Source organism: Caballeronia sp. BCC1704 (genome assembly GCF_902833455.1).
GTDB lineage: Bacteria > Pseudomonadota > Gammaproteobacteria > Burkholderiales > Burkholderiaceae > Caballeronia.
This window is the reverse complement of sequence record NZ_CADFFT010000004.1, coordinates 394,270-451,940: the sequence shown is the minus strand read 5'-3', so window position 1 is coordinate 451,940 and position 57,671 is coordinate 394,270. Positions and strand designations below refer to the sequence as shown.

The window sequence follows — 57,671 nt, the reverse complement described above, 5'->3', positions numbered from 1 at the left end:
TATCCGTCCAAGAACCTGGGCGCGCTGGGCGACGCCGGCGCGGTCGTGACGAACTCCGATCGGCTGGCCGCGAAGGTCCGGGAACTGGGTAACTACGGTAGCGCCGTCAAGTACTACCACGAGTCGCTGGGTACGAACTCGCGGCTGGATCCGCTACACGCCATGTTCCTGTCGATCAAGCTGAAGCATCTCGATGAAATCATCGAGCAGCGTCGTCGGATCGCCTCCCGTTACGACAAGGTGGTCGCCATGACGCCGGGCGACGGTCCCGTGTATCGACTGCTCGATCCCGCGCAAGCCTGCGTGTGGCACAACTACGTCCTCGTCTGCGAGGACCGCGAGTCCGTTCAGAAGCGCCTTCAGGAAGCAGGCGTCGGCACGAGCATCCACTATCCGGTGATACCGGCGGCGCAGCAGTGCTATGAATCGGAAGGGTTGGACCCGAACGCGACGCCCGTTGCAAAACGCTTGAGCGAAGCCGTGCTTAGCCTGCCCATGGGCGAATACATGACCGATGCGGAAATCGATCACGTATGCCAGGCGCTTTCGGCGTTGCGCAAGTAGCGAGCGTCGCTGCTCATGCGCTCTGCGCATGAGCAGGTCTTTAAAGGGACAGTCACGGATTCGCCGGCGTCAACGTGACGGCGGGCGGGCGAAAAAATCGCACGAGCGCATCGGTGAGCCCGGTAAGCAGTCTGCCGGCGGTGAAGGCCAGAAACACAATGATCATGTAGAGGAAATAGACCTCGACGTGCGACAAAGCCATGTTCATGAATCTGACGAGCAGCTCGCCGATGATATTGTGATGCACGAGAAACGCCGCGAACGAGTACGTGCTGACGAAGGACACGACTTGCAGCAAGCGGCCCTCGGGCTTCATTGTCTGGCCGATATACGCCAAAACCACGAACGCCGCGATACCGGTGTCCAGAGCGACATAAATGTGCGGTATCGGCAGGCTCCAGATAAGCGGAATGCACAATGCCGCAAGCGCGAGCGTGGCGACCGGCCAGCGCAACCGCGGAGCATACTGAACGAATAGCATGCCGAAGACGAACTCCGGCAGGCGCGCCAGCGGATTATGGACGACGTCGATCTCGAATAATTTGGCGTAGTTCAATGTCACCACGGCATAAATCGCGGCAACGGCCAGGACCAGAACGAGAGGTCGCCGAAGCGCCATCCACCGTAGCACGGGAAAGGCGACATACAGAACGAGAATGAAGCCGATGAACCATTCTCCGAGCAAATAATAGTTGGGAATGCGATAGTAAAGAAAACCATCCATCCCGATAAGCGTGAGAATGAACTTCCAGTGCGACGAATCTCCGCGCACATGACCATGAAGCACGAAAAGGATGGCCGCCGTTAGCAAGAATCCCGTCCAATATAGAGGGAATATGGCGAGAAAGCGTTTTCGCGCATAGACACGCAGGTCAAGGGTGTTTCCGGAACTCATCATCAGGGCGGCCCCCGAGATGATGATGAAAAGTGTGATGCCCAGTGAGCCGATGTTTTCGCTGTGGAAGGTCTGCTTGAAGATTTCGGCCGCCTTTATGCCGTGCGCTCCAATCTGCTGGTTGAAGTGAAACGTGATGATAAGCAGAACGGAAATCGCCCTGATGAGGTCGATGTAGAAAATGCGCTCGCGGCTTTTTGGTTTCATGTTGGTCTGGTGGTGCTGGCAGTCAGGGCGTTTGCCAGAATAAACAGCAAATCCAAGACGCATCATGTCCGCGGGCGAGGCGGACGTGTGCAGTCGGCGCCACATATTGCCGCAAGCGCAACACTAGAGGCAAGTGCGGCATGGCGAATCGCCTGGCTGCTGTCCGGCCGGCCTCTCATGCCGCGCGATTCGGTCTCCTGCCATTGGGAGTGGGCAGCAAGCAGCGAATAACGTCCCAAGCCTCTTCGGTCAGTAACTAGCCCGCTGGGCGGTGAAGTGGCAAAATTCGGTCACGTCGCGTTGTAGCCGACGGTTTCAGCTCGCCCTTACAATACGCTTGGCTCGCCTTCGATTCCGCAAGTCGTCCTTCCAGTGCCTGAAGGCATCGCTTAGGAAGAACGCAACGCGCACCGCCAGGCAGACCGCATCTCGGATCGCGGAGCCGAATGGCGCCGGGGCGCGACACACGGGAGCGCGTGTTCGCCGCGGCTCCGGTGCAATGCAACGAAGCATGTAAAGACGAGGCCGGATTGAACAGCACCACTTCCCGCGACACAGAACTATCCGACACCGGCGCGTTGCAGCTTTCGCTAGTGGTGCCCGCGTACAACGAGGCCGAGGCCATTGCCTCGTTCCTGGCTCGCATCGACGAAGTGTTCGGCTCGGTGCCCGCAATCGAGCTGGAGATCGTGTTCGTCAACGACGGAAGTACTGACGACACGCTTGGCGAATTGATGCGTCATCAGGCGTTGGACGCGCGCGTGAGGATCGTGGATCTGAGCCGCAACTTCGGCAAGGAGGCGGCCTTGACCGCTGGACTAGAGGCGGCTCGCGGACAGGTGGTCGTTCCGATCGATGCAGACCTGCAGGATCCGCCCGAACTGATCCTTGAAATGATCGCGGTCTGGCGGCAGGGCTACGAGGTGGTGCTCGCGCGCCGGGTAAATCGCAACGCGGATACATGGGCCAAACGCGCGTCGGCTGCGTGCTTCTACCGGATCCACAATCGAATTGCCGATCTGGTCATACCCGAGAACGTCGGGGATTTCCGGTTGATGGATCGCGTGGTGGTCGACGCAGTCAAGCAATTGCCGGAGTCCCGCCGCTTCATGAAGGGTCTGTTCGCCTGGATCGGATTTCGGACCGCCTTCGTCGACTACGAACGGCACAGGCGCGTCGCGGGCCGGACTAAATTCAACGGCTGGCGACTGTGGAACCTTGCGCTGGAAGGCCTCACGAGCTTCAGTACCGACCCGCTTCGCATCTGGACCTATGTGGGCTGCCTGGTATCGCTGGTGTCGTTCATCTTTGCGATCTTTATTGCTGTAAGAGTCATCGTCCGTGGAATTGACGTTCCGGGTTATGCGTCGCTGATGGTCGCCGTCACGTTTTTGGGTGGCCTGCAACTCATCGGGATTGGCGTCATTGGCGAATATCTCGGACGGACATATCTGGAATCGAAACGGCGTCCAGTATTCCTGGTGCGGAAAATCTACGAGCCGAAGGGCTGAATCATGGATGTCAAGGAAACCGAGATACTCGGCGACGATATCGACCGTCACTGGTATTACGCCTCGAAGGCGAAGGCAATGCGCGCCATGCTGGGAACGCAGGTTGTGTCGAGCATTCTCGACGTGGGTGCGGGTTCTGGCTACTTCTCGGGAAAACTGCTCGAAACCACGGAAGCGCGGGAAGCCTGGTGCGTCGATATCGGTTACCCGAACGATTCCGATGCGTTCCGGGCGGGCAAGCCGGTTCATTACCGCAGATCGATCGCATCGAGCAATGCGGATCTCGTCCTGCTCATGGACGTCCTCGAGCATGTGGACGACGATGTAGCGTTGCTCGCGGAATACGTGCGAAAGGTGCCGGCGGGAGCGCGCTTTCTGATAACTGTTCCTGCCTTCCAGTTCCTCTGGAGTGCGCACGACGATTTTCTCGAACACAGGCGCCGTTATGTATTGCCTCAACTGGAGCATGTAGTCCGCGAGGCGGGATTGCATGTCGACCGTGGCGGATACTTTTTCGGTGGCGTGTTTCCGATTGCGGCTGGCATGCGACTCTCGCAGCGATATCGCGCTGGCGAAGCGCCGGCGCAGTCGCAATTGAAGCGCCATCACTGGCTCGTCAATAGAGTGCTCGCTTCCATCTGCGATGCAGAGTTGCCGTTCATGCGGTGGAATCGCATCGCTGGGCTGTCGATCTTCTGCATGGCCACAAAGAAACCATGACCGGGCGATCACTCAAGCAACAGCGATCGCCGGGCCTTGTAGTGCTGATCCGCGAGGCGCTCATCGCGGGGCGCTTCGCGCTCGTCGGTTGCGCCGCGACGCTCGTGCACATGGCAATTGCCGGGACGCTGGTCGGGCAGTTGCGCGTGCCAGCGCTTTTCGGCAACACCTGCGCTTTTCTCTGCGCATTCGTTCTTTCCTTTTGCGGCCACTACTTCTGGACGTTCAGCCAGCCCGGACAGCCGAAAAGGGCGCTGTTGCGGTTCTTGACCGTGTCGTTGACCACCTTTCTGATCAACACGGCACTCCTCGCGTCTGTTCTTCGTAATACGTCCCTTTCGGCGGTTGCGGCGACGCTCGGCTCGGCTGTCATCATCCCGGTGATTTCTCTGGTGGCAAGCCGGTTATGGTGCTTCAGAGACGACTAGAACAATATGCACCGAGCGTCTCTGCCAAAGCGGCCGTAGTCCATAACAACGGAAAACCCATGTCTTCACTCGTTGCAGCGCAGAGGCGCGGCATTTCGCTTGATCTGTCGGAAGCCATCGTCGGCGCTTGCTTGCTCTGTGGCCTGACGTTCATCGCACAATGGAAATACGGCTTCGGTTGGTCGGACGAGGGACTACTCTGGTACGCCTCGCAGCGGACTGCATTGGGCGAAGTGCCACTGCGCGACTTCTTCAGCTACGATCCCGGCCGATATTACTGGACCAGCGCAATATTCCGTTTGACAGGGCATGACGGTCTTTTCACGTTGCTCGCGTCCTGCGCCGCGTTCGGCGCCGTCGGACTTGCGGCGATATGGTTCGTCCTATGCCGTGCTCGCATGCGGGGCGGCTTGCGAATAGCATGTGCGGTGCTAATCGCTCTGGCGCTCGGCTATCCACGGCACAAGGTCTTCGAGCAAACGGCATCGCTCGTCTTGGTTGCGATGCTGTTCTTCGTGCTGCTTAGACCGAGGGCGGCAATGCGTTGGTCTGCTCTCGGCATCGCGACAGGGCTGGCGGCTATTCTGGGGCGCAACCACGGTGTGTTCTACGTTATCGCTGCTGTTTTCTGTATGGGCTTCTCGGCGTTCAGCGAGAAAAGGTTGCCCGGGATCAAGATCATCGCCGCCTACGCAGGCGGCGTCGTGCTCGGCTATTTGCCTCTGCTCTTGGCGATTCTGGCGGTGCCTGGGTTTCGCGATGCTTTTATGACGTCCGTGCTGTTCACCAAAGACTGGCAATTGGCCTTGCCCATCCCGTTTCCATGGCGGCTGGAGCTTCGACATCTGCCTCTCGTGGATGCATTGCAGGCGGAGTCGATCGGTATTGCGTGCCTGGTCTTCCCCGCCATCTACTGTTTCGGGATCGCGTCTGCTGCGTGGGCCGAGCGCAAGCAACAAGAGCGCGATCCGTCGATGGTCTTGTTGCTCGCGTCATCGCTTGCCGGCATTCCTTATCTTCAGCAAGCATTCGATCGCGCAGACTTCGGGCATATCGCACAGGCAACACTCCCCGTCTTTCCCGCAGCGTTTGCGGCCGCCAATTTCTATTGGTCCAACGCAAGACTGAGGAGCGTCGTTTCGGGAGCCGTCGTGGCCTTCGCTGTCTTGTGCGTGATCGCCTGGTTGCCGAGCGAGCCGGCAGTCGCGTACCGGCGAATGATGGCCGAGGCCCCCGATGCCGTCGAGTGGGTGCCGATCAGCGGGAAGCAGTTCGCAGTGCCCAAATACGAGGCGGACGTCCTTCGAGCGGTACGCAAAACCGTGCAGTCGTGCAATATAAAAAGCGACGAGTTTATGACCGCGCCGCATTTTGCCGGTATCTATGCGTACCTGAACGCGAAGGCGCCGTTCTGGGAGTTATATTATCTGTACCCTCGGTCGCCCGAATTTCAGCGCAGGCATATCGCGGCGATGTCGAGAACGCGGCTTATTTTGCTGGCTCCGGACGCGACCGTGGACGGTCTCGAGCGGCTTAAGCTGCAAAACACGTATGGCTTGCTCATGCGGGACATCGCGCAGCGGTTCACAGAGCTTCAGATACCGGGGCTACCGCAAGGCATGAAAATGGTCGGCTTGAACGGGGCGCTTCATTGCCAATAGAGATCGCATGAAGAGGCGTTAATCGCCGCCGCATTCGACGGATCAAGCAGCACAGGGCCGGCTCCATGGTCATGCGCTTACCGTCGAGAAAACTTCCACATGTGCGTCGCCTGATCAGTGCAGCCGCCAGAACCGCTTCGAGAATGCAGTCCAAAACAAGCACGGGCGTGAATCCCGACATCACTTCGCTAACCGTTTCGCTCGTGGTCTATCGGCCGAATGCGCAACTTCTGGAGCGCACCCTCAGTACATTGAACGCTGCGGCGCAAGGGCTGGGCGCGAAGTCGTCCGGCGATGGCATGCAGCTTTATCTCGTGGATAACGGCGGACTGGAGCGTACGCCGGGTTGCGTGATGCCGAAAGCCACCGTCATCCAAGGCCAAGGCAACGTCGGCTACGGCCGCGGCCACAATCTCGCCATCGAGCGCGCATCGAGCCGTTACCACTTGATCCTGAACCCCGACATCGAACTGGACGCCGACGCGCTCACTCACGCGCTGACTTTCATGGATGCGCATCCAGAAGTCGGGCTCCTCTCACCGCTGATCCTGGAAGAAGACGGCAGTCAACAATTTCTTTGCCGCCGCTATCCCACGGTTCTGGACCTTTTCATTCGGGGCTTCCTCCCGCGCAGCATGAGAAAACCGTTCGAAGCGAGGCTCGCAAGATACGACATGCGCGACGTCATCGGGACCAAGGACATCGTCTGGGACCCGCCCATCGTCAGCGGCTGCTTCATGCTCTTTCGCACCGAAGTCCTGAAAAAGCTCGGCGGCTTCGATCCGCGCTATTTCCTCTATTTCGAAGACTACGACTTGAGCCTGCGCACGCACGACGTCGCGCGCGTGGCCTACGTGCCGTCCGTGCGCGTGCTGCATCACGGCGGCGACGCGGCCGGCAAGGGCTGGACGCATATCAAGCTCTTCATCGCGTCGGCGTACAAGTTCTTCAGCCGCTTTGGGTGGAAATGGCTATGACCGGGCGCATTGCCGTCACGGGCGCCAACGGCTTCGTCGGCCGCGCGGTCACGCGGGCGCTGATCGACGCGGGCAGGGAACCGCTTGGCATTGTTCGTCAGGGAGCGGGGCCGCATACCGTTCAAATCGAATCGCTCGATGCCATCACGCCCGCCGTCTTCGAAGGCTGCGATTCGGTGATTCACCTCGCGGCGCGCGTGCATGTCATGCGCGACGCCGCCGCCGATCCGCTCGCCGCGTTCCGCGTGGTCAATGTCGACGGCGCGCTTCAGACCGCCGACGCCGCCCGTCGCGCCGGCGCGACGCGCTTCGTCTTCGTGAGCAGCATCAAGGCGCTCGCGGAGTTCGACCACGGCGAGCCGCTGAAGGAAACAGACGAGCGTCGTCCGCCGGACGCGTATGGCGTCTCCAAAGCGGAAGCCGAAGTCAGGCTCCAGGAGTTCGGCGCGCGCACCAGGCTCGAAATCGTGATTGCGCGTCCGCCGCTCGTCTACGGGCCGGAGGTGCGCGCCAACTTTCTCGCGCTGATGCGGGCCATTGCGAAGGGCATGCCGCTGCCCATCGGCGCGGTGACGGCGCAAAGAAGTCTCGTCTATGTCGATAACCTCGCGAGTGCGCTCGTCGAATGCGCGACGAACCCGCGCGCGGCCGGCCAGATCTTCCACGTGACCGACGGCGAAGACCCCCGCGTCGCCGAACTCGCGCGCCGGCTCGGGCATCATCTGAAGCGTCCGGCGCGTCTTCTGCCCGTGCCGGTCGGGCTGTTGCAAGCGGCGGGGCGGCTCACCGGCAAGACGGCGCAGATCGAGCGGCTCACCGGCAGCTTGCGTGTGGATTCGGCGCATGTCCGCGATGTGCTAGGCTGGCGCCCCTCGTACTCGCTGGAGGCGGGTCTCGCGGCCACCGCCGCGTGGTTTCTCCAGCAAAGTGCGGCAGAAGGACGCTAGTTCCCGCCGGGTCGCGGCGAGTTAACGTCCCGTAACAACCGATAAGTGCCGGTAACACGCGGGTCAGCGCGGAACCGGCATCATCGGCTTAGCTTAAAAAACGTACACAAGGCCAATCGGGAAATGAGTGCCTCGCTGTTTCCTTTCCTCGTGCATTCGCCGTGGACAGCAGCTGTATGGGTCGCGGCTGCGTCGCTCGGAGTCTGCGCGTTGATTCTGTTTGCGCTGCTGCGCACCGGTCTCGCGTGGCGGCTCGCCACCGATATCCCGAACGATCGTTCGCTGCACACTCGCCCGACGCCGCGTGTCGGCGGCTGGGGCATCGTGCCGGTCGCCGTCATCGCAATGCTGTTGCTCACGCCGTCGATGTGGCTCGCCGCCGTGCTTGCCGCGGCGCTCGCCGCCGTGTCACAGATCGACGACCGCCGCGGCCTGCCTGCGCGCGTGCGGTTCGGGGCGCATGTCGCCGCCGTCGCATTGTTGATCGGGCTGTACCCGGCTCCGGTGCCGGGGTGGGCGCTCGTCGCGGTCGGCTTCCTGATGGTCTGGCTCGTCAATCTTTACAACTTCATGGACGGTTCGGACGGGCTCGCGGGCGGCATGGCGCTCATCGGCTTCGGCGGCTACGCGGTCGCGGCGCTGTCCGGGCCCGTGCCGCAGATCGATCTGGGTATCGCCAGCGCGGCCATCGCGGGCGCGGCGGCGGGATTTCTGCTTTTCAATTTCCATCCGGCACGAATATTTCTAGGCGATTCAGGGTCGATTCCTCTAGGATTCTTCGCAGGCGCACTCGGTTATTGGGGCTGGCTGAAGGGCACGTGGCCGGTCTGGTTCCCGGCGCTCGTGTTTGCGCCGTTCATCGGCGATGCATCGGTCACGCTGCTGCGGCGCCTCGCGCGAGGCGAGCAGTTCTGGCAGGCGCATCGCGAGCATTACTATCAGCGCATGGTGCGGCTCGGCGTCGGTCACGCCCGCACCGCGCTCGCGTGGTACGCGCTGATGCTGGCGGGCGTCGTTCTCGCCAACCGCGCGCTCGCGTTTGCGCCGGTGGCGCAGTGGGTCGCCGTCGCGGGCTGGGCTATCGTTCTGGTGGTGGCGGGACTCGCAGTCGATACATGCTGGCGGCGCCAAGCGGCGCTTGCCTCCGAACACTCTCGAGGTAGTCGCGGATGATTCGATTCAAAGCTTCATGGCTTTCCGCAGGCGCCTTTACGTTCGACCTGTGCGCGGTCGCGGGCACCTGGCTTGCCGCTTATCTGATCCGCTTCAACGGCACCGTGCCGCATGACTTCCGGCACGGCGCGCTCGTCGCGCTCACGTGGGTGCTGCCCGTGTACGGCGTCATGTTCCGCGTCTTCGGGCTGTATCGCGGCATGTGGGTGTTCGCGAGCCTGCCTGATCTCATGCGGATTTCGAAGTCGGTGGTGGTCGGCGCGCTCGTCGTGATGATCGGCGCGGTGATGGCCCAGCCCACGCCCGTCATTCCGCGCTCCGTGCTGATCGTCGCGCCGCTGCTGCTGTTTCTGGCGATGGGCGGCGCGCGGGCGCTGTATCGCGCGGGCAAGGAGTTCTATTTGTATGGCGGGCTTGTCGGGCAAGGCAAGCCGGTGATCGTGCTGGGCGCGGGCACCGCCGGCGCGATGCTGGCGCGCGAACTCGCGCGGTCGTCGGAATGGCGTCTCGTCGGCCTGCTCGACGACGATCCCGCCAAGCAAGGCCGCGAAGTGCTCGGCCACAAGGTGCTCGGCTCCTTCAGCGACTTGTCGAAGGTCGCGGAGCAGTACAAGACCGACTACGCGATCATCGCGATTCCGTCTTCGTCCGTCGACGAGCAGCGGCGCGTCGCGACGCTTTGCGTGCGCGCGGGCGTCAAGGTGATGGTGCTGCCCGCGCTCAATCAGTTGACGCAAGGCGAGGGCGGTTTCCTCTCACGCGTGCGCCAGATCGACCTCGAAGATTTGCTCGGCCGCGAGCCGGTGAAGATCGACATGCCGCACGTCGAACAACTGCTGCACGGGCGCGTCGTGATGGTGACGGGCGCGGGCGGTTCCATCGGTTCGGAGCTATGCCGGCAGATTCTGCGTTTCTCGCCAGCGCAACTCGTTGCGTATGACCTGAGCGAATACGCGATGTATCGCCTGATCGAAGAGTTGCACGAGAAGTTTCCTGACTTCTCCGTGGTGCCGGTGGTCGGCGACGCAAAAGACTCGCTGCTGCTCGATCAGACGATGGCGCGCTTCACGCCGCATATCGTGTTTCATGCGGCGGCCTACAAGCACGTGCCGCTAATGGAAGAGCAGAACGCGTGGCAGGCCGTGCGCAATAACGTGCTCGGCACGTTACGCGTCGCGCGCTCGGCGATCCGCCATGACGTGCGGCATTTCGTGCTCATTTCCACCGACAAGGCCGTCAATCCGACCAACGTGATGGGCGCGAGCAAGCGCCTCGCCGAGATGACGTGTCAGGCGTTGCAGCAAACCGCGCCGCGCACGCAGTTCGAGACCGTGCGCTTCGGCAATGTGCTGGGCAGCGCGGGCAGCGTGATCCCGAAGTTCCAGCAGCAGATCGCGAAGGGCGGCCCGGTGACGGTCACGCATCCGGAAATAACGCGCTTCTTCATGACGATTCCCGAAGCCGCGCAGCTCGTGTTGCAGGCATCGAGCATGGGGCGCGGCGGCGAAATCTTCATTCTCGACATGGGGCAGCCGGTGCGCATCGTCGATCTCGCGCGCGACCTGATTCGCCTCTATGGCTACAGCGAGGAGCAGATTCGCATCGTGTTCACGGGCTTGCGTCCGGGCGAAAAGCTCTACGAAGAACTGCTCGCCGACGACGAAACCACCACGCGCACGCCGCATCCGAAACTGCGCATCGCGCAGGCGCGGGGCGTGCCGGACGGGTTCATCGACGAACTGTTGCCGTGGCTCATGCAGCACCGCGTGCTGTCGGACGACGAAGTGCGCCGCGATCTGCGCAGATGGGTGCCGGAGTATCAGACCGCCGCCGCGCCGGTGCTGCAAAGCGTGCAGGTGACGAAGGCCAAGGCGGCCAACTGATCGTTCGACGCTAGGACCGCTAGCACCGCTAGGATCGCGCCTCGCTCTCCTGAAACGCCGGCAAGCGCGCGTACAGTTCTGCGACCCAGTCGATGAACACGCGCACGCGCCGCGGCTGATGCCGGTTCGCCGCGTACAGCACCGACACGACGCGCGGTTGCGCCGGATAGTCCGCGAGCACGCGGCGCAACGCGCCGCTTTTCAGATGCGGATCGAGCGTATAGCTCGAACTCTGGATCAGCCCGAGTCCCGATAGACCACACGCGATATATGAATCGGCGTCGTTGACGGCGATCTTGTACTTGAGCGCGACGGCGCGCGTTTCGCCGTCCACGAGAAATTCCCAGTTGCGCACGCGTCCGGACTTGTTGAGCACATAGCCCACGGCGAGGTGTCGGTCCAGGTCGTCGAGCGTCTGCGGCTCGCCGTATTGCTCGATATAAGCCGGCGACGCGCACGTGATCTGCGTATAAGCGCCGATGCGCTTCGCCACCAGTCCGACATCGCCGATCGCGCCTACGCGCACGACGCAATCCACGGCTTCTTCGACCAGATCCACCTGCCGGTCCGTGAGCACCAGTTCGATGCCGATATCCGGGTACGCCGCGAAGAACTCCGGCAGCGCGGGAATGATGGTGTTCTTCGCCATCACTTGCGGCAGACTCACCTTGACGTTGCCCTTGGGACTCAGCTTGGAGCGCGAGAGCGACGCCTCCATGTCGTCGACTTCGCCGAGCACGCGCACGCATCGCTCGTAATAGGCTTCGCCGTCTTCGGTGATGCTGATGCTGCGCGTCGTGCGATTGAGCAGGCGCGCGCCGAGATGCGCTTCGAGCGCCTGGAGCGTTCTCGACACGCTCGCGGGCGGCAGGCGAAGCGCGTCGGCGGCTTTCGAAAAGCTGCCCGCCTCGACCACGCGCGCGAACACTTTCATTGCAAGGAAGCGGTCCATCCCGAGATCCCGAATCGTGAATATGAGCCTGCGATCAACCGAGGATCATACTTGGGATCGTTTCCCGCGCGCGAAGAAGGGATGCTCGGGCGCCGCAGCCGCGTCAGAGGCCGAGCCCCTTGCACAGCCACCACGAGTAATGCTCGATCAGCCGCTGAAACGGCGCGTGATGTCCGTAAGCGATGGACGACACCGCGAGCAGGCCGACGCCCGCCACGACGGCGCGCGGCATCTTGCGCGGCTGCTCGAACACGCGCACGAGCAGCATGGTCGCGATGGCGGCGCCCAGCAGCCAGCCCACGACGACTTCACTCGGCGTATGCGCGTCCTGAATGATGCGGCTCGCGCCGATCAGCGCCGCGAGCCCGAGACCGCCCGCCGCGCCCAGCCGATACCACCAGCCACCGAGACTGCCCGCGAGTAGTCCGCCCGCCACCGTGTAGATGGAAGCGGCCAGCATGGTGTGCCCGCTGATCATGCGAAAGTTGACCGCGGACAACTCCAGCCCGCAGCCCGCATAGAGAATCTTCGAGAGTCCGACGAGGCCCATGCCGAGGCCGAGCAACACGGCCCAGCGCACGGCAAGGCGCATGTCCACCGAGCGCAGCCAGAGCGCGCAGACCAACGCGAGCGGCAGTAAAAGCGCCGCATCCCCGAGATTCGAAAAAATCCACAGTACCCGTTCTTGCATACGTATCCGTTCTAGGTATCCGTCGATGTGACGATATTGTTATGAACTGTCCGCCTGCTTTCTGCGGCCGGCGAGCCGATATTCGGTCGGCGAAATCGAAAGGCGCTTACGGAAAATCTTTGCGAGGCCGTCGCCGCTGCCCGCGCCGCAACGCCGCGCGATCTTGTCCACCGGCAAGTCCGTCGCGGCGAGCAGCATGCAGCTTGCATCCAGACGCGCGCGCAGCAAGTATTCCGACGGCGTGAGCCCGATCTGCGCCTTGAAGCGCCGCAGGAAATTGCGTTCGCTCATGGCCGCGACGCGCGCCGCATCCGTGATCGAGATCGGCTTCACGTAGTTCTCGCGAATCCAGCGCGCGGCAGCATCGATTTTCTGACGCACGCCGACGCTGTCGGTGTCGTCGAGCACCATGGCGAGCTTCTGCCACGCGCCGGGAATAGACCGCTCCGACACTTCGCGCGCGACCGCCGCGCCGTAATCGCGCTTGACCATCGAGAGCGCCGCGGCGATCGGGCCTTTCGGATCGTCGAGCGTGAGCGTCTGCTCGGCGATGCACAGCGCATTCGATAACGCCGGCGACAGCGCCGACGACAACGCCTGCGCGCCCGGCTCTTCGTTGAAATCAAGAGACCGGTTCTGCAGCGTCAAGTTCGCCGCCGCGAGAATATGCGCGCCTTCGCCGATGGCCTTGATGAACGGGATCTTCGGCGCGACGCGGCCCAACTGCTTTCTGAGGAGCGCGTCCTGCCGAGCCAGCCGCGCGCCCGCGCCGCCTGCGATGAAAAGCGCATCGCAGTCGTTCATCCAGCGCGCTTCGATGCTTTCGGTCCAGATGCGCATCGAGCAGCTGCTTGCGATGCTGCCCCCCACGCTTGACACGAACTGCAGCGAATAGTTCGGCGTGCGCTGCGGGAAAGCGTGCGGCTCGCCACGTTCGACGCCGGCCGCGGGCAGGCGCACTTCATTCGCAAGCGAGAAGACCTCGGAGATGGAACTGACTTCGACGAGCGAGAAGTCCTCGAAGATCAGAATGCCGATCCGCTTTGCCGTGTCGGCGGACGGCGCATGACGTTCGGGCGAGCGCACCGCTTCGAGCCTGCCCGTACCACTGGCGTACATCATCGACTTTCTCCCTTTTTCCCTTTCATCCCCTTTGTTCGCGAAAGAACGTCGAAAGCGGGAAAAGTAAGCACACATGCGACGCACTATACGCGGCAGCGAACAGTCGCCGCGCCGCCAGTCTGAAAATGACGATGTGTTGGCAGATGATTTCGATATCGGGCGAATAAGCTGATGCCACTCGTGTCGTCTGATGAAATCGGGCGATTGCGACTCTACGAAGAGGCGGCCGCATGCTCACACGGCGGCGCGCTGCCTCGTACAACAATTCAATAAGGTGAGCCGATGCTAAAAGTGCGCAAGGCGGTATTTCCGGTGGCGGGCCTCGGCACGCGATTCCTTCCTGCAACGAAGGCGAGCCCGAAGGAAATGCTTCCGGTGGTGGACAAGCCACTGATTCAATACGCGGTCGAAGAGGCAATGGCCGCGGGTATAACCGAGATGATCTTCGTGACCGGGCGCAGCAAGCGCGCGATCGAAGATCACTTCGACAAGTCGTACGAAATCGAAGCCGAGCTCGAAGCGCGCGGCAAGGAAAAGCTGCTCGAACTCGTGCGCGGCATTCTGCCGAGCCATGTGACCTGCATGTACGTGCGTCAGGCCGAAGCGCTCGGTCTGGGTCACGCGGTGCTGTGCGCGGAGAAGCTCGTCGGCGACGAGCCCTTCGCCGTGGTGCTGGCGGACGACCTGCTCGACGGCCAGCCGCCCGTGCTCGCGCAGATGGTCGAGGTGTTCGACCACTATCATTCGTCGGTGATCGGCGTCGAGGAGATCGACCGCAAGGATTCGCGCTCGTACGGCGTGATCGAAGGCAAGCCGTGGGACGACGGCCTCTTCAAGCTCTCGCGCGTGGTCGAAAAGCCGGACCCGGAAGTCGCGCCGTCGAACTTCGGCGTGGTCGGCCGCTATGTGCTGATGCCGCGCATCTTCGAATTCCTGCGTTCGCAGAAGCCCGGCGCAGGCGGCGAAATTCAGTTGACCGATGGAATCGAGACGCTGCTTTCGCAAGAGCAAGTGCTGGCGTACCGGTATCGCGGCAAGCGCTTCGATTGCGGCAGCAAGCTCGGCTATCTGAAGGCGACGGTCGAATTCGCGCTGCGTCATCCCGAAGTGCGCGACGAATTCTTGGAGTACCTGCGCTCGCAGTTTGCGCCGGCGCCGGTTCCGGTGATCGAGCCGCTCGAGATTGAATCCGGTGATGCCGAAGACGAACTTCCGGTCGATGCCTAAGCCGTGTTGAATACGCTTCGAGGCGCTGATCGCGCCTCGAAGCGGTTATGCAGTCACCTCGCAGTTACCCCACGCAGTTACCGAAAATACGCCTTCGTGTTGTCATGCACGTCATCGCGTGCCAGCAGTTCATCCGCGAGTAGCCACTCGTAGCCGCTATGCTGATCGAACCGTCCGATCGGCACCGAACCACTCAAGCTCATTGCGTAAGCCAGCACGATGTAATGCGTGCCGAACCCGGGCGTGCCCGCGAAATTGTCGTCGTAGCGATGCTCGAAGACGCCATAGAACCGCGCGGACGATCGCTCCGCGCTCGCCACACCCAGCTCGTTATGCACGATGCGCCTGAAGGCCGCATCGAGCGATTCGTCCTTCGCGATCCGTCCGCCCGGAACGAACCACGTATCCTGCGCGGGCCGGTTACGCCGCTGCCCCACGAGCACGCGCCGGTTGCCGTCCGTCACGATCAGATCGATCGAAACGAGCGGCGCGAGCCGTACCACCGTCATGAAATCCGCTTCGCTCAACATCGCCATTGCGTTGGTCATTTGCTTTAATCGTTATGAATGTTGTTGCCGGTCCCCGCTGAACCGTGTCAGCCCGGCGCGAACAGTGTAGCGTGCGGGTGCATGCGGCAGGCCGCCGCAGCACTGGTATTAACCGACTAAAGATCGCTTAGTCGTGCCATCGACTTATTGGCCGACATAGCCCACTGGTTTCGTGACGTTCGCCCGCATGAGATCGGCGTTGGCGGAGACGACGTAGACCGGCGCTTCGGTCAGCTTGAGCGCCACGCGGCCGTCGCTATACGGCATCGTCGATGCGTTGCCCATCATGTCGAACACCGTCACCGTTCCCGACTTGCCCGGCGCATCGACGGCGAGACTGTAGTCGACCGCACGCGTCGCGTCGAAGCCGTTCGCGCCGGGCCACGAGGCGTTGCTGTGCGTCCAGAGCGCCGTGACCACCTTGCCGCCATTGTGCCGCTGGAACGCATACGCATACACGCCCTTGGGCGTGCCGTTGAGAAAGCCGAGCGTGGTCGTGCCGTCGATGATGCGCGTCATCGCGGCCACGGCCATGGCGGCCGGCTTCGGGCTGATGAGCTTCTGGCCGTAGCCGCCTTGCGCGTTGACGAGATCGAAGAACACGCCGTAGCCCACTTCGGGCGGATCGGCGGCATAGAAGACGAAGCTCACGTCCGCGCCTTCGCCGAGCAGCATCAGATGCGTGCGCGCGAGCACCGCGCCTTGCGCGTACAGCACGTTCCAGTTCGGCGTGTTCGGCCCGTACTTGCTGCCGATGTCGTAGCTCACGCCCGTTTCCGTGACGAAGAGCTTCGCGCCCGGCTTCACGACCTCGCTCATCGTGCGGCGCAGTTCGCGCATGGCGGCGGGCATCGCTTTGGCGGCGGTCGCCGGGTTCGCTTCGAAGCGTTCCGGCGGATGCGACGGCGACGTGCCCACGTCGTAATAGCCATGCGCGCTCACGCCATCCAGATACTTGCCGATGCCGAGCGGCGCAAGACGCCTCAGCCACGCCGCGTTCGACGCGAGATTGGAAAGCGTCAGGCCCATCACGACGGCGTTCGGATCGCCCGCGTGAATGGCTTCGTGCGTGGCCTTGTACATCGCGACGAGATTGGCGTCCGAGTCGCGCCACGGCAAGCCGCCTTCATAGTCCGGCTCCCACGTCACCTGATAGTAATTCTGTGTCTGTCGCGGAAACCAACGCTTGCGTACTGCATTGGATTCTTCCCCGACGCGCTTCATGTAGTCGCGGTAGGCATCGAGCGATGCGGGCGCGTAGCTGTGCGTGGTCGTCTTCGTCGGGCTCGCCCATGCGGGAATGCCGTCGAGCTGAATGAGGCGCAACAGATCGCCAGGCTTGAAGAAGGGCGCGAGATTGTCCTTGGATGCATCGAACGTGTTCGGCCCTTTCTCCTCCGTCATGTACCAGTTGCGGTTGTCGTTGACCCACGTGAGGCCGAGATCCGGATACAGCGGACGATAGCCGTCGCCCGAGCAGCATCCTTCGCCCGGCTTAAGATACGCCGCGCCCTGACCGCCGAAGCGATGCGCATCCGGATGCGCGAACGTCACGGCGGGCAGCGCCGACGACACGTCCGGCAACACGCCGAACGTGGCGATTCCAGCGGGCCGCGTGCCGCGCATCGGCAACGCCTGCTTGCCCGATTCGAGCGACGCGCTGACCGCGAAGTAGCCCGACGCGCGAGACCTGCACGTGAGCGTGACCGTCGCGGCTCTCGCATCGACGGCGAAGCGGCCGCTTGCCTTCACCGTGTTCCATGCGTCGCGGATCTGCCAGTTCACGGTGTCGTCGGATGGGGCGCGCGTGGTGATCGCAATGCGCAGCGGCGCATCGAGCGGGAACATGCGAGTGCCGTCGCTGCCGGGCGTGTCGGCTTCGATGATGGCGGCATTCGCGCTCGTGGCGGCGGCCGCGCTGCCCGGCGATGAAGGCGCCTCGCAGCGGAACGCGGGCGTGTCGGACGCGGTGCGTTGCACGGCGACGGCGGGCAGCTCGCGCGGCAGGGCTTCGTCGGAGCTCGCCTTGTCGCAGCCGGTGATGGTCAGAAGGGCGGCGCTCGCAATCGACAGGCGACGCATACGTGGGTATCGGGTCATGGTACGAACGTTCGGGTAGTGAGCGCGGTGAACGCGATGTCGCCCAACGATGGCGTCCGAGACCATGCGCGACCGTGCGCACACGCACGCGCGGATGGCCTTCGTCGGATGAAAGCGTCACGAGCGAAGCACGCATGTTTGATTGAACGCTCATCGACATATCAGAACTGAAACAGCGTGCGCCGCGAGGTCGTTACTACGGCTGGCGAAAACGTCGGAAAACATGACCGATGAATTCTTAGTTGATGCGCGGGCTTCAAATGCCTTTCAAAGCCGCCCCTATCCGTCGGACAAACTCGCTGCATTCAGCCGACGATTACTCGGCCGCCATGAACGTCGTTCTAAATCGTGTCCCGTGCGCCGCCGCAAGTAGCTAGCAATTGGCGGAAATGGACGAGCCGCGAGGCCCCGTCGGAGCGCTGCTTTGGGGCAACCAGCGTCGTTTGCGCCGCAGCAACGGACGGTAATAAAAAACGGCGGATTATGTCGTTTAATAATTAATCCGCCGATATTTTAACGAGTGATCGCTTTCTGTTTTCGGTGGCATTATAAAAAGGCGGTGAAGTTAATCGAGCATCTGGATAGGCACTAAATGTCTTTCGCGCAAATTGTTATCAGAACGGACTGCGCTCGCCGCGCATGAACCCGGAATTGCCGATTCGCGCTGTACATTGACGGCCCGCTGCTACGATCGATGTTTCACGGATGAATCAGTTTCTCCCGCCGGGAGACCTTGCAGAATGAGCGTCAAACCCGCTCAGGGCCGTCCGGCGAGGGTTTGCGGCCGGGTCGGTGTTCCATCGCACAGAACGCTATTTACACCGCATCAAAGATTCGTGTAACCGTTTGTATGATGAATCGGAAATTCTTTTCCGATACGCTTTGATAAGCGCGGTCATCTGGATTCGAACGGGGTTATCAATGTGCGCTCACCCTCATAACCAGACAGGTTTTGTGGTTCAGGCGCGAAAATCAGCCCACAAATAATCTGTGTCTGCTTATTATTCACACCAGCGGACCGATTCCGCCAACGTCTCGTTCCCATCGGTCACGGCAACCCGGCGAAGTTCGGGAAACGCCTTGATGCAACGCAATGGCCGAGTAACTCTTCCGCACCCTGGAAACAAAGCTGCAGAGGATGACCATGCCTTACGCCACACTCGAACCCGCTGTGATGGGTTGGACGCCTCCCTCGACGCGACCGTCGCAGGTCGAGGTCAAACGCATCGCGATTTTGCTGTTCGACGGATTCTCGCTTTTGGGCGCGGGAATCGTCGCTGAAGTGTTTCACATGGCCAACGAACTGTCGTCGTTGAAGACGCGCGCCGAATGCACCTATGACGTGCGATTCCTGTCCGTCGAAGGCGGCAACGTGGCGTGCGCGTCATCGGTGCGCGTCTGGACCGACGGACTGGACGCGCGCCACTACGGCGGCTTCGACGCGCTCTTCGTCGCGGGTGGCCGCGGGGCCGAGGAAGCGGCGAAGGACGAGCGCATCGTCGAATGGGTGCGCCGCATGAATTCGAAGACCACGGTCGTGAAGGCGATCTCCGAAGGCCGCAAGGTGCTCGAAGCAGCGGGCATCGGCGGCGCGGGCGACGCTCAGGCGCGCTACGGCAACGCGATGATCCAGCTGCGCGACGACGCCTCCGCCGACGGCGGCGACCGCTACGAGTCGATGAAGGGCGCGCTCATGCTCGTGAAGCGCGATCTCGGCCTCGACGTATCGCGCAGTGTCGCCGAACGCCTGATGCCGGGCTCGGCTGCGAAGCTCGTGTCGATTCTCGGCGACAGCGGCGCGGCATCCGCGGGCGACAAGATTCGCGCGGCGGCGCGCTGGCTTCAGGACAACTGCGAGCGGCCCATTTCCGTGGTCGATGCCGCGCAGGTCGCCGCGATGAGCGAGCGCAACTTCCTGCGCCGCTTCAAGATCGAGATGGGAATCACGCCATCGGACTATTTGCTTCAGGCACGCCTCGCCGTCACCTGCGCGCTGCTCACCGACTCGGAACTGCCGGTGGACAAGATCGCGCGGCGCAGCGGCATGGGCAACGGCGACCGGCTCGCCAAGATTTTCCGCAAGCGTCTTTTGATCTCGCCCACCGAATACCGGATGCAGAGCCGGCGCGAAGCCAACGGCTAAAGCGCGGCACGGCATGGCAGGAGACAGAAGGTCGAAGGTACAAGAATGCGCGCCGCCTTGTGTGTGATAGCGGACAGGGGTGGCGCAAAGCGTCGAACATTTGGCCGGACCATCTTGGTCCGCGGGCCAATCATTCTCGGGCGGCCAGTGGCAGACAGCGCCGCGCACACGAACATGCAGGCAGGAGTCCTACGATGAGTAATGAGGCACGCACGGAAGGTGAGGTGATGGTAGGTAGGAGCGGTGAGGAGGCAGGCTCGGTCATGACGGCCGAGCCTTGCCGCCGGATCGTGCCGGTCATTCTCGCCGGCGGCTCGGGCACGCGCCTGTGGCCGATGTCCCGTGAGCAGTTTCCGAAGCAGTTGATCGGCATTGTCGGCCGCGACTCGCTTCTGCAAGCGACCGTTTCGCGCATGAAAGGCTTCAACGGCGGCTTCGATGTCAGCGCCGAGCCGATCATCGTATGCGGCGAAGAGCATCGCTTCACGACGGAAGAGCAGACGCGCGAAAGCGGCGTGACGGCGCAGATCATCGTCGAGCCCGCGCGCCGCGATACGGCGCCCGCGCTCACGCTGGCCGCGCTCGCCGCATGCAAGGACGGCCGCGACGCGATCATGGTGGCCATGCCCGCCGATCACTCCATCGCGGATATCCCCGCGCTGCATCGCGCGATCGAGATCGCGGCGGGGTATGCAGAGCGCGGCATGATCGCGACGCTCGGCATTCCGCCGACGCGCCCCGATACCGGCTTCGGCTATATCCGTCTGGGCGATGCGCTCGAAGACGGCGCGCATCAGATCCAGCGTTTCGTCGAGAAGCCGGCCGCCGAAGTGGCCGCGCAATACGTCGCGGCGGGCACGTACTGGTGGAACAGCGGCATTTTCGTGGTGCGCGCGAGCGTGTGGCTGGCGGCGCTGCAAGCGCTCAACGCCGACATGCACGCGGCCTGCTGCGCGGCCCTGAGCGAAGGCAAGGCCGACGGCAAGTTCTTCCGTCCGAACGCGGGCGAGTTCGGCCGCGCGCCGTCCGATTCGATCGACTACGCAGTGATGGAGCACATCGGCACCGCGAACGCGCCGTTCGAAGGCGTGGTCGTGCCGCTCGTCGCGGGCTGGTCCGACCTCGGCTCGTGGGACGCCGTGTGGGACGCGATGGACAAGGACGATTCGGGCAACGTGGCGAGCGGCCGCGTGGTGTTCGAAGGCGCGACCTCCAGTTATGCGCGCTCGGAAGGCGGACGTCTCGTCGCTTGCGTGGGCACGACCAACATCATCGTCGTGGAAACGGATGACGCCGTGCTCGTCGCGGACCGTTCGCGCGTGCAGGACATCAAGGGCCTCGTCGCCCGCATCCGCGAGCAGCATGCGCCCGAAGCGGACACGCATCGCAAGGTGCGCCGCCCGTGGGGTTTCTACGATTCCATCGAGCATGGCGACCGCTTCCAGGTGAAGCGCATCGTCGTGGCGCCGGGCGCGCGCCTGTCGCTGCAGATGCATCACCATCGCGCGGAGCACTGGATCGTCGTGTGCGGCACGGCGCTCGTCACGCGCGGCGAAGAAGAGTTCCTGCTGAGCGAGAACGAATCCACGTTCATTCCGCTCGGCGTGCGGCATCGTCTGGAGAACCCGGGCAAGGTGCCGCTCGAAATCATCGAAGTGCAGTCGGGCAGCTATCTCGGCGAGGACGACATCGTGCGTTTCGACGACAAGTACGGCCGCAACTGAGTAGCGCTTCGGGGGCAGTGAGACAGCTTTCTTGCAACGGCAGGCAGCACACCAAGACCGGCATGCGAGGAGGAGACAAACGTAGTCCGTTAGCTAGTTGAATCGTTCGGGGAAGAGACATGCGCGATTTACAAGGGTTGCTCGCGCGCCTGTTCGACGTCGCCATGATCGTCGGCGGCGCGGCGGTGGCGTCGCAGATCAGGTTCGAGTACATAGAAGCACATGCGTATTCGGCAGCGTTCGTCGCGTTCGCGGCGGCGTTTTCGCTTGCGCTGTTTCCGGGCTTCGGCGTCTATGAATCATGGCGCGGCCGCAGCAAGGTGATGCTCGCCTGCCAGGTGTCGCTCGGCTGGCTGGTCGTGCAGGGTTGCGCGCTCGCGCTCATGTTCTCGCTGCATCGCCTCGACTACGTGTCGCGCCTCTGGTTCGCGTACTGGACGGCGGTGTCGGGCGGGCTCATGATCGCGGGGCGCCTCGCCATGCACGTCGTGCTGGCGCGCATGCGCAACGCGGGCATGAACCTGCATCAGGTGGCGATCGTGGGTTGCGGCAGGCATTGCAACTCCATCGTGAAGAAGCTGGACCGCGCGAAGAACTCCGGTTTCCGCGCGAGCGCCGCGCTGAACGTGGCGCCGGAAGCGGGCCGCCTCAACACGCGCGTTCCGGTGTACGAAGACCACGACGCGTTCGTGAACTTCGTGCGCACGCAGAACGTGCATGAGGTCTGGCTCGCGTTGCCGCTGTCGGAGGAGCGCACCATCCTGCGCTTCGTGAACGAGTTCCGCGACGACCTCGTGAACGTGCGCTTCATTCCGGACGTGCGCAGTCTGGCGCTCTTCGAAGCGGGCGTGACCGATCTGCTCGGCGAAACGGCGATCAATCTCGTGGCTTCGCCGCTGTCGCAAAGCGCGCTGTTGCAAAAGGAAATCTTCGACCGTCTGTTCGCACTCCTTGCGATCATCGCCGTGTCGCCGTTGCTGATCGCCATCGCGATTGCGATCAAGCTCACGTCACGCGGGCCGGTGCTCTTCACGCAACGTCGCAAGGGCGCGGATGGCCGCGTCTTCAAGATCTACAAGTTCCGTTCCATGCGTGTGCATACGGAACAGGCCGGCGTGCTTCGCCAGGCCACGCGCAACGATCCGCGCGTGACCCGTGTGGGAGCATTTCTGCGCCGTACCAGCCTCGACGAGCTGCCGCAGTTCTTCAACGTTCTGCTCGGCGACATGTCGGTCGTGGGTCCGCGTCCGCACGCACTGGAACATGACGACCTGTATCAGAAGGTCGTGTCGGGGTATATCCATCGTTACCGGATCAAGCCGGGCATCACCGGCTGGGCCCAGGTCAACGGCTTTCGCGGGGAAACTGATCTGATTGAAAAAATGGAAGGACGCGTCGCTCACGATTTGTACTACCTCGGTAACTGGTCGTTCGGACTCGATATGAGAATCATCGCCGCTACGATCTTCAAGGGACTACGCCACACCAACGCATATTGATGCAGGGGACGACCATCATGCACAACCAACAACAACCGGGCACCACATCCATGGCCGCCAATACGAACGTGTCGGGCGTCTTCCGGCTCTCGAGCCTGGCAGCGGCCGCTTCACTCTGCGTCATCTTCGCGGGCTGCGCGCTCGCGCCGGGCATGCACATGGACAAGCCGGCGGCGCTCGCCGAAACGTCCAACGACCAGGGCGAAACGACCTCGGCCGTGAACATCCCGATCACGCCGATCGATCTTTCGCTCGTGCGCAAGCTGAAGGCCGCGCAGCCGACCAGCTCGGTCGATCCGAACGCGAGCCTCTACGGCAAGGCGCGTGCATACACGCTCGGGCCGGGTGACGTGCTGCAGATCACCGTGTGGGACCACCCGGAACTCGTGGCCGCAGTCGGCCAGCCGCCGCAGCAGACGCGTCCCGCCGATGCCGCGCCCGGCTTCGTGGTGGATGCCGACGGCAACCTGCAATTCCCGTACGTCAACCGCGCGATCCATGTCGCGGGCAAGACCGAATCGCAAGTGCAACGCGAGCTGTATAACGAGTTGTCCAAAGTATTCGTGAAGCCGCAGTTGACGGTGCGCGTCGCATCGTTCCGTGCGCAACAGGTCTACATCGACGGCGAAGTGCGCACGCCCGGCTCGCAGCAAATCAACGACATTCCGATGACGCTGACGGAAGCTATCGGCCGTGCGGGCGGTTTCGCACCAACGGCGGATCAAAGTCGTGTCACGCTTATCCGTGATGGTGTGACGTATCACATCAACATCGCCGGGATGACCGCGAAGGGCCGCAACCCGGCGGACATCCTGTTGAAGGGCGGCGATGCACTGCGCATCGACTCACGAGAAGACAACGGCGTGTACGTGATGGGCGAAGTGACGAAGCCGGCAACGGTGATCCCGATGCGCAACGGCAAGCTGACGCTCTCGGATGCGATCTCGCAGGCCGGCAGCTTCAACGCCGAGACGTCGGATCCGAAGGAGCTGTACGTGATTCGCAATGGCCAGACGGACAACCCCGAGGTGTACAAGCTCGATGCGCGTTCCCCGGTGTCCATGCTGCTCGCGAACAGCTTCGAGCTGCAGCCGAAGGACGTGGTCTATGTGGACAACAACGGGCTCGTCCGCTTCAGCCGTGTCCTGAACCTGCTGTTGCCGGCGATCAACGCCGGTCTGACGGCAGCCGTCATCACCAAGTAAAAGCAATAGCAATAGCAAGTCTTCGATTCTTGCAGTATGACCGGCGCGCAGGGGCGCGCCGGAGACCTTGTGCGACATTCAAAGAAATAAGCGAGCGAGACCATGGCCATGAACTTTGATGCACGCTACTCGGACGTCTCGACCGGCGACGAGTTGCGATTATCCGACTATCTGGCTGCCGTATTCGGCAACTGGAAACTCGTGACGGTCGTCATGCTCGCGGTGGTCGCGCTGGGGACGGCCTACGCATTCATCGCGCCGCCGACCTACAAAGCGGACGCCCTCATTCAGGTCGAAGAGACCAACGCGAACAACAACGCCAACGCGAACGTCAACGCGGTGCAAGCCGTGTCGCAGATGTTCGATGCGAAGTCCACCACCGCCGCGCAGATCGAACTGCTGCGCTCGCGCCTCGTCGTCGACGACACGGTGCGCCGCCTGCACCTCGACATCAGCGCCGCGCCGCATTCCATTCCGATGATCGGCGGCGCGATCGGCAGCGTGTTCTCGATGCTGAACGTGACGCCGCCCGCGGGCTATCTGTCGCGCTTCGCATGGGGCAACGAACAGATCAGCGTGCCGCTCTTCGACACGCCGAAGGAACTCTACGAGCAGAAGTTCACGCTGGTCGCAGGCGAAGACGGCACGTATGCGCTGAACGATCCGGAAGGCGTCGTGGTGCTTACGGGCAAGGTCGGCGAGGAAGCCACCGGCATGACCGCGCACGGCCCGGTGAAGCTGAAGGTGGACAAGCTGGTGGGCGCGCCTGGCGTGCACTTCGACCTGGAACGCTTCTCCACGCTCACGACCATCGACAACCTCCAGCAGCGTCTGACCGTGGCTGAAACGGCGCTGCAATCGGGCATCATCAGCGTGAGCCTCGAAGGGCGCAATCCGAAGGAAGCGGCGCAGATCGTCAACAACATCGCGAACCGCTACGTGCAGCAGGATGCCGACAAGCGTTCGGCCGAAGCGGAACACACGCTCGCGTTTCTCGATCAGCAACTGCCTGTCCTGAAGAAGCAGCTCGACGATGCCGAACAGCGCTACAACACGTTCCGCAATCACCAGGGCACGGTGGACCTGAGCGAGGAAAGCCGTCTGTTGCTGCAACAGATCGTCGATAACAAGACCAAGCTCACGGACCTGCAACAGCAACGCGCTGAACTGTCGCAACGCTTCACGCCGAACCATCCGTCGGTGCAGGCTCTGGATGCGCAGATCGCTTCGTTGTCCGGCGCGCAGACGCGTCTTGGCAAGAGCGTGTCGACGCTGCCCGATACCGAGCAAACGGCACTGCGTTATCTGCGCGATGTCCGCGTGAACACCGAGCTGTACACGAACCTGCTCAACAGCGCGCAACAGCTTCGCATCGCAAAGGCAGGGCAGATCGGCAACGTGCGCGTGGTGGACTACGCGCAGGCCGCCGACGATCCCGTCCGCCCGAAGCGCCTGCTCGTGATCCTGATCTCGGCTGGCGTGGGCCTCGTGCTCGGCGTGATCGTCGCGTTCATCCGCAAGTCGCTGTATGGCGGCGTGGAGCGTCCGGAAGAGATCGAAAAGCAACTGGGCGTGCGTGTGTTCGCCATCGTGCCGCGCAGCACGCAGCAACTGCGCCTGCAACGCAAGGTCGGCATGCGTCGCGAAGGTCTGCACGTTCTGGCCGCTCAGGCGCCGGAAGACGCAGCGGTGGAAGGCATTCGCGGCCTGCGTACGTCGCTGCAACTGCAAATGGCCGATGCGCGCAACAACGTGGTGATGCTCACGGGGTCGCGTCCGGAAGCGGGCAAGTCGTTCCTGTCGGTGAATCTCGCGACGCTCGTTGCATCCACGAGAAAGCGCGTGCTGTTGATCGATGGCGACATGCGTCGCGGCGACATCCACTCGCACTTCGGCGTGCGTCATTCGCCGGGTCTCTCGGATGTGCTGATGGGCGCAGACGTGTCGAGCGCGATCCTGCACGATGTGCTGCCGGGCGTGGACCTCATCACCAAGGGCTCGCTGCCGTCGCATCCGTCGGAACTGCTCGCCAGCGATCGCCTCGGCGAAGTGCTGGAGCAACTGAAGCAGATGTATGACCTCGTCGTCGTCGATACGCCGCCTGTGCTGGCTGTCACTGACGCGACGGTCATCGGCAAGCACGCGGGCACGAGCCTTCTCGTCGTGCGCCACGGCAAGAATCAGGTGCAGGAAATCGGCGAGACGATGAAGCGCCTGCATCACGGGGGCGTGAGCATGAAGGGCGTGTTGCTCACCGACGTTCCGCAATCGAAGATTTTGATGGGCAGCACCTACGCCGGCTACTACGGCTACGAGAGCATCGCCGAATAAGGCGAGCAGAAAACAGAAATAACAATGATGGCGCGTCGCCGCGCGCCAACTTCAGACCGCAGAATAAGAGGTTAAACATGGACCGCAAAGTTGCTTTGATCACGGGTATTACGGGGCAAGACGGGTCGTATCTTGCTGAACTGCTTCTCGAGAAGGGTTACGAAGTTCACGGCATCAAGCGCCGTAGCTCGCTCTTCAACACGGACCGCATCGATCATCTGTATCGCGATCCGCACGATCCGGACCAGCGTTTGTTCCTGCATCACGGCGACCTGACCGATTCGACGAGCCTCGTGCGCATCATCCAGCGCGTGATGCCCGACGAAATCTACAACCTGGCAGCGCAGTCGCACGTGGGCGTGTCGTTCGAAGAGCCGGAATACACCGCCAATGCCGACGGTCTGGGCGCACTGCGCATCCTCGAAGCAATCCGCATTCTCGGCCTCGAAAAGAAGACGCGCTTCTATCAGGCCTCGACGTCCGAGCTGTATGGTCTCGTGCAGGAAATCCCCCAGCGCGAAACCACGCCGTTCTATCCGCGCAGCCCGTATGCCGTGGCGAAGCTCTACGCTTACTGGATCACGGTGAACTACCGCGAAGCGTATGGCATGTACGCATGCAACGGCATTCTGTTCAACCACGAATCGCCGGTGCGCGGCGAGACGTTCGTGACGCGCAAGATCACGCGCGCCATTGCACGCATGGCCGTGGGCCTTCAAGAAGATCTGTACCTCGGCAATCTGTCCGCCATGCGCGACTGGGGCCATGCGCGCGACTACGTCGAAATGCAGTGGATGATGCTGCAACAGGAACAGGCCGAAGACTTCGTGATCGCCACGGGCGTGCAGTACAGCGTGCGCGAATTCGTGCAGCACGCGGCCGCCGAACTGGGCGTGCACGTTCGCTTCGAAGGCGAGGGCGTGAACGAAGTGGGTATCGTCGATCGTATCGATAACCGCGACACCAAGTTCAAGCCGGGCCAGGTGATCGTCAAGGTCGATCCGCGCTACTTCCGTCCGACCGAAGTCGAAACGCTGCTGGGCGACCCCACGAAGGCGCACGACAAGCTCGGCTGGAAGCCGTCGACTTCCTTCGAGTCCCTCGTGAAGGAGATGGTCCGCGCGGACTATCAGATCGCCCGTCGCGACGCGCTCGTGACGCTCGCCGGTTTCAAGGCTCTCGAACATCACGAGTAAGCCATGAACAAGCACGCACGTATCTTCGTCGCGGGACACCGCGGCATGGTCGGCTCGGCGCTCGTGCGCCGTCTGAGCGCAGCCGGCTACGACAACATCGTGACGCGCACCAAGGCGCATCTCGATCTGACGGATCAGGGCGGCGTGAACCTCTTCTTCGAAGAAGAGCAGATCGACGTCGTGTTCCTAGCGGCGGCGCGCGTCGGCGGCATTCTCGCCAATTCGACGATGCCCGCCTCGTTCATCTACGAGAACCTCGCCATCGAAACGAACGTGATCCACGCGGCTTGCCGCTGGAACGTTTCGAAGCTCGTGTTCTTCGGGTCTTCGTGCATCTATCCGAAGGCGTGCCCGCAGCCGATCAAGGAAGAGTATCTCCTGCAATCCGAGCTCGAGCCGACCAACGAAGCGTATGCCATCGCGAAGATCGCGGGTCTCAAGATGTGCGAGGCGTACAACCGTCAATACGGCACGCACTTCGTCTCGCTCATGCCGACGAACCTGTACGGCCCGAACGATAACTACGACCTGAAGAGCAGCCACGTGCTGCCCGCGCTCATCCGCAAGGCACACGAAGCGAAGCTGCGCGGCGACGCGACGCTGCCCGTGTGGGGCACGGGCTCGCCGCGTCGCGAGTTCCTGCATGTCGACGACCTCGCCGATGCAGCGACCTTCCTGATGGAAAGCGACGTCAACGAAGGCGTGTTCAACGTCGGCGTCGGCCATGACCTGACCATCAGCGAACTGGCGCACACGGTTTGCCGCGTGGTCGGCTTCGAAGGCGAGCTCGTGTTCGATGCGAGCAAGCCGGACGGCACGCCGCGCAAGCTGCTTGATGTCTCGAAGCTCGAAGGCATGGGCTGGAAGGCGTCGACCGGCCTCGAAGACGGCATTCGCGCGACCTATCGCGACTTCCTCGATCGCTACGCATCCATGCAGCCGGCGCCCGTCGCTGCCTGAAACGCGTCGCATCCAGTCAAGGGAGAACAAAAATGGCTTCAGTGACCATCTTTCATAACGTCGTCTGGTCGCGGCATAAGGGGGCGGTGCTGTCGGCGCTGCACAACATCGCGGGGTCCGGTTCCATCCGCTATTCGATGGTGCAGATCGCCGATACGGAGCATGATCGCATCGGCTTCTCCGATGTCGATTACTCGTATCACCGCTATCCGATGACCAAGCTTTACAGCGGCTGCTACGAGGACGTGCCGACGTGGCGCATGACCGTGCGTCTCGTGTGGGAAGTGCTGAAGGCGAAGTCGGATCTCGTGGTTCTTCCCGGTTATCACCGCCCCGAATACTGGGCGATGATGGCAGCGTGCATCGTGACCGGAAAGCGTCGCGCCGTGTTCTGCGATTCAACCGGACGCGACAATCCGCGCCGCATGTTGACGTCCATTCCGAAGCGCGTGTTCTTTGCGTTGTGCGACGGCTACTTCGCATTCGGCACGCGCAGCCGCGAGTATCTGATGTCGCTCGGCGCGAAGCAGGAGAAGATCTTCATTCCGTGCCAGGCCGCCGCGCTGCCGCGCTCGTTCTCGCCGGAAACGGTGGTGGACGATCGCCTGGCGCATCGGCAGGGCAATAAGCCGGTGTTTCTGTTCGTTGGGCGCTTGTCGGCGGAAAAAGGTATCGATACGCTCGTCGAAGCGTTCAAGCAGTTGAGAAAGAACGTGCCGAATGCGGAATTGCGCATAGTCGGCACCGGTCCTCTCGGGGATGATCTGAAGAAGCAGGTGGCCGAAGCCGGTCTGCAAGACGCCGTGCATTTCCTGGGCAGCCTTCAGGACGAGCCGCTCTCGCGCGAATATTTCGGCGCCACCTGCATGGTGCTGCCGAGCAAGCGCGAACCGTGGGGTCTCGTGACCAATGAAGCGTTGAGTCACGGTTGCCCGGTGGTCGTGAGCGAGAGTTGCGGCTGCGTGCCGGAGCTGGTGGTCGAGGGCGTGTCGGGCTATTCGTTCCCCGCAGGCGATGTCGCGAGCCTGCATCGGACGATGCTCAAGTCGCTCGAAGCGTTCGCAGATACGGCAGGCGTCGCAAAGCGTTGTACCGATGTGATTCAGCGTTTCGATCCGCCTTCGGCTGCGGCGAACATCGCGCGGGGTTGCGCGCTGTTGCTGACGAATTGACGGTTCGGTAGTCGGTGGAAATTGCCAACGGGGAAGACGTCAAGGAGGACGAACGGAAAGGGGAAGGGTGAAACGCCGTCGGGCCGCGGTCTTCGCGTCCCGATGGCTGGCGCTTTGCGGGCGAAAGGGCACGTTCGGGGCTCAGGGCGCGATTGTCGGGCGAGGGACCACATGAGAATACTGATCTACGGGCTGAACTATGCGCCCGAGTTGACGGGAACCGGCAAATACACGGCGGAAATGGCGGAAGCGTTGGCCCAGAACGGGCACGACGTGCGCGTCGTTTGTGCGCCGCCGTACTATCCGGAATGGAAGATCGGCGATGGCTATGCAAGCTGGCGGCATCGCTTCGAAACGCGCAAGGGTGTGCGTCTGTGGCGCGCGCCGTTGTGGGTGCCGAAAAAGCCGAGCGGCGCGAAGCGCATGCTGCATCTCGGCTCGTTCGCGCTGGCGTCGCTGCCTGCGCTCATCGCGCATGCGCTGTGGCGTCCGCATGTCGTGATGACGATTGCGCCGAGTCTGATGAACGCGCCGGGCGCGCTCGCGCTCGCTCGTCTGACCGGCGCGCGGTCATGGCTGCATATTCAGGACTTCGAAGTAGACGCCGCGTTCGATCTCGGCCTCTTGAAGAACGCACGCGCGGCGAAGAGCGCGCTCGCATTCGAACGCTGGCTGATGAAACGCTTCGACGTGGTTTCGTCCATCTCGGACAAGATGGTCGAGCGCGCGGTGAAGAAAGGCGTCGCGCCTGCCGACGCCTTCCACTTCCCGAACTGGGTCGATACGACCGCGATCTACCCGATCGACGGTCCGAGCAGTTTCCGCAAGGAACTCGGCATCGGCGAGCACACGAAGGTGGTGCTCTATTCGGGCAACATGGGCGCCAAGCAGGGTTTGGAAGTGCTGGCCGAGGCCGCCGCTGCGCTCGCCGCACGCGACGATATCGTGTTCGTGTTCTGCGGCAACGGCGCGACCAAGAAGAAGCTGCAGGAACGTTGCGCCGATCTGCCGAACACGCGCTTCCTTTCGTTGCAGCCTATCGAGCGTCTCAACGAATTGCTGAACCTTGCGGACATTCACGTGTTGCCGCAACGCGGCGACGTGGCCGATCTGGTGATGCCTTCGAAACTCACGGGCATGTTCGCGAGCGCGCGCGCGGTGGTTGCGATGGCGCAGCCGGGCACCGAGCTGTATGAGGCGGTAGCCGGACGCGGCGTGGTGATCCCGCCGGAGAACGTCGAGGCATTGACGGACGCCATCACCATGCTCGTTCGGAATCCGGCGCTGCGTGCGCGCTACGGCGAAGAAGGGCGCCTGTTCGCGCAGGAACGCTTGTCGCCGCAGTCGGTGTTCGCGCGGCTCGAAGAACGTTTGAAGTCGCTGATCGGCGATACGGCCGACACCCGCTTGAGCGATGCCGTCGACATGTCCATCGCGCGCATTGCGGAGCGGGCACCCATTCTGCCGCAGGTCGAGAAGATCGAGTAGCAGTCTTGCCGGTGATACGACGCGTTATTCACGACGCGCCGTATCACCGCGTCGTTTCATCAATAAGGCGACTTATAGATGTCCCGCGCCCGCGCAGCTTTGGCCGGCGCCTTCAGGCCATTGGCCGTCGGATAGAGCGTGGCGGCCGCGCCTTGCGGCATCAGCATCGCTTTGGCGTCGCCCTGGCGTCCCACGCGCCGCAGCTGCGCGCCGGCGCCCGGATTGCCCACGTATCCGTTCTGTTGCGCGAGCAGCTTATCCGTCGGCGAGATGCCCTGCGCTGTTTGCGCATTGGTGATCGGCCCACGCTGGCCGCCCCGCCCGTTGGTCGGCGCGCCGTATGGATCGGCATAGATATCCGGACTCCCAAGCAAATCCATTTCCGACGGCACGCCGCCGCCCGCCTGCTGCTTGCTGATGGCGGCATCGGCGAAGTTGCCCGCATGCGCGACAGACGATGCAGCGAGCGCGCAGGGCCCCAATGCAGCGATGAGAAGCGGCATGAGCGCCGCGCGTAGCTCGTGTTTCATGGTCTCTCCTGGCTGATTACGTTAAGCGTTATACAGAGCGCGCATCGGCTTATCGGTACGCTACGTCACGCGGCTCATACGTTCGAATGCAGCATAGAGCGATGCATCAGCCGCCAGCGCCAAAAGTCTTGCCGTTACGGCCAACCGTGCCGCACCGCACATGGCGCTTTTTAACGTTCACTGATAATCCGTTCACCGTATGCAGTCTTGAACGAAGAAGCGAGACGACACGGATGCGCGCGTGCAAGGCGCGCCGTCATACGAGGCCAATAAAAAGTCGCTTGCGCGCGAGGCGCAGCAGGCGGACAGCGAAACGGGCGGGGAATCATGGACAGAGCGATCGACGAGCGAGGCATCGGCGCGGCCGGCAGTGACGGCTTCGACGGCGTGCGCGAGGCATCCGCGAGACGCGGCAAGGTGATCGACCTGTCGCGCGCGGGCCCGGGCAACTTCGTGGCGAAGCGTAGCTTCGTGATCGAGCTCGTATGGTTCTTCGTCGAAGCATGCTTCATCAATAACAAGCTCATACCGGTTTCGTTCGTGCGGGTCGCATTGCTGCGTGCGTTCGGCGCGCGCATTGGCAGGAACTGTCGGATGCCGCATCCCATCCGGGTAAAAGCACCGTGGAATTTGAGCGTCGGCGACGACTGCTGGTTCGGCGTCGATGCATGGATCTATAACCAGACCGATATTCGCATCGGCTCGAATGTCTGCATTTCGCAGGGGACGTTTCTCACGACGGGATCGCACGATGCCGCCGGCAACATGGACTTGCAGGTCGCACCGATCGTGATCGAAGACGGCGTCTGGATCACATCCAGGTGCGTCGTGCAGATGGGCGTCACCATTGGCCGCTCGGCGCTCGTTACGCCGCAGTCGGTGGTGCATCGCTCGCTGGAAGCGGAAGGCGTGTACGGCGGTAACCCGGTGCGCTTCATCAGGAAACGCTTCCCGGCGTGAATGGATATTGGCAGTCGAGAGTGCAGTGATCTTGTCGGGACCACACACCGGATGCGATCCTGCGACACCGCTTAAGCATAAAACAAGAAGGAGCACGGGGAATGTTCATTGACAGCCGCAGCCTTGACCAGGGCGCAGTCATAGAGACCACGGTTTGTATCGTCGGCGCGGGCGTGGCGGGGATCACGCTTGCACTGGAACTGGAAAAGCAAGGCATCGACGCGGTTCTGCTCGAAAGCGGCGGATACCGCGCCGACGACGAAACGCGCGACCTGTATCGCGGCGAAAACGTTGGGGTTCCTTACGAATTCGCCGATGGCTGCCGCAGCCGTTTTCTCGGCGGCAGCAGCAATTGCTGGGGCGGATGGTGCCGGCCGCTCGACCCGTGGGACTTCGAAAAGCGCGACTGGGTGGCCGACAGCGGCTGGCCGTTCGGGCTCGACGAGCTGCGTCCTTACTACGCGCGCACGCATGCGTTGTTGCAGCTCGGCGAGAACAACTTCGACCCTGCGTACTGGGAAGCGGCGATCCATCGCCCGGACGTGCGGCGCCATCCGTTCCCGAGCGGCAACGTGCGCGACACGATCTCGCAGTTCAGCCCGCCCGTGCGCTTCGGCAAGGTGTATCGCAAGCATCTGCTGGCCGCGAAGAACGTGCGCGTGTTCCTCTTCGCGAACGCGTTGAACATCGATACCGATGGCGATGCGCGTTCGGTCACGAAGATCGATGTCGGCACGCTGTCTGGTCGCCGCTTCGGGATCCGCGCCAAGGTGTTCGTGCTCGCGACGGGCGGCATCGAGAATGCGCGCCTTCTGCTGTCGTCGAACAAGGTGCAGGCAGCGGGCGTCGGCAATGGCAATGATCTCGTCGGCCGCTATTTCATGGACCATCCGCGGATCATGTCGGCGAACGTGCGCTTCAAGAAGGAATGGGCGCGCAACAAGCTCTACGACATCAAGTATCACTATCAGAACAAGGCGGTGTCCGCGCACGGCACGTTCATCTCGTCTCAGTTCGCGCTCACGCAGCAAGTGCTCGAACGCGAGAAGCTGCTCAACGCACGCGCATGGTTCTATTCGGTGTTCCGTGGCGAGAACACGAAGGGCTCCGAAGCCCTGATTCGCGCGAAACAGGCGCTCTTGAAGAAAGACCAGCCCGGCTACAGCATGACCGGCGATGTCATGACCATGCTCGCGCATCCGGTCGATACCGCGTGCTTCGGCCTCGCGCGCTTGTTGCAGCCGCGTCCGCTCATCACCGAAGTGAAGATTCAGACGATCGTCGAGGCGGAGCCGAACCGCGACAGCCGCGTGACGCTGTCCGCGCAGAAAGACTCGCTCGGCATGAATCGCGTGAAGGTGAACTGGCAGGTGACGGAACTGGTGAAGCGCACGTTCGACCGTACCGTCGCGCATATCGCGGCGGAACTGCAACGCGGCGGCGTGGCCGACGTGACGCTCGACGAGCCGCTCGAAGGCAAGCCGTGGCCCGCGCAACTCGAAGGCACGTGGCATCACATGGGCACGACGCGCATGCACGATTCGCCGAAGCAGGGCGTCGTGGATCGCAACCTCAAGATCCACGGCATGAGCAATCTGTATGTGGCGGGCAGCTCCGTGTTCCCGACGGTCGGCGCGAACTTCCCGACCATCACGATCGCCGCGTTGACGTTGAGGCTTGCGGCGCATCTGGGGCGCGTCATCAAGGGCGACGACACGATCGGCACGCTCGTCACGTCGTCGGGCACGCCGCTTCGTAACGAGACACCAGCCGACCTTCCGATGGCGGCTTCGGCAATGCATATGCGGGGAGACCTGGCTTAAAAGCCGGCGTTTGGGGAAAGGGGACGCCGCCGGTCGACCGACCGGCGGCGTTTTCTTTTGGCGAAACGGTCGTCGCTATAATCGCATTCCGTCTTCGCTCATCGCTCATTCGCCGTGAAAAAGCTCACCGTTCTCGCGCTTGCTTCGTTGTTGCTCGCTGCATGCTCGTCCGCCGAAAAGGAGGCGCAGCGTGCCGAAGGGTTCTCGTACTCCGAGCGCTCGCTCGATGTGGCGCAGCGCAATGCGACCGTCGCGTGCCGCGACGCCGCGCAATGCGATGCGATGTGGACGCTGACGAAGCGTTATATCGAAGAGAATTCGAATCAGCCGGTGATTCGCGCGGATGCGGTGGCCATCGAGACGGATGTGCCTTCGCGTTCGGGCAAGCCCGTTTATTCGGCGACGCGCGTGGCGAATGGCAATGGCGCGACGATTGCGCTCTATGCGCAATGTCGCGGCATGTATGGCCCGGAACGGGCGCGGGGTTCGGATTACGACGACTGCGCGAGCAAGATCATCGCGGCGCAAAACCGCTTCGCCGCATACTTACGCTCGGCTCAATAACGTTCGAAGGAAGCGGACAGCATGCCTCGCGTGAGACCGCCGTCGCGCTTGTTGGCCGTTTCCCGCAGCACGCGCGCGAGGTCCTTCGACATGGCTTCCACGTGAAAGCGTTGCATGAAGGTGGCGAGCGCCTGTTCGCGCATCGCGGCTGCGGCCTGTGGGTCCATGCGCAACCATGTCGACAATGCGTCGATGGTGCCCTCGACCGTATCGCTCGCGACGATGCCCGCGCCATCCTCCTGCACTTCGCGCCAGATGTTGACCTTGTCCGAGATCAGCACCGGCAGCTTGGAGCCGAGCGCTTCGGCCACCGCGATGCCGAAGTTCTCCTGATGCGAAGGCAGCGCGAAGGCATCGCTCGTGCGGAACGCGCCCCACTTGAGATCGCCGCTCAACATGCCCGTCCACGTCACGCGGTCCTCGATGCGCAGTTCCTTCGATAGCGTGCGCAATTGCGCGGCCCATTCGCTATCGTCGGGGCCGGCCATGACGAGATGCGCGCGGGCGTCGATATCGCGTACGGCTGCGAAAGCCTTCAACAGCAGATCGCAGCCCTTCTTTTCATGGATGCGGCCGAGAAACAGAATGGAACGCTTGCCGGCGAGCTGCGGGAACTTCGACAGAAACGCCTGACGCAATGCGGTCGAATCGGCGGGCGGTTGACGCGTGCCGAACGCCACGACTTCTTCCTTCGCGCGATACATCCTGAACGATTCGCGCGCGAGCAAGCGTTCTTCCTGCGTCGTGAAGAGCACGCGCCGCGCATCGCGCAATACCCGATACTCTGCCCACGGCCAATACAGGCACTTCTTCAGATGCTTGAGCGGATACGTGCGCTTGAACCACGGATCGAGCATGCCGTGTGGAAACACGTAGTAGGGCACGTCGCTGTCGCGCAATGCCTTCCACGCGCCGAAGCTGTGGTACTGCCAGAGACCGTTGACGATCACCGCATCGAAACGTGCTGCATGCTCCTTCAGCCACGGCACGAGCCGCGGGCAGAACCCATAGAAGCCGCGCGACGGGCCGAGTGCATGCAGACGCAGCGGAAAGGCGCCGAGATACGGCGCATCCGGTGCATCAAGCGAGACAACTTCGATTTCATGCCCCATCGCCCGCATGCTGAGGCCGCTTTGCAGCACGCCTTCGGTTGGGCCGCCCGCACGCGGATCGACAGTGGAAAGCAGATGCAAAATCTTCATGGCGAAACGATCCCCGATTCGTTAGCGTATTAGGCCCGCTGGCTTTTCGAAGCCTTTTATGCGGACGGTGCGAAGCTGCTCGCTCCGGGCGGCGCGTCGTGACGGTTTTCGCCGTGATGCTCATGTGCGAGTCCCGGTGCTTGCGCGGGTTTCAGTTCCGGCTGCGGGCCGTACGGACGCCATTCGGGGCGCCAGTCGGCGTGAACATCGTCGTTCGCGCTTCCGTAAGGCGTCCTGAACGAACGTCGATTCACCGACTGCGTGCGCATGGCATGAGCGATCCGCGCAAACGCCGCGACGAGCAGCCCGAGCGCCACGCCGAATACGATGCCCGAGAAGCGGTTGCCGAGCGGATTACCGCCGACGGAGGTGGCGGGCAGCGCGGCCACGACCAGCAACGCGCGGCCAAGCACCGGCAGATACATCGCGTCGGGCGCGCGATTGCGCCATGAGCGGTACGCCATCGACCCGCGGTAGAGCGCCCACAGCACGGCGGCAGGCAATGCGATGCCGAAGAGAATGCCGCCGGCGAACAACTGATAGACCCAGAAGTTATGGCCCGCCGCCCATTCCTTGATCGCGTAAAAGTCCTTCTTCGTGAACTGGCCCGCGAGGTCCGGCAAGTACGTCGGCGAATAGCGATAATCGTGACCGTAGCCCTTGCCGACGAGGACCGCGAGCGTGTCGGACGTCGTCTGATCGTACTGGTCCTTCATTTCGGCGAGACGCGTGATGGTCGTCGGATCGCGGCCCGATTCGGTGGCTTTCGCGAAGTTCAGGCGCTGCGACCAGTGCTCGGCCACGCCGGGAAAGAACGCGGCGGACGCGGCGACCATTGCGCCGAGCAGCGAGGCGATCATGATTGCGCGCAGCGCCGCCGTGAAGAGATGTTTGACCGACGGCGCGGCAAGCCACGTCGCATAAGCGAAGAGGAGCACGGTGCCGACGAGCAGACTGCGCGTCACGCTCAACAGCTCGATTACGACGGTCGCAAGAAAGAGCAGCACCGTGAACTTGGTCATGCGCTTGGCGATGACGAACTCATGCAGCAGAAGCCCCTGCAAACAAAGGAACGTGACCGACACGATGCGAAAACGCACGTTCTCCAGCCCGCCGCCCGTGGCCATGCCATAGACGAAGCTGAAGATCAGCGAGGCGATCATCGACCAGTACATCGCGCGTTCGAACTGCTCGAGGCGTTGCGAATCCCACGGACGGCACGCGACGAGATAGCCGAGCAGCATGAGCGCGAAGGGCAGGATCACGCGCATGTAGTTGCCCGAATCATTGCCCTGGATCAGTTGCGTCGCGATACTGCCGACGATGGTCAGCATGAACAGCGACGTGACCCATGTGCGCAGCCGCGAGCGTTGCGCGAAGCGTGGCGCGATCAGCAAAAGCGCGCCGCCTGCGAATATCGCGGGAACGGTGAGGAGAATCTGGATGGCTTTGCTGGCCGTTTCCGCGCCCTTGAAGTCGAATGCGAGCGGAAGCAGAAATAGCCAGATCCAGACGACGGCGAACTTGTTGCGCATGGCGTTCTCTTTAGATGGCAAAGCTCGTCGAGCTTTACTTCTCGCGGTTGGATCCGCTTCGTGCCCTGGAAGCCTGGTGTCGCGTGTTGTGTGTTTGAATCAGCTTGAGCGACGGTCCCCGGGTACCCCGTATTTGTGGGTCGAATATATCAGCGGCCAAAAGCGCACGCCGTCGCGGCGGCGTTTTGCGACTAGCGTTCGGCGAGAAACGACGGTCGCCCATGTGCGCCGCGCCACGCTCGCTCAAGCGCCCTTTGTAGAGCGCCAACGGCTATGTTGTCGATGCCGCATAGCGCGCGCGGCGCTGTCCGGCAACGATGCGATTCTGGCGGATCACGCCGCTATTCCGGAACGATTATGGTCATGCCGCCAATTGGCCCTCACGGGTCAGTGGCGGCATTGACCAAATGACATCCGCGATGCGCGTGCGTGCGCCGATATGAGGACTCCCGGCGGCGAGGCATCCAATACAACATAAGCAACATAAGACCATCGCAGAAGGGGGGGAAGGCCATGAGCCTTTTCGGCGCCACACGCATGCCAGGACCCAATCGATCGATCGAGCTCGATTTCATCCGGGGACTCGCCATCATCGCAGTCATGGGGTATCACTTTCACTCATACCCGACCGGCAGCGCGTTCATTGCCGCCATCGAGTATCCGCTCAAGAGCTTCGGGCACGAAGGCGTGAATCTGTTCTTCACTTTGAGCGGCTTTCTTGTCGGCGGCCTGCTGCTCAAGCAGTATGCGCAGGAAGGACGCATCGACGCGACGCGCTTCATTGTGCGACGCCTCTTCAAGATCTGGCCCGCGTATTACGCGCTGATTCTCTTTCACGTGCTGGTGGGACGCCATCCGACGAATACGTTCCTCGTGCAGAACCTCACGCACATGCAGAACTATTTTGGTTCGTCGATTGCGCAGACGTGGAGCCTCGCGGTCGAAGAGCACTTCTATCTGTTCCTGCCGCTGCTGCTCATCGTGTTCGCGCGGTGGCAGACGCGCATCAACACGATTCTCAGCGTGCTTGCGTCGATCTGCGTCGCGGTGCTGATTGCGCGGACCATCGCGGTCTATCACGGCGATCTGGAAGGCACGTTCTTCTATACGCAATACCGCATCGACAGCCTGTTGTTCGGGGTCATGCTCGCCGCGCTCTATTGGCTGAAGCCTGCGGTGTATCGCGGTATCGCAGAGAGAAAGGGCCTGTTGTTGGCCGCCGTCGCGGGGCTCGTGCTGTGGCTCGTGTTCGGCACGCGCAACGTGGAGCTGGACCAAAGCATTGGTTATACCGTGCAGGCCATCGGGTTCTGCGCGCTCATCGTGCTGACGGTCGAGTACTCGGGGCGCATTCGCGAGTCGCGGCTTTATCGGCTGATCGGGTGGATCGGCGTGTATTCCTATGGCATCTACCTGTGGCATTCGCTGGCGCTCGCACCGGGCGATATCCTCATCCGCAAGGCGGCCGCGCTGCATCTTCCGGCGATACCCGCGTGGGGCGTCATCATGGCGGCTCAGTTCGCCATTGCGATCGTGGTCGGGTATGTGACGACGCGTGCGGTGGAGTTCCCGTTCCTGCGCATGCGCGATGCGCTCTTCCCCGCGAAGCGGAAAGCGCAAACGCAGAAGGTGGTGGACGCGGTGGAAGTGGTCGGAAAGCAGGCTTGATGCGAATCAGCCGGTTCCTGCGATGATCGCAAGAACCGGCGTCATGCTGACTGCGTCAGGCGATCGCCTGGCGCAGTGTTTCTTTGAATTGTCCGAGCGTATTGCGCTCCAGCAGATGTCCGGCGACGACGGGCCGCTTGCGGCGCGCGAGAACATCGTCGAGCGCGCGATTGATCGAGCCCGGCGTGAGATCGTCGATCACCGGTCCTAGCTCGCCCGTGCGACAGAACCAACCGATCAGACCATCGGCCGTTGCAATGACCGGCTTGCCGAAGCGGAATGCCTGCACGAGCACGCCGCTCATGCCGTAGTGGCCTTTATAACCGAGCCAGACGACATCGCAGGCGGAGAAGAGGTCGAGCTCCGTCTCGCTCGAAATGAAGCGGTCCAGCACCATCGGCGCGGGCAAGAGCTTGCCTGCGGCTTCGCTCAACAGCGCGCGTACGTCCTTGTCCTGAGCACCCGCGATCACCAGCTTCGGCGTGTGCACGCCGTCCTTACGCTGCGCCAATGCTTCGATCAACTCGAAGATGCCCTTGCGGTCGTTGATCGCGCCATAGACGAGCACGTGCATGCCTTTCGACAGGCCGAGCCTGCGCCTCGCCGCCGATGGCTCCGCAGCATGCGCGTCAGGAAACGGATCGGCGAGATAGTCGATGCTCGTTCCGTGCGCATGGCCGCCGTTGCGCTTCCACCAGTCGGGCAGCGTCGGGTCGATAGTCAAGAGCGTCTTCATGCCGCCCACGCGAATGGCACGCGCAAATAGCCGCGACTTCACCGCATTGATAAGAGGCCGGCGCGGCGCGCGCACGCCGACGAGATGATGATGGAAGTTCGAGCGCATGGTGACGCCGACCCACGGCGTATTGCCGAACGGCGAGCGCAGAAACGGCAACGCGAGCAGAAAGTAGTCGACATACGGCACGACGACGAGCGCCACCTTGCGTTCGCGGCTCGCTACCGCATAGGCGTGTTTGAAGTTCGCATGCGCGCGCATATAGCTGATGGACCCGAGCCCCTTGCGCGTGCCGTGCTCCGGCGGCGCAACGAACGTGATGCCGAGCGCATCGCTGCCTTGCTCCTGGATCTGCTTCACGAGCGCATGGCCGGCATTGCGCGGCTCGGTGACGATCAGGCAGCGCAAGCCCGCTTCCATATAAGCATTCGCGGCCCATTGCGCGTAACGCCAGCGGTGACCGCTGAAATCAGGCTCGATGATGAGAACGGTATCGTTCATCGTGAAGTGGCATCCGTCATGGTGTTTTCTAATCAGACATGGTGTGTCGTCGGAGATCGAACGTAACACCGCGCCCGCGCATTGAATGGCCATATTTCAGCGCTTATCCGCGTCGCGCGATGTGGTGAAGAACACCAAACGCCAACCGTCAACCCGCGATAACGCGCACCCTTGCCGAATAGTGCTACGCGTTGGCGTCCGCAACCCCGACGGCCACGCTATTTTTCCCACAGTCGCCTGAAAAGAAGCGCGGGCCTCGCGCGTACCTGTCATTCGGACAGGACGCGCGCGCGACGCGCAAGGTGGACCGCACGCGATACCGACATATCGCGGCGCCACGAATCGAAATGCAGCAGTACGGGGAATGTGAGTGAGATCTGTCCGGCTATCCTTCTTGCCAGCACGCGCGCGGTTCGAGCACGATGCGGCCTTCTGGGTGCTCCTTCAACAAGTGGTCGTGCGCGGCTTCGTCGCGCTCAAGTTTCTCGCCATCGGCCGCATTCTCGGGCCTGAAGCGATCGGCGCGGTCAGCATCGCGCTGCTCGCGGTCGCGATCGCGGAAGCGTTGTCCGATACTGGGCTTGCACAAGCCGTCGTGCAGGGACGCGATGCGCCCTCGCAAAGCGAGCTCGGCGCGGTATGGGCCACGCTCGCGATGCGCGGCATAGTGATCGGTCTCTTGATCGCCGCGCTTGCGCCGTTCATGACGAGCCAGTTCCACTTGGGCGGCTCCATCGGGCTGATTCTGCTTGCCGCCGTATTGCCGATGGTGCGGGGCGTCGCATCGCCTGCGTACTTCACGGTGACGCGGCAACGCGGCTTTCAGAAGCTCGCGGGCGTGGAGACGTCGGCGGCGTTCACCGACTGCGCTGTCGGCCTCGCATGCGCGTTGTCGGGCGCGGGCGCGTACTCGGTGCTGATCGGACTCGTTGCAGGCGAGCTATTGAAGACGACGCTGACATGGACCGCCATGTCGCCGCGTCCGCCTATCCGCTTCTCGTTCGCGGGCATTTCGCATTACGTGAACTTCAGCCGCTGGATCTGGGCGGGCAGCGTCGTCAATCTTCTGCTGAACCAGTTCGACAAGGTCGTCGTCGCGAAGCTGCTCGGGCCGCTGCAATTGGGCGCCTATCAGATGTCGTCGAAGCTCGCGCAAATGCTCCTTGCCGATGCCGCCATCGCGATGTCGCAGTATCTGTTTCCGACTTTCTCGGAGCATCATCGGCGCGATGTCGCGGGGGCGCGCAAGCTCTTTCGCCGCTATCTGCTGCTCGCGGCGGTGGGGCTCACCGTGCTCGTCGTTGCACTGCGCGTCGCGGCCGAGCCGCTCTTCAATCTCGTGCTCGGGCCGGCGTGGCTGTCGGCGGTGCCGCTCTTTCGCATCTTCGTCATCAACATGGCGATCGGCGCGGTGATCGCGGTGCTCGTGTCGTGGCTGCGCGCGAGCGGCATGCCGAAGGTGGCCACGCATGCGTCCATCGTGCAGGCAGTCGTGCTGTGCGTGACGGTGCCCATCGCCACGCATCTGTGGGGCGTGACGGGCATCGCGTGGTCCATGACCGCGGGACTTGCATCGGCAACGGCGTGGATGCTTTATCGCATTGTCAGAGAGGCTTGAAATGCGCATCGTACATCTCGTCCTGGCGCCGCGACTTTCCGGCGCCGAGGTATTGGCGAAAGACCTGGCGATTCATCAGCAAAGAAGCGGCGAGACGGTGGCCATTGCGTCGCTCATGCCGCCGCATGACGACTTCACCGCGCTGCAGGCGGAACTCGTCGCGAACGGCGTGCAGTGTCTTTTTCCGGACCGCATGCATGGACGCTTCGGCAAGCTGTTGGAATTGCATCGGACGATCCGCGCCTATCAGGCGGACGTGCTCTTCGCGCACGCGACCATTCCCGCGTTCTATGCGCGCATGTTGCCGCTCGCGGTGCCGGTCGTCTATGTGATGCACTCGGCGACCAACGACTTCGAGAGCCGCATGTTCCGGCGCGTCGAGCGCATGCTCTCGCGGCGGGCGCGCGCGGTCATCGCGGTGTCGCCCGCGAATATCGACGATTACGTCGGCGCGGTCGGGCGTCATCCTTCAATGACGCTCATTCCGAACGGCGTCGACATGTCCCGCTTCTCGATGCGTTCGGCGAGCACGACGGGTCACGCATCGCAGCAAATCGTGCAGATCGGGCGCTATACGTCGGTGAAGAATCAGCTTTCGACCGTGCACGCGTTCGAGCAAGTCGTTCAGCGCGTGCCGGATGCGCGGCTGCTGTTGTGCGGCGTGATCGAAGATCCGGCGTATCACGCGGCCGTGGGCGATCTGATCGAGAAGCTCGGGCTTTCGAAGAACGTGAGTCTGCAAGGTCCGCGTTCCGACGTGGCGGAACTGCTGTTCTCGTCGAATGTGTTTGCCATGCCTTCTCGGTCGGAAGGACACAGCATCGCGTTCCTCGAAGCACTCGCGTCCGGCGTGCCTGTAGTCGCGAGCACGATTCGTCCGTTCAGTTTCGCGGCGGACTTTCCGAGCGTGCGCCTGTGCGATCCCGACGATACGAAAGCCTATGCGGATGCGCTCGTCGTCGCGCTCGGCCAGCCACGCGCGCACCGGCCGCTCAACGGCCTGACGCTTGCGGATACGGCCGCGCGTTATCTCGCCGTCGCGCGAGACGTGACGCAACGCATGCCGCGTCCTGCGACGGCCTGAAGCGGCAAGTTCTACGCGTCGCGGAAAAATGCGCAGCGCGCGCCAGCTATTCGATGCTGGCGCGCGTTTCTTTTTTCGCCTATGAAATAGCGTAGTGCCGCTCAATGGAGACACACATGTCCGACATGCTCAGCATCTCGACGCCCGATGGCGACTTCGACGCCTACGTCGCGTATCCGGCGGAAACGCCCGCGCCTGCCATCGTCGTTCTGCAGGAAATCTTCGGCATCAACGGCGACATGCGCGAAACCACCGACGAATACGCGCGACAAGGCTATGTCGCGCTATGTCCTGACCTGTTCTGGCGACTCGAGCCGAATGTGAATCTCACCGATCGCACCGAGGCCGAGTGGCAGCAGGCGATGAAGTACTACAACGCATTCGACCTGAACACGGGCGTCGAGGATATCGCCGCGACCATCGGCTTCGCGCGCGGTCTAGAACAGGTGCAGGGCAAGGTCGGATCGGTCGGCTTTTGTCTGGGCGGCCTGCTATCGTTTCTGACGGCCGCGCGCACCGATATCGACGCCGCCGTTTCTTACTACGGCGGCGGCACGGACCAGCACTTGAGCGAGTTGCCGAAGATCGAGGCGCCGTTGCTCATTCATCTGGCGGAACAGGACGAGTTCATCGATGCCGATGCGCGCAATCGCGTATTGGCCGCCGTTCAAGGTCACGCCAACATCGAGGCGTACACGTATCCGGGCTGTCACCATGCCTTCGCGCGCCATCATGGCGCGCACTACGATGCAGCGGCGGCGAAGCTCGCAAACACGCGCACGGCCGATTTCTTCGCAAAGCACCTGAAATAAGGCACCAAAATGACAACGCCGCCCGGAGGAGGGCGGCGTTGTCGTCGTGCGCAATGGACTACTTCTTCATCGGATGCGGCCGGCGAAACACCATCCAGCGCGGCACCTTGAAGCGAACGATGCTGACATAGAGCCAGACATATGTGGCCGCAAAGACCACGACGAAGCAGAACAGATGCACCGTATGACGCCAGAAGAGCGTGGCGGGAATCACCGCGATGAGGCACAGCAACCACAAATAGGGCGACGTCAGCGAGTTACGCCGCGTGAGTTCGCGCGCGTTCTGTACGCCGACTGCCCAGCGCATCAGCCGCTTGTAGACGAGCATATGCAGATGCACGCCGTCCGGAATGCCGGGCGACATGCCGCGAATGAACTTCTTGCGATAGATCGAGAAGCACGTCTCGAAGATCGGGTACATGAAGAGCAGCACCGGATACCATGCCGATACATCGCGGTTGCGCATGACGAGCATGATCGCGAGTTCCGCGAGCATGAAGCCGACGAAGTACGCGCCGCCATCGCCGAGAAAGATGAGGCCGGCGGGAAAATTCCAGATGAAGAAGCCCATCACCGCGCCCATCATGATGAGCGATCCCGACAGCACGACCGGATCGTGAACCTGGAACGCGACGTAAGCGAGCGACGCGAACATCATGAACGTGACCATCGACGCGAGGCCGTTGAAGCCGTCGATGATGTTCACCGCGTTGGCGAGCGCCGCCACGGCGAGCACCGTCACAGCGCATGAAACGATTGCGTAGGAGAGCAGAAAATCAAGCGGCGGCACGCTGATGCGCGTCACCGCGATATCGAGCAGCGCATACGCGAGACCGGCAGCGGCCATTGTGCAGATGAGACGCACGAGCGGCGTCACGCGCTTGGTCAAGTCTTCCAGAAGCCCGGAGAGAAACGCAGGCAAGCCGCACGCGATGATGCCGAGGATGCCGCCCGACACGAGCGGATAACTCCATCGCAATTGCACGGCGGAGGCGGCGAGTCCGCACAGAATGCCGACGCCGCCGATGCGCGGAACCGGCCGCGCGTGAAACTTCTGCACGCCGGCGAGATCGGTATCGCCGAGCACGCCTTCCTGCAAGTGCGCAAAGCGCACGATCAACAAGGTCACGAAGAGCGAGACCAGAAAAGCAAGCGCGAAACTAAGCATGAAAGTAGACCAGTTGATGACAGCCGCCTCGCATCGCCGCTAATGGACGATGCGAGGCTCGGCGCCGCTTTATGCGAACCCTTGCGGGTTCTGCGACTGCCAGCGCCAGTGATCGGCACACATGCGCTCGATGCCGTGTTCCGCGCGCCAGCCGAGCAACTTCGCGGCGGCGGCGGGATCGGCGTAGCACGAGGCCACATCGCCGGGGCGGCGCGGCACGAGTTCATACGGCACGCGCTTGCCCGAGGCTGCTTCGAACGCCTTCACGACATCCAGCACGCTATAACCGTGGCCCGTGCCGAGATTGACGACGAAACTGCGATCGAGCGAGCGCAGTGCGTCGATGGCTGCAATGTGGCCGCGCGCCAGATCCACCACATGAATATAGTCGCGCACGCCGGTGCCGTCGTGCGTGTCGTAATCGCTGCCGAATACGCGCAGCTTGTCCAGCTTGCCGACCGCGACCTGCGCGACATACGGCATCAGGTTGTTCGGAACGCCTGCCGGGTCCTCGCCGATCAAGCCGCTTTCATGTGCGCCGACCGGGTTGAAATAGCGCAGCGTCGCGATGCGCCACGACGGATCGGAGACTTCGAGATCCCGCAGAATCTGTTCGGCGATGAGCTTCGACTGACCATACGGGTTCGTCGCCGAAAGCGGAAAGCTCTCGTCGATGGGCACGCTTTGCGGCACGCCGTACACCGTTGCGGAGGAGCTGAACACGAAGTTGCGGACGTTCCGTTCGCGCATCACGTTGAGCACGGCGAGCAGGCTGCCGATGTTGTTGCTGTAATACTCGATCGGCTTTGCGACCGATTCGCCCACGGCCTTCAGCGCCGCGAAATGGATCGCGCCGGTGATGGCGTGTGCGTCGAAAATGCGGTTCAGCGCGGCTTCGTCGCGCGCGTCTTCCTGATAGAACGCGACGCGCTTGCCCGTGATGCGCTCCACGCGGTTCAGCGATTCCGCGCGGCTATTGACGAGGTTGTCGATCACCGCGACGTCGTAACCCGCGTCGAGCAATTCGACGCACGTATGCGAACCGATGAAGCCCGCGCCGCCCGTCACGAGAATCGTGCCCTTGGTATCTTGTCCAGCGTCGTTCGGCGACATGTTGCCGTTCATCATGTGCTCTCCAGGAAGCGCAAATCAGAGTGAAATGCCGGTAATGGCGTGTATTGTGCTCTTGTATCGTTCGACGACGTTCTTCTCGTCGAATTCGCGAGCGACTTTCTCGCGGCCGCGTTGGGCCATCGCCTCGCGTTCTTCGATCGGCAGCGTCAGCATGCGTTCGAGTTGTTCGGCGAGGCTGTCGGCGCTTTTGACCTCGCACAGCAGGCCGTTTACGCCGTGTTCGACCACTTCGCGGCAGCCGGGGACGTCGGTGGCGACGATCGGGCGGCCCATCGCGGAGGCTTCCATCAGCGTGCGCGGCACGCCTTCGCGATACGACGGCAGCACGACGCAATCGGCCGCCGCGACGAGCGGGCGCACATCGTTTGCTTCGCCCAGATACTCGACGATATTCTCACGTTCCCACGCCTCGACGTCCGTGCGGCTGATCGCGCTGGGATTATCCACGCCCACGGGCCCGAGCAATTGGAAGCGCGCGTGCGGATAACGCCGGCGCAAACGCCGCGCCGCCTCGACGTATTCGGCGACGCCCTTATCCCACAGCAGCCGCCCGATGAGTATGAACACGAAGTCTTCGCGGCGCGGCAAGGGCACGAGCGAGAAGTCATCCAGATCGACGCCTTCTCCGTGCAAACGACGCGCACGGTCGGGATGCGCGAGCAGGTTCTCATCGACAAAAGCCTGATGATCGTCGCGATTGAGGAACCACACCTCGCGCGGAAAGCGGAACGCGAAGCGATAAAGACGCTTGGCGATCTGCGCGGTGCGGCTCTTCTGAATGAACACGTAGCCCAGACCCGTCGTCACCGCGATGGACGGCACGCGCGCCAACATCGCGGCAAGCGAGCCGTAGATGTTCGGCTTGATCGTGTAATGGAACACGAGATGCGGACGCGTCGCGCGATATTCGCGGTACAGCGCCATCATCGTCTTGAGATCTTCACGCGGGTTCGTGCCTTTGGACGCCACCGGCAATTCCACGCAACGGCAGCCCATTTCGATGAGCGGCTCGAACGTGCGGTCGCGCGGCGCGATGATCGTCACCTGCGCGCCGCGTTCGGTCAACATGCGCAGCACGCCGCGACGATACGTGTAGATGGCCCACGCCGTGTTGCACACGAGGGCGATGCGTAGGCTGGACTTGGCTTTGTTCATCCGGTGCTTATGGTTGTGTCGCGCGATGCCGCCGGCCTCATGCCGGCGACGATGCCTTGAAGAGCTTCGCCTTGAGTCCGCGCAGCGCGCGATAGGGCAGCAGCAAGTGAGCGATGCTTTTCGCGACGCCGATCCAGTCGAACGGATTCGCCGCACGGAAGTAACGCAATTGCAGGCGCAGCGTTGACAGCGCTTGTGTCCGGCGCTTGGTCGCGCTGATGCCCGCTTCGTTCAGTTCGTAAAAGAGGCCGAATTCCGGCAGATTCGCGCCGTCGTAGCGCGCCATGAGACGCAGCACCAGATCGAGGTCTTCGGCCGCGCGATAGTCCGCGCGATAGTTGCCGACTTCGCGCACCGCATCGACACGCAGCATCAGCGACGGATGGGCGAAGCACGAGCGCGCGAGCATGGCGCGGCGGATCGCGGCCGTATCGGTGGGCGGCGTAAGGTCGAAAAGCGGCGCACCGTTCGTCGCAACGACATGCGTCCACATGCCGAGCACCGCCACATGCGGATGCGCCTCCAGATACGCGCGTTGCTTCGCGAGGCGGCCGGGCGTCGCGAGATCGCCCGCATCGATGCGCGCCGCGTAGCGGACGCCGCGTTCGGCGAGCGCGTCGATGCCCGCTTGCAACGCGCGCTCGATGCCGACGTTCTTCGCCATGCGCAGGATCTCGATGTCGAGTCCGTCGATGAAAGGCGCGGCAATCGGCGGCGTGCTGCCGTCATCGACGATCAACACGCGCACCGGCGACGCCTCGCGAAACGACGCGAGCGTGCGTTCCACTTCGGACTGGCCGTTGAACGCGGGCATGAGGATGGCGACATCGGATAGGGCGTTCATGCGCGCAGCCGGAATCGAATGTAGTAGAAGTTGACCGACGCCGCCGCGAGATAACCCGCCGCCAGACCGACGAGCGCGCCGTATCCGTTGAAGCGGGGAATGGCCCACGCGTTCACCGCAAATGCGACGGCGAGCGCAAGCAGCCACTTCGACAACAGCACGTACCTCGCCTGGAATTTCAACACGACGAGATTGCCGATCGCCTCGATGCCCGCGGGCACCGAAAGCCACACGGCCCAGCGAAAGATGCTCGCCGCGCCCGCGTAATTGGGCCCGAACACGCGCGCGATGATGAAGCCCGCGAGCGCATCGAGAACGGCGGCGCCCGCGATCATCAGCGCGGCGGTCATCGCGAAGAGGCGCAGCAGGTTGCGCTTGAGGCGCGGCGTTTCCTGCACGCGATACACGAACGCCGGCGCGATGGTTTGCGAAAGCATCAGCGCGAGCGCGATCCAGTTCTCGTTCAACTGTTGCGCGGCCGAATAGAGCCCAAGCTCCGCGAACGACACGCGATGCGCGAGCATCAACCGGTCGAGCTTCAGGAACAGATACATGCAAATGAGCCCGAGCCAAAACACGGTGCCTGCGCTCGCGAAGTGCCGAAAGAGCGTGCGATCGAAGCGCCAGCCGAGCGTGCCGCCATGACGTCGCATGTAATAGACGACGAGCGCCGCGCCGATCAACGCGGCTTCCAGCGCCCACAGCCAGCCGAAGCCCGACGCGCGCGCGGCCATGCGCACGAGCAGATACACGAGCGCGGCCTTTGCGATGGCCGTGAACATGCTCGCGGTCAATTGCGGCTTGCTGTAGGTCATGCTTTGCAGCCACGCGTTGATGACGCCGATAAACGGCTCGCGAAACAGCATGGTGACGGCAAGCCCCGCGAGCATCGCGCCGACGAGCGGGTCCACGCCGCCTACCGCGATCCATGCCCACGTCAGCAAGAGCGCGACGACGGACACGCTCATGCGCAGCACGAACGCGCTGCCGAGCACTGCGCCGGTTTCGGCGGGCGGCTTCGCGACGATGGTCGGCACCAGAATCTCCGCGCCGCACACCCATGTGATCGGCGCGATGACGAGCAAGAGCGTGTTCGCGTATTGCCATTTGCCGAACGCATCGGGGCCGAGATAGCGCGCGAGCAGGCCCGAAATGACGATGGCGACAGCGATCTGCGTGAGCCGTTCGAGCCCCAGCCAGACGATGTTGGTAAGCGCGCGGGCGACGTCCGGATTACCCGAGCGCATGAGCATCTTCATGCGCTTTGTCCGTCCGGAGGCTCAGGCATGCGGCGTGCTACTGGAACCTGTTCGCTGTGCAGTAGCGTCCGGGGACGCGTATCACCGTGAATGTGGGTCAAGTTTTGTGCGTTTGCGCGCGAACGCGCCTCATTCGTCGGGCAGAAGGCGAAAGAGCGTATAGGCATTGGATTAGAATGAATGCGCAGGCTTGAACCGCGGCGCGCAACGTCGAAGGCGCTGAAAGACAGCGATTATAAGTGCGAACGGAAAGGCTTCCTTCGCACGAGCTTTCAAACTGGCTTGCCTGTTTCGCGATGCTTGAATACGCATGCGCAGCATTCGTCATGTCATGCCTCGCAGTCGTTCGCGCGCATGCTGGTGTGGTCGGGCGCGCTCATATCGTCACGACCTGCACGCCCTTATGGCTGCATCGCCGAGAATTCATCAATTAAATACAGAAGAGGTAGCCATCTCATGAGCCAAGTATCCCAGTCCATTTTCAAGGCGTACGACATTCGCGGGATCGTCGGCAAGACGGTCGATAGCGATGTCGCGAAGAGCATCGGCCGCGCGTTCGGCAGCGAGATCCGCAAGCAGGGCGGCGATTCGGTCGTCGTCGCGCGCGATGGCCGGCTCTCCGGTCCCGAACTCGTCGGCGCGCTCGCGAACGGCCTGCGCGAAGCGGGCGTCGACGTGGTCGATATCGGCATGGTGCCCACGCCCGTCGGCTATTTCGCGGCGAGCGTGCCGCTGCCTTTGCCTTCGGGCGAACGGCGCGTGGATTCGTGCATCGTCGTGACGGGCAGCCACAATCCGCCCGATTACAACGGCTTCAAGATGGTCCTGCGCGGCGCGGCCATCTACGGCGAGCAGATTCAAGGCTTGTATCAGCGCATCGTCAATGACGACTTCAGCTCGGGCGAAGGCAGCTACACCGAGTTCGACGTATCGCAGATGTATCTCGACCGCATCGTGTCGGACGTGAAGCCGGTGCGCGCGATGAAGATCGTCGTCGATACGGGCAACGGCGTCGCGGGCGGTCTCGCGCCGCGTCTTTTCAAGGCGCTCGGCTGCGAGCTCGTCGAACTCTTCACGGACATCGACGGCAATTTCCCGAACCATCACCCGGACCCGGCGCATCCCGAGAATCTGCAGGACGTGATTCGCGCGCTGAAGGAAACGGACGCCGAAGTGGGCTTCGCGTTCGATGGCGACGGCGACCGTCTGGGCGTCGTGACGAAGGACGGCCAGGTGATCTACCCCGATCGTCAGTTGATGCTGTTCGCGCAGGAAGTGCTGTCGCGCAACAAGGGCGGCCAGATCATCTATGACGTGAAGTGCACGCGCAATCTCGCGAAGTGGGTACGCGATCAGGGCGGCGAGCCGGTGATGTGGAAGACGGGCCACTCGCTCGTGAAGGCGAAGCTGCGTGAAACGGGCGCGCCGCTCGCGGGCGAGATGAGCGGCCACGTGTTCTTCAAGGACCGCTGGTACGGCTTCGACGACGGCCTGTACACGGGCGCGCGCATGCTCGAAATTCTGTCGCGCGTGGACGATCCGAGCAAGCTGCTCAACGACCTGCCGAACTCGCTGTCGACGCCGGAACTGCAATTGAAGCTGGAAGAGGGCGAGAACTTTGAACTCATTTCGCGCCTGCAGAAATCGGCGAAGTTCGAAGGCGCGGACGACGTGCTGACGATCGACGGCTTGCGCGTCGAATACCCGGATGGCTTCGGTCTCGCGCGTTCGTCGAATACGACGCCCGTGGTCGTGATGCGTTTCGAAGCGGATAGCGAAGAAGCATTGAAGCGCATTCAGGAAGACTTCCGCCGCGTGATTCTGGCGGAGAAGGCGGACGCGAAGCTGCCGTTCTGATCGGGGCTTTGCGAAGACGGCGCGATCGGGAGGTCGCGCCGTTTTTGTTTGCTTATTCGGGGTAGAACGCGGGCGAGAGGATCTGGTCAGCCGACCACGGAAGTTCTTCCGGAAAGACATCCAAGCCCGTTTCTTCAGCCGCTTTGGACACGGCATCGGCCCATGTACCTACGAGCCAATCCGGGTCGCGCAATGAAGCATTCAGGCTGGGCGTCTTTTGCAGCGCCACGCCCACGGCGCGGCGCTGTTCCTTGATCGTGCGTTGCCAGCTCGAACCACGGCGTCCCGGCTGATATTGCCATTTGAGCAAATGCGCCAGCAGCACCGCCATGCGGCTCGATAGTTCTCGTTGCTCGCTCTTGCCCACGTCCTCGATTTCCTCTGCGATATGTTCCACGTCGATGGCCGAGAAGTTACCAGCACGCAGCAGTGCTGCCTGCTCGCGCGCCCATGCCACGACGTCCTGTTCGTAACGCGTTCCCATCGCGTACTCCTTTCTTGATCGGATATTCGGTTCAGCTTCACCGGTCATCAGCATGTTACCGATTTTTTTTGCCGCGAAAGAGCTTCCCCGACTCGTGAACCACCCCGCCTCCCAACCAACCCGCGCTAAAATCCCCGCTCCCGTTTCCTCTTCGTCGCGCGAGCCAGCGCCTCTTTCTCACAGCGTGCAAAAGATCCTGATCGTCCGGGTGTCGTCGCTTGGCGACGTCGTTCACAACATGCCGGCCATCGCCGACATTCGCCGCCGCTATCCCGATGCGCAAATCGACTGGCTCGTGGAAGAGAGTTTCGCGAGCCTCGTCGAACTGGTCAGTGGCGTGCGCCGCGCGATTCCGTTCTCGCTCAGACGCTGGCGCAAGGGCTTCGCGTCCGCGGCGAACTGGCGCGAGATCGCCAAGTTCCGGCGTGAACTGGCGGCCGAAAAGTACGATCTCGTCATCGATTGCCAGGGGCTCATCAAGACCGCATGGGTCGCAAGCTGGGCGCGCGGGCCGCTCGTCGGGCTCGCGAATCGCACGGACGGTGCAGGCTTCGAATGGCCCGTGCGCTTCTTCTATGACCGGCGCGTGCCGATCGAGCCGCGCACGCATGTCGTCGAACGTACGCGCCAGCTTGTCGCCGCCGCGCTCGATTTGCCGCGCCCGCAGACGACCGACGACATCGACTTCGGCATCGACACGCGCCGCGCCGCGCTCGCCGTGTCCGCGCTCGGGCTGAATCTGCCGGTGCCGTACGTCACCTTCGTGCACGCCACGTCCCGCGCGGACAAGCAATGGCCCGAAGCCGCGTGGATCGAACTGGGACAGGCGCTCGTGACGCGCGGCGCGTCCATCGTCCTGCCGTGGGGCAGCGAGGCCGAGCGCGCGACGAGCGAAAAGCTCGCGAAGGAGTTCGGCGCGGCGGCCATCGTGCCGCCGAAGCTCTCGCTGCCCGCAGTGGTCGGTCTGATCGACGGCGCAGCCGCGACCGTCGGCGTCGACACGGGCCTCGTTCATATTGCCGCAGCGCTGAAGCGGCCGACCGTCGAGTTGTACAATTTCTCGACCGCATGGCGCACAGGCGGTTACTGGTCGCCGAACGTGATCAACCTGGGCGACGCGAGCCGGCATCCGACGCTCTCGGAAGTGAAGGCCGCGCTCGCAGGTTTCGGCCTGCTGTAACGCGTCGGGTCAGTCGCCTTGGCGCCGTGCGCGAGCCAACTCAAGTTCGAGAGCACATGACGGAATCTCAAATCATCGAAGTGACTTCGTGCGACTGGCAGGGCAAGAACCTGTCGGTGCCGCGCGAGGCGCTGCTTGCCGGCGTGGAAGACGGCAAGGTCCTCTATTTTCCCAATCTGCGCTTTGCTATCGAAGGCGGCGAGCGCGCGCTGCTCGACCCGAAAATCGCGGACCCGAAGCGCAAGAACATCAGCCTCGCGCCCAACGGCGGCGCGCTCAACGGCGTGCTCGGCGACAACGTGATGCAGTCGGCGGTGCGCTCGCTCATCGCGCGGTATCAGGCGAATGCGCGCTTGCTCGTCGACGGCCTCTTTCCCGAATACGACGGCAAGCTGCGCGTCGCGCCGACGAGCCTGCGGCTGCATCAGGTGGAAACGCGCGAAACGTCGTGGCGCAAGGACGACAGCCGCCTGCACGTCGATGCCTTTCCGTCGCGCCCCAACTACGGCGAGCGCATCCTGCGCGTCTTCACCAATGTGAACCCCAACGGTACGCCGCGCGTGTGGCGTGTCGGCGAGCCGTTCGAGCAGATGGCGCGGCGCTTTCTGCCCGATATCAAGCCGCAGGCGCCGGGTTCGGCGTGGCTCATGAATCTGCTGCACATCACCAAGAGCAAGCGCAGCGAGTATGACCATCTCATGCTGCATCTGCACGACGCGATGAAGGCCGACCTCGATTATCAGAAGTCCTCGCCGCAGGAAACCATGCCGTTTCCGCCCGGCTCGGTGTGGGTCTGTTTCTCCGATCAGACATCGCACGCGGTGATGTCCGGCCAGTTCATGATGGAGCAGACCTTCTTCCTGCCCGTGAAAGCGATGGCGCGGCCCGATCACGCGCCGCTCGGCATCCTCGAACGGCTCAAGGGCAGGGCGCTCGTTTGAGCGGCGCTCGTTCCGCCCCGTCCGCGCCCGCTGCGCCGCTCTCGGCTGTCGTGCTGAGGGCGATCTATCGCGCGATGTGGTGGATCGTCGCGCCGCTCGCGGTGCTGCGGCTTTTGATCCGCTCGCGCAAGGAGCGCGGCTATCGCGAGCATATCGGCGAACGCTTCGGGCGCGGCCCCGCGCGCCGCGCCGACGATCTCGCGCCGCTCATCTGGGTGCATGCGGTGTCGGTCGGCGAGACGCGCGCGGCGCAGCCGTTGATCGAAGCGTTGATGAAGGCGCATCCGGAAGCGCGTCTCCTCATCACGCACATGACGCCGAGCGGCCGCGCGACGGGCGTCGAGCTGTTCGGCAATCGCGTGATGCGCAGCTATCTTCCGTACGATCTGCCGCATCTCGTGCGGCGTTTTCTGCGCGCGTGGCGGCCGTCGATCGGCATCGTGATGGAGACGGAAGTCTGGCCGACGCTCATCGACGAATGCCGTCGCGCCGACGTGCCGCTCGTGCTGACGAATGCGCGCATGTCGGAGCGGTCGTATCGGCGGGCAGCGCGTTTCGGGCGTCCGGTGCGCGAAGTGTTCGGCGGCTTTTCGCGCGTGCTCGCGCAGACGCCTTCGGACGCCGAACGGCTCACCGCGCTCGGCGCGCGCAACGTGGCCGTGCTCGGCAATCTCAAGTTCGACATGACCGCGCCGCCCGAGCTCGTCGCGCGCGGGCAGGCGTGGCGCGCGGCCATCGGCGAGCGGCCCGTCTGGGTCGCGGCGAGCACGCGCGAAGGCGAGGAATCGCTCGTGCTGCGCGCGTTCGCCGCTTTGAACGTGCCGAACGCGCTGCTGATTCTCGTGCCGCGCCATCCACAACGTTTCGACGAAGTCTCCGCGCTGATCGCGACCGCGGGCATGACGAGCGCGCGCCGTTCCGTGTGGGCGCCGAAGCCCGTGGCGGCGGGATCGGGCGCGGACGTGCCGCCGCCGTTGCCGTCGAGCGTGCAGGTTTTGCTCGGCGATTCGATGGGCGAACTCGGCGCTTACTACGCGGCCGCGGACCTCGCGTTCATCGGCGGAAGTCTGCTGCCGCTCGGCGGGCAGAATCTGATCGAAGCGTGCGCGGCGGGCGTGCCGGTGCTGATCGGGCCACATACGTTCAACTTCACGCAGGCGACCAACGACGCCATCGCGGCGGGCGCGGCGTTGCGCGTCGACAGTCCGCAGGCGCTCGCTCAGGGCTTGCGCGAACTGTTCAACGACAAGGCGCGTCGCATCGCGATGAGCGCGGCGGCGGCGGCGTTCGCGGCGCGGCATCGCGGAGCGACGGAACGGACGGTAGAAATCCTCGGCGTCATGCTGGAAGAAGAGAGCGGGCGGCTCGGTCAGGCCGACTAGATGCGGTTCGTGGAATGACGCTTGCGAAACGATGAATGGATCGATTGCCTATGCAGCAACAGGCGTAAAGCGCACGGTCGGTCGGAAACAGGCGACCGGCACACGCGGATCGATCCGCATGCGAGATAAGCATCGTTTCAACGTTGTGCGAACGAAGAGGACTCCAGCATGAAGACAGCTCCGCCCACCAGCAAGACCGAGCAGGACGTCAAGGCAGAAAAGCAGTCCGGCAAGCCTGCGACGACGAGCAGCAGCAAGCCCGCAAGCGGCCAGCATGCGGCGAATCACACCAAGGCCGGAAAGGACCACGGCGCGGGCGGCGGCGCGAAGCAGCGGCACGGGCCGCGCTGAACTGTTTCGCTGAACTGTTTTGTTAGCCGGAACTGCGCGGCCGCTGGCGACACCGTTCGCCGGTGGCCGCGCGGCATTCAGCCGATGAGCAGGCCCTTCTTTTCGATGAACGCGATCACGCTATCGAGCCCTTCGAGCGCCTTCAGATTGCACATGACGAACGGCCGCTCGCCGCGCATCTTTTTCGCATCCGACGCCATGACGTCCAGATTCGCGCCCACGTAAGGCGCGAGGTCCGTCTTGTTGATGACGAGCAGATCCGACTTCGTGATGCCCGGCCCGCCCTTGCGCGGAATCTTCTCGCCGCCCGCTACGTCGATCACGTAGATGGTCAGGTCCGAGAGTTCGGGGCTGAACGTCGCGGCCAGATTGTCGCCGCCCGATTCGATGAAGACGATATCTGCATCCGGGAAGCGCGACACCATGCGATCCACCGCTTCCAGATTGATCGACGCGTCCTCGCGAATCGCGGTATGCGGACAGCCGCCCGTTTCCACGCCCATGATCCGCTCGGCGGGCAAAGCGCCGGCGACGGTCAACAGACGCTGATCTTCCTTCGTGTAGATATCGTTGGTAATGGCGACGAGATCGTAGCGATCGCGCATCGCCTTGCAGAGCATTTCGAGCAGCGTCGTCTTGCCGGAGCCGACCGGTCCGCCGACGCCCACGCGCAGCGGCGGCAGTTTCTTCGTTCGACGAGCGGCGGCGGAATAAGCGGGAGCGTTCATGCGATATCGGTTCTAAGCAGAGAAGTTACGAGCGAAAGAGCCGCGAGTATTGCGACTCGTGCCGCGCGGAAAGAATGCCGAGTTGCGGCGCGAATGTGTTGATCTCATCGGGCGATGTAACCAGCGCGCGAGCCACCGCTTCGTCTATCGGCCCACGCAACGCGACGATGATGCGCTGGCCCGCGAGTTGACCGAGCGGCACGGCCTTCAACGCGGCGGCCGCCTGATTCTCGACCCAGCTAAACGCATACGCGGCAAGCGCGGCATCGGGCGCGGCATCGTGGGCATATGCGGCGAATGCGAACGCTGTCGGTTGCGCGATGGGCTTCATCGCGGCGAGCGTGTCGCGGCGCGCCGCATCGCCCCATTCGAGCGATGCGCACAGTTGCGCGAGGGACCATCCCATCTGCTCGGTTTCGCGCCGCAGTTCGGCGGACTCGCGGCTTGCGATGTACTCGTCGTTCGCATGCGCGAGCGATGCTGCATCGTGCGCGCGCCAGCGTTCCATTTGATGCGCGATGAACGGCAACTCGCCGCGCGCCAGCACGTTCGCGAGACCGCTTGCGATCCATTCGCGCGTGGTGTCGGCATCGCGTATGAAGCCGTGTTCGATCGCGGCTTCGAGCCCCTGCGAATAACTGAACGCGCCGATAGGCAGCGCCGGCGACGCGAGGTGCAGGAGCGCAGTGAGCTCAGTCGTGCGCATGACTGTGGTGGTGATCGTGCGAATGATCATGGCCGCACGACGAATGATCGTGCCCATGATGTTCGTGATAAACCTTCTGCGCGATCGCGTAGTCTTCGCTGAAGGTTTCGTCATGACCATGCTTG

General features: G+C 62.9%; 50 protein-coding genes (2 of these 50 only partly in view). 31 read left to right on the top strand and 19 right to left on the bottom strand.

The genetic code is table 11. The annotated features are described in order from the left end of the window. A protein-coding gene (locus HWX53_RS21845) for a DegT/DnrJ/EryC1/StrS family aminotransferase (protein WP_175944753.1) crosses the window boundary here: on the top strand, positions 1-564 show its 3' portion. The gene continues 546 nt to the left of window position 1, outside the view; only the last 564 of its 1,110 coding nucleotides appear in the window; its start codon lies beyond the left edge, outside the window; it ends in the stop codon at positions 562-564. A 52-nt stretch (positions 565-616) separates the two neighbouring features. On the opposite strand, the gene HWX53_RS21840 is transcribed toward HWX53_RS21845, so the two are convergent. Next, positions 617-1,666 (bottom strand): acyltransferase, encoded by a 1,050-nt coding sequence (locus HWX53_RS21840; protein WP_175944751.1) that lies wholly within the window; start codon positions 1,664-1,666, stop codon positions 617-619. 530 nt (positions 1,667-2,196) lie between these two features. Between HWX53_RS21840 and HWX53_RS21835 the strand changes: the two genes are divergently transcribed. The 8 genes from HWX53_RS21835 (at position 2,197) to HWX53_RS21800 (ending at position 10,966) form a co-directional block, all read left to right on the top strand. Further along, on the top strand, positions 2,197-3,177 hold the full coding sequence (locus HWX53_RS21835) for a glycosyltransferase family 2 protein (protein WP_241269799.1): 981 nt from the start codon (positions 2,197-2,199) through the stop codon (positions 3,175-3,177). A gap of 3 nt (positions 3,178-3,180) precedes the next feature. Next, entirely contained in the window at positions 3,181-3,897 is a 717-nt protein-coding gene (locus HWX53_RS21830) for a methyltransferase domain-containing protein (protein WP_175944749.1), read from the top strand. After that, a complete protein-coding gene (locus HWX53_RS21825) occupies positions 3,894-4,325 on the top strand; it encodes a GtrA family protein (RefSeq protein ID WP_175944748.1) in 432 nt (143 codons plus the stop codon). Before HWX53_RS21830 ends, HWX53_RS21825 begins: the two co-directional genes overlap by 4 nt. Positions 4,326-4,384: 59 nt before the next feature. Beyond that, positions 4,385-5,986, top strand: coding sequence for a hypothetical protein (locus HWX53_RS21820; RefSeq protein ID WP_175944747.1), 1,602 nt, complete (start codon positions 4,385-4,387; stop codon positions 5,984-5,986). A gap of 143 nt (positions 5,987-6,129) precedes the next feature. Further along, positions 6,130-6,963, top strand: a complete 834-nt coding sequence (locus tag HWX53_RS21815) for a glycosyltransferase family 2 protein (protein ID WP_175944746.1) — start codon at positions 6,130-6,132, stop codon at positions 6,961-6,963. Next, positions 6,960-7,910, top strand: coding sequence for an SDR family oxidoreductase (locus HWX53_RS21810; RefSeq protein ID WP_175944745.1), 951 nt, complete (start codon positions 6,960-6,962; stop codon positions 7,908-7,910). The genes HWX53_RS21815 and HWX53_RS21810 overlap by 4 nt, the downstream gene beginning before the upstream one ends. 123 nt (positions 7,911-8,033) lie before the next feature. After that, positions 8,034-9,083, top strand: coding sequence for a glycosyltransferase family 4 protein (locus HWX53_RS21805; protein ID WP_175944744.1), 1,050 nt, complete (start codon positions 8,034-8,036; stop codon positions 9,081-9,083). Next, positions 9,080-10,966, top strand: coding sequence for a nucleoside-diphosphate sugar epimerase/dehydratase (locus tag HWX53_RS21800; RefSeq protein WP_175944743.1), 1,887 nt, complete (start codon positions 9,080-9,082; stop codon positions 10,964-10,966). The genes HWX53_RS21805 and HWX53_RS21800 overlap by 4 nt, the downstream gene beginning before the upstream one ends. Before the next feature lie 28 nt (positions 10,967-10,994). On the opposite strand, the gene HWX53_RS21795 is transcribed toward HWX53_RS21800, so the two are convergent. From HWX53_RS21795 to HWX53_RS21785, 3 genes are all read right to left on the bottom strand, one after another. Then, complete coding sequence (locus HWX53_RS21795; RefSeq protein WP_175944742.1) at positions 10,995-11,918, bottom strand: LysR family transcriptional regulator; 924 nt, start codon at positions 11,916-11,918, stop codon at positions 10,995-10,997. Positions 11,919-12,021: 103 nt separating this feature from the next. Further along, positions 12,022-12,609 carry a phosphatase PAP2 family protein gene (locus tag HWX53_RS21790; protein ID WP_175944741.1) on the bottom strand — a complete coding sequence of 196 codons (588 nt, stop codon included), beginning with the start codon at positions 12,607-12,609 and terminating at the stop codon, positions 12,022-12,024. Positions 12,610-12,648: 39 nt separating this feature from the next. After that, a complete protein-coding gene (locus tag HWX53_RS21785) occupies positions 12,649-13,731 on the bottom strand; it encodes a helix-turn-helix domain-containing protein (RefSeq protein WP_175944739.1) in 1,083 nt (360 codons plus the stop codon). A gap of 282 nt (positions 13,732-14,013) precedes the next feature. Between HWX53_RS21785 and galU the strand changes: the two genes are divergently transcribed. Then, the gene (gene galU / locus HWX53_RS21780) at positions 14,014-14,958 is read left to right on the top strand and encodes a UTP--glucose-1-phosphate uridylyltransferase GalU (RefSeq protein ID WP_244140216.1); all 945 of its coding nucleotides are present in this window, start codon (positions 14,014-14,016) and stop codon (positions 14,956-14,958) included. Between the two features lie 77 nt (positions 14,959-15,035). On the opposite strand, the gene HWX53_RS21775 is transcribed toward galU, so the two are convergent. Together HWX53_RS21775 and HWX53_RS21770 are read right to left on the bottom strand one after the other, a co-directional pair. Continuing rightward, on the bottom strand, positions 15,036-15,488 hold the full coding sequence (locus HWX53_RS21775; RefSeq protein ID WP_175945283.1) for a GDP-mannose mannosyl hydrolase: 453 nt from the start codon (positions 15,486-15,488) through the stop codon (positions 15,036-15,038). Between the two features lie 162 nt (positions 15,489-15,650). Beyond that, positions 15,651-17,606: a hypothetical protein gene (locus HWX53_RS21770; RefSeq protein ID WP_244140215.1), complete on the bottom strand. Its 1,956-nt coding sequence runs from the start codon at positions 17,604-17,606 to the stop codon at positions 15,651-15,653. A 1,144-nt stretch (positions 17,607-18,750) separates the two neighbouring features. On the opposite strand from HWX53_RS21770, the gene HWX53_RS21765 reads away from it, so the two are divergent. The 9 genes from HWX53_RS21765 to HWX53_RS21725 all read left to right on the top strand — a co-directional run bounded on the left by HWX53_RS21765 (position 18,751) and on the right by HWX53_RS21725 (position 31,324). After that, on the top strand, positions 18,751-19,749 hold the full coding sequence (locus tag HWX53_RS21765; protein ID WP_175944737.1) for a helix-turn-helix domain-containing protein: 999 nt from the start codon (positions 18,751-18,753) through the stop codon (positions 19,747-19,749). A gap of 227 nt (positions 19,750-19,976) precedes the next feature. Next, on the top strand, positions 19,977-21,473 hold the full coding sequence (locus tag HWX53_RS21760; RefSeq protein WP_175945279.1) for a mannose-1-phosphate guanylyltransferase/mannose-6-phosphate isomerase: 1,497 nt from the start codon (positions 19,977-19,979) through the stop codon (positions 21,471-21,473). A 119-nt stretch (positions 21,474-21,592) separates the two neighbouring features. Further along, the gene (locus HWX53_RS21755; protein WP_175944735.1) at positions 21,593-22,972 is read left to right on the top strand and encodes an undecaprenyl-phosphate glucose phosphotransferase; all 1,380 of its coding nucleotides are present in this window, start codon (positions 21,593-21,595) and stop codon (positions 22,970-22,972) included. 50 nt (positions 22,973-23,022) lie between these two features. Continuing rightward, positions 23,023-24,177, top strand: a complete 1,155-nt coding sequence (locus HWX53_RS21750; protein WP_175945277.1) for a polysaccharide biosynthesis/export family protein — start codon at positions 23,023-23,025, stop codon at positions 24,175-24,177. 102 nt (positions 24,178-24,279) lie between these two features. Further along, positions 24,280-26,508 (top strand): polysaccharide biosynthesis tyrosine autokinase, encoded by a 2,229-nt coding sequence (locus HWX53_RS21745; RefSeq protein ID WP_175944733.1) that lies wholly within the window; start codon positions 24,280-24,282, stop codon positions 26,506-26,508. Between the two features lie 77 nt (positions 26,509-26,585). Then, a complete protein-coding gene (gene gmd / locus HWX53_RS21740) occupies positions 26,586-27,704 on the top strand; it encodes a GDP-mannose 4,6-dehydratase (protein WP_175944732.1) in 1,119 nt (372 codons plus the stop codon). A gap of 3 nt (positions 27,705-27,707) precedes the next feature. Then, positions 27,708-28,664 (top strand): GDP-L-fucose synthase, encoded by a 957-nt coding sequence (locus HWX53_RS21735; protein WP_175944731.1) that lies wholly within the window; start codon positions 27,708-27,710, stop codon positions 28,662-28,664. Positions 28,665-28,696: 32 nt separating this feature from the next. Then, complete coding sequence (locus HWX53_RS21730; protein WP_175944730.1) at positions 28,697-29,836, top strand: glycosyltransferase family 4 protein; 1,140 nt, start codon at positions 28,697-28,699, stop codon at positions 29,834-29,836. Positions 29,837-30,007: 171 nt separating this feature from the next. Then, positions 30,008-31,324 carry a glycosyltransferase WbuB gene (locus HWX53_RS21725; protein WP_175944729.1) on the top strand — a complete coding sequence of 439 codons (1,317 nt, stop codon included), beginning with the start codon at positions 30,008-30,010 and terminating at the stop codon, positions 31,322-31,324. A gap of 59 nt (positions 31,325-31,383) precedes the next feature. Here the strand turns inward: HWX53_RS21725 and HWX53_RS21720 are convergent, their stop codons facing one another. Continuing rightward, positions 31,384-31,854, bottom strand: a complete 471-nt coding sequence (locus tag HWX53_RS21720; protein ID WP_175944728.1) for a hypothetical protein — start codon at positions 31,852-31,854, stop codon at positions 31,384-31,386. Positions 31,855-32,181: 327 nt separating this feature from the next. Here HWX53_RS21720 and HWX53_RS21715 point away from each other — a divergent pair, with 327 nt between their 5' ends. The 3 genes from HWX53_RS21715 (at position 32,182) to HWX53_RS21705 (ending at position 35,201) form a co-directional block, all read left to right on the top strand. Further along, positions 32,182-32,814 carry a DapH/DapD/GlmU-related protein gene (locus tag HWX53_RS21715; RefSeq protein ID WP_175944727.1) on the top strand — a complete coding sequence of 211 codons (633 nt, stop codon included), beginning with the start codon at positions 32,182-32,184 and terminating at the stop codon, positions 32,812-32,814. A gap of 101 nt (positions 32,815-32,915) precedes the next feature. Then, on the top strand, positions 32,916-34,637 hold the full coding sequence (locus HWX53_RS21710; protein ID WP_175944726.1) for a GMC family oxidoreductase: 1,722 nt from the start codon (positions 32,916-32,918) through the stop codon (positions 34,635-34,637). Positions 34,638-34,751: 114 nt separating this feature from the next. Then, positions 34,752-35,201 carry a hypothetical protein gene (locus HWX53_RS21705; protein ID WP_175944725.1) on the top strand — a complete coding sequence of 150 codons (450 nt, stop codon included), beginning with the start codon at positions 34,752-34,754 and terminating at the stop codon, positions 35,199-35,201. On the opposite strand, the gene HWX53_RS21700 is transcribed toward HWX53_RS21705, so the two are convergent. After that, the gene (locus tag HWX53_RS21700; protein ID WP_175944724.1) at positions 35,195-36,403 is read right to left on the bottom strand and encodes a glycosyltransferase; all 1,209 of its coding nucleotides are present in this window, start codon (positions 36,401-36,403) and stop codon (positions 35,195-35,197) included. The two genes, HWX53_RS21705 and HWX53_RS21700, sit on opposite strands and share 7 nt — an antisense overlap. A gap of 56 nt (positions 36,404-36,459) precedes the next feature. Further along, positions 36,460-37,938, bottom strand: a complete 1,479-nt coding sequence (locus tag HWX53_RS21695) for a hypothetical protein (RefSeq protein ID WP_175944723.1) — start codon at positions 37,936-37,938, stop codon at positions 36,460-36,462. A gap of 513 nt (positions 37,939-38,451) precedes the next feature. Here HWX53_RS21695 and HWX53_RS21690 point away from each other — a divergent pair. Continuing rightward, on the top strand, positions 38,452-39,606 hold the full coding sequence (locus HWX53_RS21690) for an acyltransferase (RefSeq protein ID WP_175944722.1): 1,155 nt from the start codon (positions 38,452-38,454) through the stop codon (positions 39,604-39,606). A 55-nt stretch (positions 39,607-39,661) separates the two neighbouring features. Here HWX53_RS21690 and HWX53_RS21685 read toward each other — a convergent pair whose 3' ends face one another. After that, positions 39,662-40,843 carry a glycosyltransferase gene (locus tag HWX53_RS21685; protein WP_175944721.1) on the bottom strand — a complete coding sequence of 394 codons (1,182 nt, stop codon included), beginning with the start codon at positions 40,841-40,843 and terminating at the stop codon, positions 39,662-39,664. A gap of 370 nt (positions 40,844-41,213) precedes the next feature. Between HWX53_RS21685 and HWX53_RS21680 the strand changes: the two genes are divergently transcribed. The 3 genes from HWX53_RS21680 to HWX53_RS21670 all read left to right on the top strand — a co-directional run bounded on the left by HWX53_RS21680 (position 41,214) and on the right by HWX53_RS21670 (position 44,357). Continuing rightward, the gene (locus tag HWX53_RS21680; protein WP_175944720.1) at positions 41,214-42,461 is read left to right on the top strand and encodes an oligosaccharide flippase family protein; all 1,248 of its coding nucleotides are present in this window, start codon (positions 41,214-41,216) and stop codon (positions 42,459-42,461) included. A gap of 1 nt (position 42,462) precedes the next feature. Further along, the gene (locus HWX53_RS21675) at positions 42,463-43,545 is read left to right on the top strand and encodes a glycosyltransferase (RefSeq protein WP_175944719.1); all 1,083 of its coding nucleotides are present in this window, start codon (positions 42,463-42,465) and stop codon (positions 43,543-43,545) included. A 116-nt stretch (positions 43,546-43,661) separates the two neighbouring features. Further along, positions 43,662-44,357 (top strand): dienelactone hydrolase family protein, encoded by a 696-nt coding sequence (locus HWX53_RS21670; protein WP_175944718.1) that lies wholly within the window; start codon positions 43,662-43,664, stop codon positions 44,355-44,357. A 58-nt stretch (positions 44,358-44,415) separates the two neighbouring features. Here HWX53_RS21670 and HWX53_RS21665 read toward each other — a convergent pair whose 3' ends face one another. From HWX53_RS21665 to HWX53_RS21645, 5 genes are all read right to left on the bottom strand, one after another. After that, on the bottom strand, positions 44,416-45,525 hold the full coding sequence (locus HWX53_RS21665) for a glycosyltransferase (protein ID WP_175944717.1): 1,110 nt from the start codon (positions 45,523-45,525) through the stop codon (positions 44,416-44,418). Positions 45,526-45,594: 69 nt separating this feature from the next. Then, the gene (gene galE / locus HWX53_RS21660; RefSeq protein ID WP_244140214.1) at positions 45,595-46,653 is read right to left on the bottom strand and encodes a UDP-glucose 4-epimerase GalE; all 1,059 of its coding nucleotides are present in this window, start codon (positions 46,651-46,653) and stop codon (positions 45,595-45,597) included. 21 nt (positions 46,654-46,674) lie between these two features. Further along, positions 46,675-47,814, bottom strand: coding sequence for a glycosyltransferase family 4 protein (locus HWX53_RS21655; protein WP_175944716.1), 1,140 nt, complete (start codon positions 47,812-47,814; stop codon positions 46,675-46,677). A gap of 37 nt (positions 47,815-47,851) precedes the next feature. Further along, a complete protein-coding gene (locus HWX53_RS21650) occupies positions 47,852-48,658 on the bottom strand; it encodes a glycosyltransferase (protein ID WP_175944715.1) in 807 nt (268 codons plus the stop codon). Next, positions 48,655-49,917 carry an oligosaccharide flippase family protein gene (locus tag HWX53_RS21645; protein WP_175944714.1) on the bottom strand — a complete coding sequence of 421 codons (1,263 nt, stop codon included), beginning with the start codon at positions 49,915-49,917 and terminating at the stop codon, positions 48,655-48,657. Before HWX53_RS21645 ends, HWX53_RS21650 begins: the two co-directional genes overlap by 4 nt. A gap of 456 nt (positions 49,918-50,373) precedes the next feature. Between HWX53_RS21645 and HWX53_RS21640 the strand changes: the two genes are divergently transcribed. Then, on the top strand, positions 50,374-51,774 hold the full coding sequence (locus HWX53_RS21640) for a phosphomannomutase/phosphoglucomutase (protein WP_175944713.1): 1,401 nt from the start codon (positions 50,374-50,376) through the stop codon (positions 51,772-51,774). Between the two features lie 52 nt (positions 51,775-51,826). Here HWX53_RS21640 and HWX53_RS21635 read toward each other — a convergent pair whose 3' ends face one another. Beyond that, entirely contained in the window at positions 51,827-52,258 is a 432-nt protein-coding gene (locus HWX53_RS21635; protein WP_175945273.1) for a DUF29 domain-containing protein, read from the bottom strand. A gap of 130 nt (positions 52,259-52,388) precedes the next feature. Here HWX53_RS21635 and waaC point away from each other — a divergent pair, with 130 nt between their 5' ends. The 4 genes from waaC to HWX53_RS21615 all read left to right on the top strand — a co-directional run bounded on the left by waaC (position 52,389) and on the right by HWX53_RS21615 (position 56,112). Continuing rightward, positions 52,389-53,438, top strand: coding sequence for a lipopolysaccharide heptosyltransferase I (gene waaC, locus HWX53_RS21630; protein WP_347879170.1), 1,050 nt, complete (start codon positions 52,389-52,391; stop codon positions 53,436-53,438). A gap of 56 nt (positions 53,439-53,494) precedes the next feature. Continuing rightward, complete coding sequence (locus tag HWX53_RS21625; RefSeq protein WP_175944709.1) at positions 53,495-54,379, top strand: Kdo hydroxylase family protein; 885 nt, start codon at positions 53,495-53,497, stop codon at positions 54,377-54,379. 50 nt (positions 54,380-54,429) lie between these two features. Then, positions 54,430-55,761, top strand: a complete 1,332-nt coding sequence (waaA, locus tag HWX53_RS21620) for a lipid IV(A) 3-deoxy-D-manno-octulosonic acid transferase (RefSeq protein ID WP_175945271.1) — start codon at positions 54,430-54,432, stop codon at positions 55,759-55,761. 168 nt (positions 55,762-55,929) lie between these two features. Further along, positions 55,930-56,112: a hypothetical protein gene (locus HWX53_RS21615; RefSeq protein ID WP_175944707.1), complete on the top strand. Its 183-nt coding sequence runs from the start codon at positions 55,930-55,932 to the stop codon at positions 56,110-56,112. Between the two features lie 77 nt (positions 56,113-56,189). On the opposite strand, the gene ureG is transcribed toward HWX53_RS21615, so the two are convergent. The 3 genes in view from ureG to ureE are tightly spaced (at most 25 nt apart) and all read right to left on the bottom strand, a layout consistent with a single transcriptional unit that may run on beyond the window. Beyond that, positions 56,190-56,840 carry an urease accessory protein UreG gene (gene ureG, locus HWX53_RS21610; RefSeq protein WP_175944705.1) on the bottom strand — a complete coding sequence of 217 codons (651 nt, stop codon included), beginning with the start codon at positions 56,838-56,840 and terminating at the stop codon, positions 56,190-56,192. A gap of 25 nt (positions 56,841-56,865) precedes the next feature. Next, positions 56,866-57,546, bottom strand: coding sequence for an urease accessory UreF family protein (locus HWX53_RS21605; RefSeq protein WP_175945269.1), 681 nt, complete (start codon positions 57,544-57,546; stop codon positions 56,866-56,868). Beyond that, on the bottom strand, positions 57,533-57,671 hold the final stretch of the coding sequence (gene ureE, locus HWX53_RS21600; protein WP_175944703.1) for an urease accessory protein UreE. Its footprint extends 440 nt past the window's final position; only the last 139 of its 579 coding nucleotides appear in the window; its start codon lies beyond the right edge, outside the window; the stop codon is at positions 57,533-57,535. Before ureE ends, HWX53_RS21605 begins: the two co-directional genes overlap by 14 nt.

Bases quoted from the DNA above. Each gene is read 5' to 3' on its own strand.
- HWX53_RS21765 (WP_175944737.1), top strand. From the start codon at position 18,751: ATGCCTTACGCCACACTCGAACCCGCTGTGATGGGTTGGACGCCTCCC.
- HWX53_RS21685 (WP_175944721.1), bottom strand. From the start codon at position 40,843: ATGAACGATACCGTTCTCATCATCGAGCCTGATTTCAGCGGTCACCGC.
- HWX53_RS21805 (WP_175944744.1), top strand. From the start codon at position 8,034: ATGAGTGCCTCGCTGTTTCCTTTCCTCGTGCATTCGCCGTGGACAGCA.
- HWX53_RS21830 (WP_175944749.1), top strand. From the start codon at position 3,181: ATGGATGTCAAGGAAACCGAGATACTCGGCGACGATATCGACCGTCAC.
- HWX53_RS21755 (WP_175944735.1), top strand. From the start codon at position 21,593: ATGCGCGATTTACAAGGGTTGCTCGCGCGCCTGTTCGACGTCGCCATG.
- HWX53_RS21785 (WP_175944739.1), bottom strand. From the start codon at position 13,731: ATGATGTACGCCAGTGGTACGGGCAGGCTCGAAGCGGTGCGCTCGCCC.
- HWX53_RS21810 (WP_175944745.1), top strand. From the start codon at position 6,960: ATGACCGGGCGCATTGCCGTCACGGGCGCCAACGGCTTCGTCGGCCGC.
- HWX53_RS21645 (WP_175944714.1), bottom strand. From the start codon at position 49,917: ATGAAGATGCTCATGCGCTCGGGTAATCCGGACGTCGCCCGCGCGCTT.
- HWX53_RS21720 (WP_175944728.1), bottom strand. From the start codon at position 31,854: ATGAAACACGAGCTACGCGCGGCGCTCATGCCGCTTCTCATCGCTGCA.
- HWX53_RS21735 (WP_175944731.1), top strand. From the start codon at position 27,708: ATGAACAAGCACGCACGTATCTTCGTCGCGGGACACCGCGGCATGGTC.
- galU (WP_244140216.1), top strand. From the start codon at position 14,014: ATGCTAAAAGTGCGCAAGGCGGTATTTCCGGTGGCGGGCCTCGGCACG.
- HWX53_RS21635 (WP_175945273.1), bottom strand. From the start codon at position 52,258: ATGGGAACGCGTTACGAACAGGACGTCGTGGCATGGGCGCGCGAGCAG.
- HWX53_RS21690 (WP_175944722.1), top strand. From the start codon at position 38,452: ATGAGCCTTTTCGGCGCCACACGCATGCCAGGACCCAATCGATCGATC.
- HWX53_RS21605 (WP_175945269.1), bottom strand. From the start codon at position 57,546: ATGCGCACGACTGAGCTCACTGCGCTCCTGCACCTCGCGTCGCCGGCG.
- HWX53_RS21665 (WP_175944717.1), bottom strand. From the start codon at position 45,525: ATGCTTAGTTTCGCGCTTGCTTTTCTGGTCTCGCTCTTCGTGACCTTG.
- HWX53_RS21790 (WP_175944741.1), bottom strand. From the start codon at position 12,609: ATGCAAGAACGGGTACTGTGGATTTTTTCGAATCTCGGGGATGCGGCG.
- HWX53_RS21825 (WP_175944748.1), top strand. From the start codon at position 3,894: ATGACCGGGCGATCACTCAAGCAACAGCGATCGCCGGGCCTTGTAGTG.
- HWX53_RS21700 (WP_175944724.1), bottom strand. From the start codon at position 36,403: ATGAAGATTTTGCATCTGCTTTCCACTGTCGATCCGCGTGCGGGCGGC.
- HWX53_RS21745 (WP_175944733.1), top strand. From the start codon at position 24,280: ATGGCCATGAACTTTGATGCACGCTACTCGGACGTCTCGACCGGCGAC.
- HWX53_RS21800 (WP_175944743.1), top strand. From the start codon at position 9,080: ATGATTCGATTCAAAGCTTCATGGCTTTCCGCAGGCGCCTTTACGTTC.
- HWX53_RS21770 (WP_244140215.1), bottom strand. From the start codon at position 17,606: ATGACCCGATACCCACGTATGCGTCGCCTGTCGATTGCGAGCGCCGCC.
- HWX53_RS21725 (WP_175944729.1), top strand. From the start codon at position 30,008: ATGAGAATACTGATCTACGGGCTGAACTATGCGCCCGAGTTGACGGGA.
- HWX53_RS21820 (WP_175944747.1), top strand. From the start codon at position 4,385: ATGTCTTCACTCGTTGCAGCGCAGAGGCGCGGCATTTCGCTTGATCTG.
- HWX53_RS21675 (WP_175944719.1), top strand. From the start codon at position 42,463: ATGCGCATCGTACATCTCGTCCTGGCGCCGCGACTTTCCGGCGCCGAG.
- ureG (WP_175944705.1), bottom strand. From the start codon at position 56,840: ATGAACGCTCCCGCTTATTCCGCCGCCGCTCGTCGAACGAAGAAACTG.
- galE (WP_244140214.1), bottom strand. From the start codon at position 46,653: ATGATGAACGGCAACATGTCGCCGAACGACGCTGGACAAGATACCAAG.
- HWX53_RS21615 (WP_175944707.1), top strand. From the start codon at position 55,930: ATGAAGACAGCTCCGCCCACCAGCAAGACCGAGCAGGACGTCAAGGCA.
- HWX53_RS21670 (WP_175944718.1), top strand. From the start codon at position 43,662: ATGTCCGACATGCTCAGCATCTCGACGCCCGATGGCGACTTCGACGCC.
- HWX53_RS21750 (WP_175945277.1), top strand. From the start codon at position 23,023: ATGGCCGCCAATACGAACGTGTCGGGCGTCTTCCGGCTCTCGAGCCTG.
- HWX53_RS21715 (WP_175944727.1), top strand. From the start codon at position 32,182: ATGGACAGAGCGATCGACGAGCGAGGCATCGGCGCGGCCGGCAGTGAC.
- gmd (WP_175944732.1), top strand. From the start codon at position 26,586: ATGGACCGCAAAGTTGCTTTGATCACGGGTATTACGGGGCAAGACGGG.
- HWX53_RS21795 (WP_175944742.1), bottom strand. From the start codon at position 11,918: ATGGACCGCTTCCTTGCAATGAAAGTGTTCGCGCGCGTGGTCGAGGCG.
- HWX53_RS21655 (WP_175944716.1), bottom strand. From the start codon at position 47,814: ATGAACAAAGCCAAGTCCAGCCTACGCATCGCCCTCGTGTGCAACACG.
- HWX53_RS21640 (WP_175944713.1), top strand. From the start codon at position 50,374: ATGAGCCAAGTATCCCAGTCCATTTTCAAGGCGTACGACATTCGCGGG.
- HWX53_RS21730 (WP_175944730.1), top strand. From the start codon at position 28,697: ATGGCTTCAGTGACCATCTTTCATAACGTCGTCTGGTCGCGGCATAAG.
- HWX53_RS21710 (WP_175944726.1), top strand. From the start codon at position 32,916: ATGTTCATTGACAGCCGCAGCCTTGACCAGGGCGCAGTCATAGAGACC.
- HWX53_RS21760 (WP_175945279.1), top strand. From the start codon at position 19,977: ATGGTAGGTAGGAGCGGTGAGGAGGCAGGCTCGGTCATGACGGCCGAG.
- HWX53_RS21775 (WP_175945283.1), bottom strand. From the start codon at position 15,488: ATGTTGAGCGAAGCGGATTTCATGACGGTGGTACGGCTCGCGCCGCTC.
- HWX53_RS21815 (WP_175944746.1), top strand. From the start codon at position 6,130: ATGCAGTCCAAAACAAGCACGGGCGTGAATCCCGACATCACTTCGCTA.
- HWX53_RS21840 (WP_175944751.1), bottom strand. From the start codon at position 1,666: ATGAAACCAAAAAGCCGCGAGCGCATTTTCTACATCGACCTCATCAGG.
- HWX53_RS21650 (WP_175944715.1), bottom strand. From the start codon at position 48,658: ATGAACGCCCTATCCGATGTCGCCATCCTCATGCCCGCGTTCAACGGC.
- HWX53_RS21625 (WP_175944709.1), top strand. From the start codon at position 53,495: ATGACGGAATCTCAAATCATCGAAGTGACTTCGTGCGACTGGCAGGGC.
- HWX53_RS21695 (WP_175944723.1), bottom strand. From the start codon at position 37,938: ATGCGCAACAAGTTCGCCGTCGTCTGGATCTGGCTATTTCTGCTTCCG.